Raw genomic sequence first — 57671 nt, 5'->3', positions numbered from 1 at the left:
TGAAGGCGTAGTTGCTCTGCAACCTTAAAGCCGCCCTCTGTATTGGTATAAGGTAAAACTACCACAAACTCTTCACCACCAAAACGGGCGATAAAATCGGCGGGCCTGTGCAGGGCCTGCTCCAACTGTTTTGCCACCTCAATCAAACATTGATCGCCTGTTACATGGCCGTAGCGGTCATTAAAGGCTTTAAAGTGGTCAATATCCAACACCAGTAGACATAAAGGCTCGTTATATCTTTTGGCATGGTCGATATTTACAGCCAGCTGCGATTCCAGATAACGACGGTTAAAAAGACCAGTTAAGGTATCCCGGACACTTTGCTGATAGAGTTGTTCATTTGCTCTTTGTGTACTGATATAAAGCCTGTTGACTTCCCATAGCAAAGCGCCAAGCAACACCATTGAGGATACACAACTGCTGATCCTTGCCGCATACCATCCCAGGCTAAAACGAGCGCCGGCAAATAAGGTTAAGGTGACATCAATTAAGCTAGCCAGTAGCGCAACACTTAACCAGATATAAAGCACATTATTAAGGCGGGCGCGCATCAACATGACACACAAAGCTAATGCATTCATTCCCCAGACCAGCAACGCATAAGGACTGTGGAGCAACTGCTGATAACTATTACTTGCGATCAGTGCAGGTAATAAATGACTGCCCCAGGTGGCAAATAAGGCCAGACTCAGGCTCAGACATAATGGAGCCAGGACAAAAGCAAACAACCAGAATTTCAGGTCGGTATAATTCACCTGCTCCGTTTTGATAAAACGCTCTGCAAAGCAGGCGAGCAACATCAGAGCGGGAAATAACCCGTGCCAAAACACCCAAATCCAGACCGCACTTTGTGGGCCTGCATTCAACAAGCCTGTTGGTGTAAAAACACCAGGAAACACCAACAGCTGAACTATCACCAAAGGAATTAACGACAAATAGGCGGCTGCGACAAATCCGGGGAATACGTTTCTGCGTGTGGCAAACTGCGACAATAATAAATAAGCCGTAATACCTTCGAGTAATATGACTGCTGTGCCATAAGCAGGTAAAAAAGGCGCTATAGCCGGCAAGGTAAAGCTAAGAAAAGGAAATACAGTGGCTGCTACCAGCACCAAAAGTGTCGAAACTAGATAAGCAGCACGTCGATGGGCTTGTTGCGATATAACGGGAGCAATGTCTGACACAACAAGCTACAACCTTAAAAGAGATGTGTTGGCATGGACTATAAAAAAATAAACTGCTGTTTACCAGAACATTTTCTTTTTAATTCAGCTCGATAATCTGCACACCCAACTGATAACAATCCTCCTGCTCCTGCGCGCAGCGCATCACCTTCGCATGAGCAGATAAAGGCGGAATACTTGGGTTGGAGCTCTCCATTTTGATGTAAAGCATAATGCCCATTTCAAGAGGTTCATCGATCTCAAGCGACATACCTGTTGCACTTAAATCACGGCAAATAGCGTTGATCACACGGCCCGATTGAGGATCATTGATCATCAATTCCACCTGAGCATTCACCATCATACGGTAGTAGTTACGTTTATCACTGTGGCCTAACATAAGCTGTATTACTGCCTTTATTGGGGTAGGCTTCTTTTATAGATCCGCAATAAGCCGCTGTAAAGCCTTATTTGTGTGAATGACTACAGAGTAAATCATCAACCAGCATCTGAATATGGCGGGCGCTGATAGGTTTGCTGACAAAAGCGTCAGCTCCTGCATCCAGCGCTATAACTTCATCGCGTGGCGTGTCCAGACCTGACATCATCAGAATAGGAATATGGCCTGTTTCAGGAGTGTTTTTTAACAGGCGGCAGGTGTCCAAACCATCCAAACCTGGCATACAGATATCCATCATCACCAGATCAGGTTGCTGTTGCAGCACCAGTTGCAAGGCCTCTACACCGCTTTTGGCATAAGACAATTGATAAAAAGGTGATAAAGCCAGCTCCAGCAGACGGTACATAAAATCTTCGTCGTCTACTATCATGACTTTTTTTTGCTTCAATTCCATTGTCTGCATCCTTGAGATCTCCATGCAAACGCATCTGTGCGTTTAACCTAAGTGTATGGCGTGTTTAACAATTTGCCAAAAAAACAGACAAAAAATTTACTTTAATTCACTTACCGCCAGTAAAATGCGTTTTACCGAGACCGGATAAGGCGTTCCCAAAGTTTGAGCGTATAAGGACACCTTAAGTTCCTCCAGCATCCAGCGGATAGCCAGTACAGGCTCCGGAACAGCGCGGCCCGCATATTTACCCAACAAGCTCTGATACGCCTCTTCTGCTTTTTGGTATTCGTGTGACATCAAACGATCACGGTTTGGATCCACAGGCAGTTTTTCCTGACGTTTTTGCAGTGCCTGTAAATAACGCAAAATCGCATCCAAACGCACTGCACCATGTGTGCTGACAAAGCCCTTAAACAGCAAAGAATCGAGATGTTGCTTGATTTCCCCCTGCCCCTGCACATGCTTTAACTCAACTTTACCTTTGAGCTTTTTCTGAATTTCATGACCCAGGGTTAAAATCTGTTCTACTTTCAGTGCAATACGTAAAACAGTTTCCCCTAGTTCAGCGCGGATCTTCTCTTTGACAGCGGTAAAATCCGCTTCGGTTTCAGGCCAGGGCTGTTCACTGATCAGCTGATCAACACCAGCAGCAATACAGTCGTCTATCAGCTCCAGCACTTTGCCAAACGGATTAAAGTACAACCCAAGCTTGGCCTTGTTTGGCAAGGATTCCTGCAGGTATTTAACAGGTGATGGCACATTCAAAAGCACCAATCGGCGCAGGCCCAGTTTGCTCTGCTCTGCCGCTTGTTCGGCGTTATCCAATAATTTAATAGCTACCGAATCTTTATTATCCACCAAAGCCGGATAAGCCTTGATTTGATAACCGGCCTGCATTTTGATGTACTCACGTGGTAACTGGCCAAAAGACCACTGCGTCAATTGCTCCTGCTCTATACCCTGCTCCGCCACCTGGCTTAAACTTTGTTGTACTTTGCCTTGCAGCTCTTGTTTTAACAGCGCCAAAGAGCGGCCCTGTTTTAAGGTGTTGCCTTTGTCGTCTACCACCTTAAAGTTAAATTTCAGATGGGTATCAATGCCGGATAAATCCCAGGCATCGTCTGGAATAGTCACACCGGACATCCGCTTTAATCTGTTGCTGACCACATCCAGCAAAGGCCCATCTTCGGGTTTAATGCTTTGCATTAGGGCATCAGCGTAATTGGGCGCTGGCACAAAGTTGCGTCTGTATTGTTTGGGCAAGCATTTTATCAGCGCCACTAATAAATCATGACGCAAGCCTGGAATGAGCCAGTCAAAGCCCTGCTCTTCCAGCTGATTCAGTAAAGACAAAGGCACCACTAAACTGACCCCATCATCCGGCGCGCCCGGTGAAAAATGATAATCCAGCGGCAAAGTTAAATTGCCCTGACGCCAGAACTCTGGGAATTTATCCGCCGTGACTTCAGAGGCATCGCGCTTATACAGCTGTTCCAGATCCAAATTTAACAACTTTGCGTCTTTGGCTTTAGCCTCTTTCCACCACTTGGCAAAATCGACTCTGTTGTTGGCCCAAACCGGGATTTTTTCAGCGTAAAAATCAGCCAGCGTTTCTTCATCGACCAGAATATCGCGCCGTCTGGCTTTTTCTTCCAGCTCAGTGACCTGCTCTATCAGCTTTTGGTTATGAGCTAAAAAGCTTTCATTCAGGCCTAAGTCTTGTTCGACCAGGGCACTACGGATAAAGATTTTATGGCAGGTGGCTGGGTCTATTTTGCTGTACAGCACTGGGCGTTTACCCACAATGATCAGGCCATACAAAGACACCTGCTCATAGGCCACCACAGCACCTTTTTTCTTCTCCCAATGTGGCTCGCTGTAACTGCGGCTAACCAGGTGCATAGCAGCAGGTTCTATCCATTCAGGCTCAATCTTGGCCACAGCACGGGCGTAGAGCTTGGAGGTTTCTACCAGTTCAGCGGCCATTACCCATTTAGGTTTACGTTTAAATAAGCTGCTGCCTGGGAAGACAAAAAAGCGGCTTTGGCGTGGGCCCATATAATCGGCGTCGCTGTCGCGGCTACCAATTTGGCCTAATAAACCTGTGAGTAAAGCGCTATGGATTTGCTCATAAGACGCCACCTGCGAATTCAGGCTCCACTGCTGCTCAGTGCAAATCTGACTCAACTGACCATATAAATCCTGCCATTCGCGCACGCGAAGGTAGTTCAAAAGCTCCTGTTTGCATAAGCGGCGGAACTGGTTATTGGTCAGCTCGTCCTGCTTCTCTTGCAAGTACGCCCAAAGCTTTAACCAGGCGCTAAAATCTGAATCCGGATCAGCAAAACGACCATGTAACTCATCGGCTTTTTGCTGTTTATCCAAAGGTCGCTCACGAGGGTCCTGAATCGACAAGGCCGAGACAATCACCAACACTTCCTGTAAACAGCTGTATTTTGTCGCAGCAAACACCATACGAGCTAAACGTGGGTCGACTGGTAAACGGCTGATTTGACGGCCTAAGTCTGTCATCTGCAAACTATGACTGTTGGACTGAGGTTTAACTGCGCCCAGCTCTTCCAGCAGCTTAATACCGTCGTTAATAAAACGACTGTCTGGCCGCTCTAAAAACGGGAAGGCCTGAATATCGCCTAAACCTAAGGCCAGCATTTGCAAAATAACCGAGGCTAAGTTGGTGCGCAGAATTTCCGGGTCGGTAAATTCGGGTCTGCTGTTAAAATCCTCTTCGCTGTACAAGCGGATACAGATACCAGCTACAACACGGCCACAACGGCCTTTACGCTGATTGGCGCTAGCCTGACTGATAGCTTCAATCGGCAGCTGTTGTACTTTTGAGCGGTAGCTGTAACGCGATATTCGCACTGTACCGGGGTCAATCACATACCGAATACCAGGCACTGTTAAGGAGGTTTCTGCCACGTTGGTAGAGAGTACGATACGACGCCCTACGCCGGTTTGGAAAATTCGGTTTTGCTCGGCCGCACTTAAACGAGCATACAAAGGTAAAATTTCAGTATGAGGCAGTTTAAGTTTTTCCAGCGCATCTGCTGTGTCGCGAATTTCTCGCTCACCGTTTAAGAAAATCAGAATATCGCCAGGTGGTTCGCGATACAGCTCTTCGACAGCATCAAAAATTGACTGCAGCTGATCGGCGTCTTTATCGTCGTTTTCTGCCAGTGGCATGTAGCGGGTTTCCACCGGAAAGGTGCGGCCTGAGACTTCGATAATAGGCGCATCAAAAAAGTGTTTAGAAAAACGCTCCGGGTCGATGGTGGCCGAGGTAATAATGACTTTTAAATCAGGGCGGCGCGGCAACAGCTGCTTTAAGTAACCCAATAAAAAGTCGATATTTAAACTGCGCTCGTGTGCTTCATCGATGATCAACGTGTCGTATTGATTTAAAAATCTGTCCTGCTGAATTTCAGCCAGCAACACACCGTCCGTCATCAGTTTAACTAAAGTGGTGGGTGCTGTGTGATCGCCAAAACGGATTTTATAACCCACCTGCTGACCTACAGGGCATTTCAGCTCTTCAGCTAAACGTGCAGAAACACTGCGCGCAGCTAAACGCCGTGGCTGGGTATGGCCAATCATACCGGCGACACCACGACCTAACTCTAAACAGATTTTTGGAATTTGGGTGGTTTTACCCGAGCCGGTTTCACCGGCAATAATCACCACCTGATGTTTGGCAATGGCGGCTTTAATATCGTCTTTTTTACCGACCACAGGCAGCTCAGCCGGGTAGTCAATAGCGGGAACTGCGGCCTGGCGCTGAGCCCGTAGCTGCATAGAGGCGGTGATTTTTGCCGACAATTGCTGCATTAACTGCTGCTGTTTGCTCTCATCCTGCTGCTTTTTAATGTTCTGTAATGACTGGCGAAACCTGTGCTGATCTTTGGATAAAGAATTAGGTATGGCTTTGGTCAGCGCGGCAACAGAAATTTCAGCGTCCGTATTAAGGTGATTGCTAGCAACAGCAGGTTTAGCAGTAGAGTCGGTCAACACAAGGCCCTCAATAAATAGGGGCGACATGCTACCAAGTTCAGGGGCTTTAGATCCAGTAAAAGCACCGCTTAAAACAGTGCATTTACTGGAAATACGTCAACTAACGGCTTTGTAATGAGAGTGTAATTCCAAGTCTATGGCGCGAAGTACATCAGTTCTGCTAATCACGCCAAGCAGATGACCATCGTCATCCACCACCGGATACACCTTAGGCTTGGCCTGCAGCATGGTTTGGGCTAAATCCACTATGCCGTGGTATGACTTTACCGTTAGCACCTCAGTGCGCATCACATCTTTCACTGAAGCAGATTGCTGCAAGTGGTAAGTGCCGGATAGCATTCTGGACAGACAATCCTGCTCAGACACAAAACCAATCACCTTCTTCTCTTTATTGATCACAGGCCCGCCGAGTTGCTCAGCGAGGATCAGTTTATTCACTGCTTCCTCGACTGACATTTCTTCGGTAAAAGTCACGGGGTGACGATTCATATGATCGGATATTTTTAATAAGTCCATAAGCCCCTCAAAAGTGTCGTATTTTCACAACACCTTAAGCGTAGACCAGAGCGGCCTATTTGGCCGGACTCTCTTTAAAAATTTCAGTCACAGCAGCTTCACCTTCGGATCTTTTTGCTCTGTACATACCTTCGGTATTAAAGCTCCAGCTGACTTTGCCTTTGTGATCAATCAGGATCACGCCACCAGTGCCACCGACTTTGGCCAATTCGTGCTGAATCACCTGATCGGCCGCTTTATCAGCACTGATGCCCTGATATTTCACCCTGGCGCAGATATCTGAAGCAACCCGGTAACGGATAAAAAACTCACCATGACCTGTCGCAGACACAGCGCAGCTGGCATTATCTGCAAAGTTACCAGCGCCAATAATAGGCGCATCACCAATACGACCATAACGCTTGGCGGTCATACCGCCCGTTGAGGTGGCTGCAGTTAATAAACCACTGCTATCTATCGCCACAGCGCCGACAGTACCCATATTCCACTCTGGTTGCCATGGTGCTTCTAAACGATAATTTTTTGCCTGATGTGGCACTTTTTGCATACTTTGTTTGGCTTTTTTTAAGGCGTCATAGCGAAAACTGGTATCGAAATAACTGTTCTCCACCAACTGCAGCCCCTGCTCTTTGGCAAATTGCTCAGCACCAGCACCTGATAGCATCACATGCTCAGATTTCTCCATCACAGCGCGGGCCAGCAACACCGGGTTTTTCACATGCTTTAAACCTGAAGCTGCACCAGCCATCAGGTTATCTCCGCGCATAATAGAGGCATCCAGTTCATGGCCCTCATCATAGGTATAAACGGCGCCTTTCCCTGCGTTAAACAACGGAGAGTCTTCCATAATCAGCACTGCGGCTGTCACTGCATCCACACTGCTGCCGCCTTTTTCCAACACCGCATAGCCGGTATCCACCGCATGTTTTAATGTGGCGTGGTAAGCCTGCTCCTGCGCTTCGGTCATTTGGCTTTTATTGATGGTTCCGGCACCACCGTGTATAACGATAGCCAGAGGTTGTTTGGCAAAAGCCAAAGCGGAAAAGCAGCTTAACGCGATAAAAGACATGGTGCGGCGCATAATAAATACCCTGATTATTGTAATAGTTACATCAGGTTGTACCGCGAACTCTATTCAGGACGCAAGTTGTGCTGCGTTAATTCGTTAAGAAGGAGGGATTAATCTTCGGCCCCTACCGAAGCGCCAGCACTGCAGTTGCCCGCTCGCTTAAAACCAGCATTCAGCGCCTGCTGTTCCGATTCAAACCATTGCTGGTTACGCTCTGACACCTGGTTAAAACCACTGCAATGACTTAAGTGGTACAACTTACTGCGTTTATTGCCTAATACTTGCCCTGAGACCAGAGCGGCAGTGAGTGCTGTTTCTTTTGCTTTGGTTAAACCAAAGCCCGATGCCTTGTAATTAAGCTGCCAGACCTTCTTTCCTGTGACAAAGTCATTGGCATGCCCCATTTGCTGTGCAATACGTTGCTGTAATTTACGCTCAGTCTCATCAACAGGATCTTGCTGATGCCAGGCCATAAATAGCTGCTGCTGAGCCTTGGCCAGAGGGATCTGATATTTATCCGCCATATAAAAATGAATACGGGCTATATCCCCCCGAATTTCAGCTCGAGGCTCCACCAGACGACTTTTAAAATCGACTTTTACTTCACAAGAGCCATACTGCGGCGCCTGCGCTGGCAAGATGGCAAAACGGTAATGCGCTCTGTCGCCATTCACTTCGCCTATAGCGGGTTTGAGGTTAAATAAATCGGCTTCCATCTGTTTAAACAAGGCGTCTGTTTTACCGCATTGCTCGCGCCCTCCCTGCTTCCAACAGGCCAGTGGTGAGCCAAATTGTTGAGCTGGCATCACATGCTCCCATTCAATCCTGTTAGCGCGAGGACCATTTTTACGGATCTGATAGCCACAAGCTTTTAAGTCAGGAATACCTTTGCCTGACTGCCAGCGAATAGCGCAACCACAATAAAATTCTTGCTTTTCAGGGGCGTAAATACGGCTGGCGATAGTTTTTGCAGAGTCAAAATTAGCAGGTGCGGCGTTGGCAACTACAGATAAAGCAAAGAATACAGCACAAAACATAAATTTAAACAAAGCGATACAACCTTAAACTGCCTGCGAAACAGCTTTATTATGCCATAAGCCTGAGCTCTGCGAATCAGGCATTTACTCAAGGGTAAAAGCGTTAACCTTGCTGGAACAACACCGGATAAATGCAACCTGGAATCTATACAAAATAATGAGTTAAACAGAACTTTTCTGGATTATCAGCCTTTCGCTGCATCCTTATGCCAAATCATTCATTACCAATGGTTAACAATAAAAAACATTTTTATCAAAGTTAATTTGACTATTTAGTGTGCAGAATGTAGTTTCATCGCTATAAATCAGCAGTTAAACGCAGAAAAAGAGTTAATCCGCTATGGACCAGTCATTTTTTCGTTGCAAAAAAGTCTTGGTCATTGATGACTGTGCGCCTGTCCGGGCCACCGTAAAAGGAATGTTACAACAAATGGGGTTTGAGGCTATTCACGTAGCCAAAGACGCGGGCGAAGCTATGCAAAAATGCATCGATATGCCCTTCGATTTTATCTTATGTGACTTCAATCTCGGTGACTGTAAAGATGGTTATCAGTTATTTGAAGCGTTGAAAAAGCAGCAACTGTTGGCTCCGCTTTGCTGCTTTATTGTCATAAGCGCCGAAGCACAAAGCCAAATCGTACACGGTGTCATTGAGCTGCAGCCTGACGATTACCTGCTCAAACCTTTTACCGCACCTGCACTGGAAGAACGTATCTGCAGAGCCATCCGGCACCGCATAGAACTTCGCAAAGTTTTTTTCCGCCTGTTTGAACAGGACTATGCAGAAGCATGCCGGGAATGTGATCTGGTGATCCGTACTAAACAGGACTATGCGCTGCAAGCTATGCGTCTTAAAGGCGAACTCTTGCTGAAATTGGGGCAATACGACAAGGCCCAAACCTTTTACCAAAAAGTACTACAACAAAAATCCTATAGTTGGGCGCGGTTAGGCCATGCCTTAAGTTGCTTTTATCTGGAACTTTGGGAAGATACCGAACTTGAGCTGGTAGATCTGACGCAATTTGGCGATACCAAAGTGGAAGCTCTGGATTGGTTATCTCGTTTATATGTGCGCCACGGTCGGTATCAACTGGCCTTTGACACCCTCAGTAAGGCTGCCACCTTGTCGCCCAAAAATATCAGTCGGCAAAAAACACTGAGTAATCTATGTGTCATATTAGGCCACACCGATCTGGCAGCCCGTATTGCCGGAAAAATAGTTCAGGGAGCCCGTCATTCCATTGACGATACCGCAGATAACTATCTGAACCACGCCCGAGCTTTAGTTGATCAGGCTAAAAGCGCTAACGTGCTGGAAAAAGCTGTGATAGTCCAAAACGCCGCTAAACTGCTGGATGCTCTGCATAAACGTTTTAATGTCGAGGCGCTGAAACGTGAAACTGTGATTTTACGCAGCCGGATGCACAGCTGCCGTGGTGCGATTAAAGAAGGTCGTGAACTGATACAGCAAATCCAGGAGCTCTCTCTGGATGATTTAAGCATCGACAGTTGTATGGACGCTGCCAAAGCCTATTTTGAACTGGGCGATTTGTACTCCAGTCAGCTTTGTATCGACAAGTTACGAACCATGTTATATGACGATGACTTCCTGACTGAAACTCAACGTATTATGCTGCAGCTGGAACAAGACCAACACGAAAGCTTAAAACAGCAAATCAAACAAATGAATACACAAGCCACAGACGCTTATCTGATGGGGCAATATGGCCGTGCTGTGTCGCTTTTTTGCGAAACCTTCGACTATATGCCCACCAATCCGGTGATAGCACTCAACTTGCTGCAAGCCATGAGTAAAAGTGCAGGTTTAACAGGCGAAACCATCAACTATGCCCGCAACGCTGCTCGTGTACTACGGCAAAACAAGCTGGAAAAAAGCGAACAAGAACGCTTTGAAAAGTATGTTGTGACTTTAAAGAAAACCCAGCCGGGATTAGCTCAGGTTCAGCTTTAACCCAAAACAATATAATCAGACTGATGCACTGTTTCTTTGTGCTGGCCTTGAGTCAAACGCACATAACGTCCACCGACTTGATCAATAGCGATGCAGTCATCGACATCCAGTACCGCATCAGTATGGGGTTTATCCCAGCTTTTCGGCAAATAGGTTTTGCCCTTTTGCTTAGCTTGTACTTTATCTTTTGCTGTTACCAGTAGGTAATGATGATCTTCACCAAAAGCGCCAGGGGTATAACCACCTAAGTTGATGAAAAATAATCGCAGCTCATCTGCTGCAGGCGCCTGCTCGGAAAACCGCAGCTGATAACCCTCAACACCGTCGACTTGCATCCAGGAATCAATATGCATACCAGCCAGAGTGCCAAACCACTGCTGACGTAACTCTTGGTAGCAATCTTCAATACTGTTGCCGGTAACAAAGACCACATCGTGCACTTCAATTTTCGCTTTTGGGTGTTTCCCCCCCAGCATCACAACAAATAGCATGACAATGTCCTGTTAATCCCGGCCGTTGTAAATCCGGCCACCAGAGTTTTTGTAATAATCCAGCACAGCTTTGGCGTCCGCACGCTTGAACTGACGCACCACTTCCATACCGGCTTTTTCTAAATACTGATAAGACTGCTCAAACACCGGGCCTTCGTCAAAACCGATAGCACGTGCATCTTCAGCGGCACCAGCACAGACCATACGGTTGACGCCACTCCAAAGCACAGCGCCCATACACATGGCACAAGGCTCACAGGAGGTAAATAGCTCACGGCCAATGTCTGTTGCCAAAGTAAAAGTACCCAAGGCTTTTTCGGCCATCATAATAGCCACAGTTTCACCATGTAAGGTGGAATTGGTTAAAGGCACCACACGGTTGACCCCTATCCCTAACAGCTGGCCTGACGAGCGATCAAAAATAGCAGTACCAAAAGGGCCGCCCGTACCACGTTCAACGTTTTGTTTTGACAATTCAATAGCTAAGGCCATTTTCTCATCGTCCGTTACGTAGGTTTTCTGCCAGTCGACAAAAGATGCCACCCAGTCAGGTAATTCCACAGTGACAGCACTGCCCGGCTGATGAATAAAACCAATACGCTCTTTCATGATTTGTCCTGTCGCTTATAGCAAAAAATTGGGCCGACTTTTTACCTTTATATCAGTTGAGCTACAAGTAAAAAATCGCAGAATGCTAAATTTATGTGACAAAGACTGCTGTCCTTATCAATTCTGAAGAAACAGGCAAGGACACTCAAGTTTTGTTCTACCACCAAAGAGAGCCCAGCTGCCAAGCTAAATTCATGGCGAACTCTCGCTTAGCACAGCAATACACAGGAGCAACATGATGTCTGATCTCAATCTACATTCAACAGCAACAACAAAAGAAAAAGTCTGGTTTATCACAGGTGCAAACCGGGGCATAGGCGCTGAAATTGCCAAAGCGGCGCTCTCTGCCGGAGATTCTGTCGTAGTCACAGGCCGCAATCTGCAGCAACTCAGAGAAAAGTTTGGTGATTCAGACAAAGCTTTGGCTTTAGCTCTGGATGTCACAGACATCGCTCAGGCTCTGGAAGCAGTAGAAGCGACTCTCAACCATTTTGGCCGTATTGATGTACTGGTCAATAACGCAGGTTACGGCCAATTAGGTGTATTCGAGGAAATTCCACAAGCCGACGTAGAGCGTCAGTTTGCCACTAATGTATTTGGTCTGATGAATGTCACCCGCGCTGTATTACCCCTGATGCGGGCGCAGCGCAGTGGCCGTATCTTCAACCTGTCCTCTATTGGCGGCGCTTTAGGTTTTGATGCGGCTTCTGTCTATTGCGCCACTAAGTTTGCGGTAGAGGGGTTTACTGAATCTCTATCGCTTGAAGTCAAAGGCTTTGGCATAGAGGTGACTATTGTTGAACCAGGTTTCTTTCGCACTGACTTTCTCGATAGCAGCTCAGTGCAGTATGGCACTGAGAAACTAGCCGACTATCAGGACTACTCCACTGCACTAGAGCAAGCTTACAGCAAAGTCAGCCATCAACAGGCTGGCGACCCAGCCAAGTTAGGTCAAGTGCTGGTACAACTGGCAAAGGCTGATGTTCTGCCGCTGCGATATGCAGCAGGGTCTGACGCTATAGATTATTTAACCACGGCCTATCAACGCCGCTTGCAGGGGTTGAACGACTATAAAGCCTTGTCTCTGTCGACAGATATCTGAGTTCATCTGCTACGGGCCCTTGGTTAGGGGCCCGTCACTCTGAGCTTCATCACAGAGAAAATCAGACAAGTCCGATCCAAAACCAATCTGCCACGCTTTAGATTAACGCGCCTTACTGGTGGGAAATATTTTTTATACCCCGCCAAATAAACTCACCCTAAGGAGCGACCTGAAATGCACTACAGACTATTCACTCTGCTCAAAACACTCACAATACTTATTGGCCTGACGGCGTCAGCAAGTTACGCGGCAGCCCCAAATATCAATGTGGGTACTTTGCATGACTACATCAGCGGGAAGCAAAGCACACAACTCAAACGAATTTACAATGCAGGCGATGCCACAGCTTTTGTGCGGGTGACAGTACATGAAATTGTTTATGACGAAAAAGGTGTACCAAAAGAAGTGGAAGCCGGTGAAATTTTAGGCGATAGCCAAAACGCAGATACCTTAATTGTCAGCCCTGCCCGGCTGATTATTCCGGCATCCGGCATTCAGTCAGCCCGTTTATTGTTTGTAGGCCCACGTGATAAAGAGCGTTACTTTAGAGTGCGTTATATTCCTGTCTTGCCGGATATCAACGATAACTTTAACTTAAGCGCCGAAGAAAGCGCTGACTACAACAGCTCGTTGCAGGCGGGTTTTAACCTGCTGGCAGGGTACGGCACTATCGTCTTTGTGCACCCGGCACAAGAGCTGTATGACACCCAAATCACGCCCTCCAACGACAAAGTCGTGATCCACAATAACGGCAACACCACCATTAAGCTGGATAAACTGACTCAGTGTGACGCCGGTAATACCCACTGCGACAAACCTATACTGGAGCATATTCTGCCGGGTAAAACCAAAACTCTACATAAAGACGCGGGCCGTCATTACCGCTTTGAGTTGCAGCAAGGTGAGCAAAAAAAGATGCAGGAGTTCTGAGATGCGTTACGTCTTTATGTTGATGCTGATGGCCTACTCTTTGCTCGTTGCCGCAGAGCGTTTTGAACATACTGTAACTGTATCCCTACAGCTACCCGACCCGGACTTTCAAGTCAGCACTCCGGATTCCGATCCGTGGTTGAATCAAACCCAACAGATGGAATGGGATAGCTACAAACAGCTATTACTACCGATCCATAAACAGCTCATTATTCAAAGTCGCTTAGGCGCTGTCTCCGCTCGCTTGTTAGCTCCGGCCCTGTTGAGTTACGGCTCGGAGCAAATACCACTGAAAGTACAGCTGGACCGCACAGTGTTAAGCACCACTGCACAAACCATATTAAATGCCCAACAAGCCAGTGCGGGCCAGCAACTGGATATGATCATTGTGGCGATGCCCGATCCCAGCGGCCGTTACAGAGCTGGTACTTATCAAGGGGTGGTGAACCTGTTATTTGAAACCTCAACCCCCTAACATCGGCATTCTGCACTTTTAGCAGATGCTTTTATTGCAGAAAAAATAAAACTCAGATTAGTCCGATAGTCTGCAAGCCCTGACACTACTAGCATACGCAGCACTCACTTCACCAGGGGGAACTGTGATTGCCAGCCTTTTCACCTAACCGAATTGCCATCTGTGTGACTTGCATCCTGCTGGCAACCAACGCCTATGGTCAGTCCGGGCATTCCTCCATTCCTGTGTTACAGCAAGCCGAACAATTGCCGGCTGATTTTGCCGTTCATCTGTTTAATGTGCCGCTCGTCGTCCGGGTAGAGCTGAACAGTAAATACCTAGGGGATGCGCTTTTGGTATTAACACAGGACGATCAGGTGCAACTCTTAAGCTTTACTGACGCCTACAACAGCCCTTATGACGATACAGAGCGTAACTTCTGGCTTAATCAGCTTAGCGATAAAGCATCTTTAGGCCCTTGCAGTCAGTGTAAAAAAGAGTGGCTGGCGTTGGAGTACAGTTTATCCGACTCGCGCTTGTCTATTCTGACCGCGGATGTCGAACAGCAAAACACAGAGCAAAAATATCAGCCCTTGCCTGAAGAAGGCAGCAGCGGAATTATTATTCAAAACCAGCTGAATCTGATCAATGCAGAAAGCTCAGCCGCTTCGAGCTATTACAATCTGGAAGCTGTGGCCAGCACGGGCAACTGGACTCATCATACTGGCGCTCAAGTATCCAAAAGTGGTGTTGCTGGGAATAACACTTACTACGGCTTAAGTCAGCTGTACAGCCAGCGCGAACTGCAAGGTCGCGCTTTGCGTGCGGGTTATTTTGCTAATGATCCACAAGGCTTAAGTTTACGCCCGGGTCGTGGTTCCGGTGGCGAAAATATGCTGGGACTGATGCTTAGCTCTTCCGACACCCTAGTGATAGAGCAGCAGTACCCTAGCACCACACCTGTTTATGTCACAGCCGAGCGTCCGGCTGTAGTGGAAATTTACCGCAACGGTTTTTTAATCAATAGCCAGCAGGTACAGGCTGGTTTGCAGGCCATAGACACTAAAGTCCTACCCAGCGGTATTTATCAAGTGCAACTGCGCGTAGTACAGGATGGGCAACTGCTATCCGAATCTCAGGCGATGATTTATAAACCATCAAGCTGGCGCGATAGTTCTGAGCCGCTGCGTTACAGCATTTTTGCAGGTCGTCAGACCCAGCTCTTTAGCAGCACAGAATCAGAGTATGAAGGTGATTTAACAACGGGCGCCACACTGAATTACCTACTGAATCCGTCCACTATCGTTGGCTTTGGTACTCAGTATATTGACCAGCACCTTCAATTGGGTACTTCAGTCGATTACAGCCTGTCGGATCGCAGCAAACTGCTGGCTAATTATTATCACAGTGAAGGTTCAGCGTATGGCCTGGATACGCAGTTTATCTATGGTTTTGACAGCGGCAATCTGGTGCTAAGCCAGCAGTACAACAAAAACTCTCAAAGCGTCACAGCGGTTTCACAACAAACTACCGCCTTAAGCTGGCAGCAAAGAATCAATGCCACACAAAGCACGTCACTTCGACTGTCACATCAGGCGCACAGAGGTACTGGGGCTGATTTCAGCTGGCAATATCGCCAAAAAATTATGGATACCGACAGTACATGGCGCTTAAGTGCCTTCAACAGACCTGCGGTTTCCGATCAGACTCAAAGACGTAATACCGGCATAGAACTTAGTCTGAATATCAACTTTGGCCAGCAGTCTTCGCAATATTCTTCTCAATACTATGGCGCTATTGGCAACAGAACCTCGCGGGATGGCAGTAAAGAAAACACCGCAGAATTAGGCTGGCGAAAGCAAATTGAAAATAGCGACATTAAAAATATCGGTCTGAGTTCAAACTTTGACAGCTATGGGGTGGGTATCAACAGCTATGCCACAGTGCAAAACCAATACCTGACCAGCGATCTCTATATGTCCAGATCCTCTTTTGACGGCAAATTCAGCTCAGGCTTAAACCTCAACAGCACTGTGGTCGCCAATGCTCAAGGTGTGGCAGCAAGTAGCGCCAATGCTTATGAAGGTGCCAGCCTCATTGTTGATTTGGAGTCGGATCAGGAAGATGTTGAACTGATGGCGCATGATTCAGCGGGTCAGACAGTGCTACTAAAGCCAGGCCGTAATGTGGTGCCTGTGGGTGCTTACACACCAGGTACAGTCAGCTTCGACTTTGCCAACCAGCATTCTGCTTATGTCAGCTTGTCGCAGTCTGTGGCGTCTTATCATCTGAACAAAGGGGGCGTGGATTATCTGAGACTCTCTGCTTATAAAACCCTGACAGTGATAGGTCGGCTGCTCGATTCAGAAGGTAAACCTTTAGGCGGACATCATGTACAGAATCACTCCAGCCGCACTGTTACGGAAAATAGCGGATTTTTTACGCTGGCGATGCGTGAGTCTGCCCCTACTTTGGATGTGCTGCAACAAGGCGAACAACTTTGCCATTTTGATTTGGCATCAGACACAGGACAACAACGGCAGGACTTATGGTTTGTTGGCGATTTATCATGCCAAACCAATCAAAGCCAGTTAGCAGAGCAGCCTGCTCCGTCATCACCCCAGCCAGAACCACTAATTGCGTCACCTGAATGAGGCCCGCTATGCATTTAATTGCTTTTATTTTCCATGTTTTGCTACTTGTAGCATGTTGTGTTTTGCCAGTTCAAGCTTATGAAACCACTATTCATGCTGAATACAAACCCGGTGCTAACGGCCAGCAGCGCATCGACTTTACCGACATTACTGAATGCCGTGGTTATTGGTGTAGTTTTTGGGGAAAAGACAAAATTCTTCAGTTGGATACCTTTATTAATCGCAGCTATAGGCGCAGCGCCAACCCCAGAGAGCAAGTCTATTTTCGTTTTCCGGGTAGCAGAATTGTTACAGTGCAGCAAGAAAATGGCAGTTCAGCGAACTTAACTTTTACCCTGACTGATATTGGCGGCATTTACCGTCGCAACGCCGCGAATCAGCCCCATTTGTTTCAACTCAGTGAAGATTTAAGCCTCCCGGATAACGGCTCGTCTTGCTACAGAAGCGGGTTTAATGCTGTCAACGGGCTCACAGACACTGCCTTTTTATGGACAATCAACGGCACGGCCCAACAAAACAGCGGCCAATGCACCAGAGCACTAAGAAGCCAATATTCAGGCACTTATGGCATCACACAGCGGCATTTAATTTTTAAATACCGCTTAAATACACCAGACCCATTAAAAATGAATAACGGCATTTACAGAGGTAAACTGGTGTTTAGCGTAGGGCCTAATGGTGATTTTGATTTTGGTGAAGGCAGCTACGATGATAACGAAGTGGTGATTAATTTTGAATTGAGCGTAGGTCATCAGTCTTTGTTCCGTTTCCCGGCCGGCAGTGAACAGGCCGTACTTTCACCCGCCTCAGGCTGGGCACAGTATTTAAGCACTGGGCAAGTGCCGGAACGGGTTTTTCGGGATATTCCTTTTCGGTTATGGAATTCAGTGCCTATTGCTGTTTATTTGCAATGTCAGTATCAAAGCGGCTCAGACTGTGCCCTGAAAAACACCAGGCAAAACCATCAGGTGCCGGTGAGATCCAGTTTGAGTTTGCCAACACAACTGGCGCAACAAAACGGCGCTGTGGTCAATAAAGTCCAGTTGCGACAAGGCCAGGCCAATCAGCTGCTGTTTAAAGCCAATTCTACAGTGCTTAATGGCGCAGGACAGCTGCACTTTGAAGTCCAACGTAACGCTTTAACAGAAATGCTTGGTAGCTACAGGGGAGATTTATACAGAGGTGATGTCACGCTAGTGATTGAACCTCAACTTCCTGATTAGCTCCGCCCTCCAGAACGCTTAGATCTGTGCACCAGGCTCCTTCAAGGGGCCTTTTTTAACTTTGTTTTGTTATCAGATTAGTCCGATAGAACAGCCAGTCCCCCCCACTTAAGATAATGGCCATGGTGAGTTGCTCATCATTGCGCAGTACCGCGAGGGCTGCATTACTTTTGATCACAGGAGCTTATGCCGATGAAAAATGTAACCACACTCTTAGCCTCAGCCATGCTGTTCAGCCTTTCTGCATCTAGCTTTGCTGCTCAGACAGAGCAAAAACAAATCACTATAGTGGCTGATGTGCCGTCCACTGAGTTTTTTGTCAATGCACTGCCAGGGGACGACGTCTTTACTGCACCGCAGCGTATGGAATGGAACACTTTTAATAACGTACTGACGCCTATTCAGAAGCAACTGCATATGGGCAGTACCACTGGCGCTATTCAGGCTGCGGTGACCAGTTCTACGCTGACAGGGAGTTCGTTGTCTAATACCATCAACTTAGCTGTAGCCGTCAATGGTGTGACTTTAACTACCACTGCCGCTGATGTAATAGGCGCAAGTCAGGCCGCTGCAGGTCAGGTGGTGAATATGACCATAGCACCTGTAGCTACAACCAGTTACACGCCGGATAACTATTCAGGTGTGGTCAGCTTATCTTTTGAAACTCCTCTACCCTCTGCAGAACCAGCTCCAGCTGAATAATTCCTCGTCACCCCCAACCGGTGCCTTTGGCAGGTAGATAGTTTACCTGCCTTTTTTATTCCCGTCGTACTTGAAGCTGCAGCGTTGTTGACTGCGCTACTCGCCCCAGTCACATAGGACTACTATGCTCCTGGGGTCTCGCTCGCTTGTCGCCTAGCTGCAACTCCAATTACTTAGGGAATACCGTTAGCGCCTTCGGGCCACGTCGCTGCGCTCCAATGTTAAAAAACAGTCCCTATGTTTTGTTCCCATCGTACTTGAAGCAGCAGCGCTGTTTATTGCATGTTGTTCTGATAAAAAACGGGCAGGGATAAACCCCGCCCCTAAAGTTCACAAGATCATCCCTGGCTCAGTTTATCTGTTTTAGCTCGCCGCCTGTTGCTCAGAGCTATTGCAAAGCACTGCTGTACAGTCGTTCGCTGTTAAAGGCTTATGGTACAGATAGCCTTGTACCAGATTTATGCCGCAGCGTTTAATCACCATAGCGTCAGCCAATTTTTCTACGCCTTCTGCTATCAAGGTTAAACCCAGTTTATGCGCCAGTTGAATGGTGTTTTCCAGCACCAGCCGCTGCTGTGGGCGTTCTGATACGCCGTCGGTTAAACTGCGATCCAGCTTTAACCGGGTCGCTGGTATACGGGATAACTGCTGGGCATTAGCAAAGCCTGTGCCGTAGTCGTCAATCGCAATACCGAAACCTGCCAGGCGTAAATTAGCTAAAGCTTCGATGGCGGCAGATAGTTGTGTGAAGTCTTGTGTTTCTGTGACTTCAAAGCAGATCAGTTCTGGTTTGATGCCTGCCTGCTGCACTTTATGCTGCAGCTGCTGCATAAAAGCTACATCTGACAAGGACAAAGGCGATAGATTAAAAGACAGCTGCACAACAACTCCTAAGTCGTGCCACTGTTGCAGTTGCTGCAAAGCCTGCTCCAGTAACAGCAAAGTCAGCTCGTTAATCAGCCCCCACTGCTCGGCGGCTGCAATAAAAACATCGGGCCTTACCATGCCAAGTTCTGGTTGACTCCAGCGAGCTAAGGCTTCTACAGCGATGATTTGGCCTGAATTCATATCTGCTATCGGCTGATAACAAAGCGAAAATAGCTGTTCACTGATAGCTTTTCGGAGCAGCTTTTGATCAAAAGCCGGAGCTTTTCTCTCAAAATCAGCGGGCCAAACCTCAGCTTTACGCCTGCTTAAACATAGACTCAACAGCTCTTTATTCAGTGGCTTTGCCAAAGAGCCAAGCACCTGCAAACCATCGGCTTCAGCCATTGTAGCCACGGCATTCAACAACAAGGGGTCTTTGGCGCTGGTGATAATCACGGCCTGGCATAACTGCTGTTTTGCGATGGAGCGTAATAACTCCACACCATTCATTTGCGGCATTTCCAGATCGATCAGCATCACATCAGCGCGCTGCTGCTTCAACAATTCAAGAGCCAGCTCACCATCGGACGCATAACTGATGTGCTGGATCTTCAACTGTTTTAATAGCTGTCCGGCAAACAATTGTTGCGCCGGACAATCTTCGACTATTAACATTTTGGGGTTTTGCATTTAGTGTTCCTCGTCTGAGGCCAACTCCTTCTGGCTGTTGTCGCACCATAACTGTGCTTCGCGGTTAAATACTTTTAACGCGGCCAGCACTCGTAAACTGGCACTGGTGATTTCTTGCTCTGTGGCCCGTTCCAGGGTTTCACAGCTGTCGATTAACTGCTCAGCTTGCACCAGCACGGCAGCACCTTTAATTTTATGTGCAAGTCGTTTTAGCGCATCCCAATCCGATTGTTGCAACAGCAGCTTCAGCTGCTCTATGTCCGCACTATTGCTTTGGCATAAAGTAGAGAGCATCTGGCGGGCAAAGGCCGGATCTGGCCCAGCCAACGCACACAAAGCATCGACGTTAAAAGCCGCTTTACCTTTGGCGTATTTCTGAATACTTTGTTGTAATTCATTGATACTGATAGGTTTAAATAAGCAGTCATTCATACCAGCTGCTATACAACGGGCAATTTCGTCGGACTGAGCTCTGGCAGTTAACCCCAGCACGACTAAATTCTGTAAGGCTTGGTCAGCTCGTATGGCCAAAGCGAGCTGATAGCCATCCATCAGTGGCATAGTGCAGTCAGTCAGCACCAAATCCAGCTGCTGCTGTTTTAACAACTGTAGCGCTTCACGGCCATCGGCAGCTTGCCAGACCTGATGGCCTAAATAACTTAGCTGGCGCTGCAGCAACATACGGTTGACCTGATGATCGTCCACCACCAGCAGCTTTAAGGATTGGTGTTGCTGGTTTTCACCGACCTTTTCTTCAGATAGTTTTTTGTCCGGTTCAATCAACACAACAGCCTTACAAGGTAATCGTAGTTTTATTTGAATTTCAGTGCCGCGGCCTATTTCGCTTACAATCGAAAGCCTACCCTGCATCAGCTGCACTATGGTCTGACAAATACTTAAACCTAACCCTGAACCTCGCTCGCCTGAAACTCGCTCTGAGTTCGCCAATTGTGTAAAAGGTTTCAACACTTTTTCGCTTTGTTCAGCAGTCAAGCCCTGCCCAGTATCTTTGATAAGAAGCTGTACCAATAGATGCTCTTCCTGCTGTTCCAGCACCATCAAATTCAAATCCACCCCGCCTGCTGGCGTAAATTTAATGGCATTACTGAGCAGGTTCGACAACAACTGTTTAAATAACAAGGGATCCAGCGCTACCTGATACTGCTCAAAAGCAAGGTCCATTTTATAATTCAGATACAAGCCTTTGCTTTTCGCCATACCGACAAACACCTGATACAGCCTTTTGGTTTCATCCTGCAACTGCAGCCATTGGGGATTGAGTTCCAACTGTCCTGCCTCTATTTTGGCGATATCCAAAATATCGCCAATCAGCTCTTTCAACCCCTGTGCTGAATCGTAAGCAATATCTATGGCTTTAAAATCCCACAGCCTCTCATCGGCTTGCCGTTTTGCCAGCTCTAAAGTGCCAATAATGGCTTGCAACGGAGTGCGTATTTCATGGCTCATAGTGGAGAGGAAAAAGCTTTTGGCTTTGCTTGCCTCAAGGGCTTGCTCTTTGGCAAGTTCTACTTGCTCAAGCAATAACTGGCGTTCGCGCACCTGACGGCGTAAATAAAAATTCCAGAATAAGAACACCAGCACAATCAGCACAAAAGCTGCAGCAGCCTGTATAAACTGCTGGCGATAACTCTGCCAAAAGTTAGGAGCAGCCGTATTGACCGACCACTCCGACAGCTGCGCTAATTGATCCGGTGGAATACTTAACAGAGTTTTGTCCAGAATGCTGTAAAGCTCTGGTTGTTGTTTTGATACCGCCAAAGTAAAACGCGCACCTGAAGGCATAAAGCTTGAGCTGATTCGCAGTTGGTTTTTATAGGTCTGCTCCGCATAAAATCGTGCTATCACCAGATTTTCGACCATAGCATCGGCCTGACCTGTTAATACGGCCTCCACACTTTGCTGCAAATTCTCAACATACTTCAGCTTCAAATTCGGATAAGTGGCTTTCAAATAAGGCTCTATCGCATGGTCGTTTTGAATTGCTAAAGTTTTGCCAGCCATTTGCTCCAACCTTAATGGTGAAGAAGCAGCATGACTTCGGGTGAGCAATGCATAGGACGTCACCAGATAAGGCCGGCTAAAGTGTAAAAACTCTTTACGCTCTTCATTAGGCGATAAAATACCCGACAGATCGGCCTTGCCGTCTTTAAGTAGTTGCAGCATTTCAGTTAAGGACCGCGCTGGTACCCATTCAAACTCTAAACCAGTTTTAGCACTTATAGCTTCGGTTAAAGACTTTAAAATACCAACACCTTGGGTTAAATCTTTTGAGTCCATAAAAAATGGGGTATCGCCGGCAATATGTACAAGACGAACTGGCTTATCTCGTTCAATGTAAAGCTGTTCAGCCTCTGATAACTCAATACGATCGGCCACCATATACAATGCGCGACCTGCGCTCCAACGCTGCAAAATTTGTTGCTGCTCAGTATGAGGCACAGCAGAAATGACTTTATTCAATAGAGTCAACAGTTCAGGCTGCTGTTTTGATACATAAAAATTGAAATACCCAGAAGCTAAAGGCGTAAAATTGCTGATATTCAGCTCTGAAAAATGCCCGGAGTGAATCAAATAATGAGCGCTAATCACATTACCCAAATACAGATCAGCATGACCTAAAGCTACGGCTTCTATCGCTTGAGTTAAATTGTCGTAGGGCATTAAAAGCGCATCAGGAAAACTTTGCTGTAGCCGTTCAATAGTCAAATAATGCTTAGAAAAAGCTAGTTTAGGTTTGTTATTTGCCTTTACTCTGACAACAGCTTGCTGATGAGCGGTACTGACCAGTACAGGAATATCGTCGGCATAAGGTTCAGTCGCGACTAAGTCGGCCACATCCAGGTCATTCATTCGGGCATAGCTGTAGAAGTCGATGACTCCCGCGCGCGCCGCCGCTATAAGATCAGCTTTAGTCGCGAAACTGCGGATCTCCACAGGTAAGGACAAAGCTGCACTGATCAGCCCTAAATAATCAGCGGTGATGCCTTCAAAATCTTTGCCATTGGTTTTAATGACAAAAGGCGGATGCTCATCGTTCAGGGTACCGAACACCAGCTGTTTTTTACTCATCAGCCAGTCTCGCTCAGCATCGCTTTGTTCAAGCTGTATTAACGCTGTACTGCGGGGAAATAGCTTTAACTGCTGAGCCTGCAACGGCTTAGAGCACAACAAAAGTGAGCACAGTACAAAAACAACTCTCAGCCATAATCTCATAACAGATTATGCCTTTTGGCAAAATCAAACAGCTCCATCGACGAACCTAAATTTAGTTTGGCCAGGATATTGGTCTTGTGAGTACTGACAGTTTTGTGGCTAATGGCCATGGTTTGCGCGATATCTTTATTGGCCTGGCCTTTACACAGAAGCTCGACGATTTGCAGCTCTCTGTTACTTAAACTAGCCAATAAAGCCGCTTCTGAACTTGCCAACTGCTCACCGTAGCTCTCAGGTTGCGGGAATACTTTTTTGCCTTTGAGCACCAAACGCGCCGCTTCTGCTAATTCCTCCAGCGGCTGTGCTTTAGAGATAATGCCATAAGCGCCGGCTTCAATGCAGCGCACTGCATACACTGATGGCTCCTGAGCGGTAAGCACTAAAATGCGGGTATCAGGGTAACGCTGACACACCCGGCGTATCACTTCCAAACCACTCATCTGCGGAATATCCAAATCCAGGATCATCAGCTGACAAGGAGTGTGTTTCAGTAACCCAATAGCGTCTATGCCGTTATCGGCTTCAGCCAGCACCACAAAGTTATGTCGCTCCAGTACAGCTTTTACCGCCAAACGTAAAAATGGATGATCGTCCACTACAGCGACAGAAATGGGTAACATGCTTTACTCCAGCCAATAGATTCAGGGTAACAACTTAATTTTCACAGCATAGACAATAACGGACCAAATAGCTTAAGCGGATCAGCAAGTTAAGCCTATCGGATTAATCTGATTTTGTTCTCACTCTATAGTAACCCAATCGACGCTTTTAGCGACCAGTGCTACACTGCCCGCTCTTTACTGGCATTTATGGACTTATGGTGTTGAACCCACAGCCTACATTCTATTTTTATGATTACGAGACTTGGGGCGCGGATCCGAAAAAAGATCGCCCGGCCCAGTTTGGTGGTATTCGCACAGATTTTGATTTAAACCCTATTGGCGAACCCGATATGTGGTATTGCCAGTTGGCGAACGATTATTTACCTCACCCGGTGGCGGCGCTAATCACTGGCTTAACGCCACAGCTCTGTAACCAAAAAGGTTTGCCTGAAACCGAATTCTGCCGCCGTATTCTCGAGCGTTTCAGCCAGCCCAATACCTGTGTGCTTGGGTATAACAGCTTACGTTTTGATGATGAAGTCACGCGTTACAGCCTGTACCGCAACTTCTACGAACCTTATGGCCGTGAATGGCAGCACGGCAATAGCAGATGGGATTTAATCGACATAGTGCGCGCCTGTTATGCGCTGCGCCCTGAAGGTATTGTCTGGCCAGAAAAAGCCGATGGCAGCCCAAGCTTTAAATTAGAAGATTTAACCAAAGCCAATGGTTTATCACACCAACGCGCACATGATGCTTTGTCTGATGTCTATGCCACTATCGCTATCGCCAAGTTGGTAAAAGAAAAGCAGCCAAAGTTATTTCAGTACCTGCTGGATTTACGCAAAAAAACTGAAGTTAGTAAGCTATTTGATTTAGTCAATTTAACGCCGCTGGTGCATGTGTCAGGCCGCTTCCCTGCGATTCAGGGTTGTGTCAGCTGGATAGTGCCTTTAGCGCCACATCCCACCAATAAAAACGCCGTGATTTGCTACAACCTGCAAGCCGACCCAACACCTTTGCTGGAGCTGGATTTGGCTTCATTGCAGCAACTTCTGTATACCAAAACCGCTGATTTAGACGAGGATCAGGAAAGGCTTGGCTTAAAGCTTATTCATATCAACAAATGCCCTGTGTTATCTCCTGCTAAAACCTTATCAGAGCAACGTGCCGCCGATTTGGGCATAGACAGAGCCGCTTGCCTGAAGCATCTGGACTGGTTACGACAAAACCGCTCTGCTATCCAGCCTAAGGTGATGGAGCTGTATCAATTGCCGACTGAATACAGTGTAGAAACCAATCCGGATTATCAGCTCTATAACGGTTTTGTTTCCAACGAAGATAAACAGCGGATGGAACAGCTGCACCAAATGAGCGCCGATCAACTGGCGTCCAACCCAGTGCTTTTTAGCGAAGACAGACTCAATCAGTTGCTGTTTTTATACCGTGCCCGCAATTACCCACAAAGCTTAACCCATCAGGAGCAACAACGCTGGCAACGCTATCGCAGCGATAAGCTGACGCACGGCCTGGATAAACCTAATTTAACTTTTGAAGAATTTGGTTTGGCGCTGGAAAATCTGGCGCATGAAGCAGGCGATGACGTAAAAAAAATGAATATTCTCAAGGCGTTGTTTCAATACGCTCAAAGCCTGTAACCGCTAAAATGTAGGGGCTGGGCTTGTCCCAGCCCGTCTCATGATGCCGCTGAACCCATTGACGGTCCGAGACAAGACACGGCCCTACAAACCGCCCTTCTATCCCTTTAAATCTGCATAGCCCGATATAGTGCAACTAATAAAGCCGCACTATCGAACACAACAGTTACAGTTTATTTGTTCAGCTGCCAGTCAGCTATCTATGTTTCACAGCCTACTTCTGCTAGCCTGCGCACAGTAATCAGTGTTGTTTTTGGGTGCGGAGTCTGTGATGAAGTTGTGGTCAAAAATCAAAGTGATGTTATGCAGTTTGTTATTAACCGGCTGTTTTGCCCCGGCTTTATTAATGACCTCGCAGGCACAGCTTTTAGGGGAGCTATTTCGTCCCTTGGTTGGTTTTAACCCGCTTGAAGTCAAGCTGTTTGAAAACCCCTTGATCCGCGACCCTATGGTGGCGTTAATGGGTGAGGACAATTACCGCACCGCTGTTACCCTGTTAAATACTGCGACGGCCATTCAACAACAAGGCCCACTGTATTTTGTCGTATCAGAGCACTCCCCTTTGCCGCATTTAGCCGAAAAAGCCGGTTTTGTCTGGAACTCAGAACATAACCAAATGGCTATTTTGCTAGTGTCCGGTGGCAAAACTGAAATATTTAACCAGGTGGTAGAAGGAGCTGCAGGCAAAATCGCCCCCAGTTGGCCAAAAGAGCTAGTCGAGTACACCAGCCCTGAAAAGTTAAAACAAAAAGCAGTAGCGGCCGCAGCAGGCCAACTTGGCCAGACCTTAGGCTTATCCGAACAGCAACAAGGTTTGATGGAAACGGGTTTATCCGGTGGCTCAGTGCAAAACGCGCTGGAGGAAAACTTAAAACAACAAGCCATGGATCCGGTCGAAGAAATTAAACAAAAGGTAGAATCAGGCAAAGCCGATTTATTAAACCAGCCAAAACAACGTTTTACCGAAATGACCCAGGAAGCCATGTTGACCGAAGACGACATGGTGAAACAATTCACCGGCAAATCGGCAGAAGAATTAAAAGCGGCTAAAAAGTACGTCGACGACGCTAAAGCACGGGCTGACGCCAATCAGAAAAAGCCAGCCTCGACTATCAAAGACAAAGCCACTTTAGAAAAAGAAGCCAAACAGTGGCTAAAGACAAAGCCAATAAAAAAGTGGACGAAACCCGCGCCCCGGCTGATGAGTTACTGAATGAGTTGACCGAAGAGGTAAAACAAAAGACGACTTTGCCTGCGCCAGAGAAGAAAAAGGATGGTGGGGAGTAGGTTTGAATAAAAAAAACCAGCTAAAAGGCTAAAGTACACACCTGATTAGGCCCTACCGAGATTATGTTGCAATGCCGCATGCGGCGATTGCAACCTACCCCTTTCACAATTTATTTATCCGCTTAACGTTTTTTCGCACAAAAGCCTGTTGTGCCGAATTGCCTTGGTATCGACCACAAATTCATGTTTTTATAAAAGCATTGGCGGACAAACCAAAGCCTGGTGGTACAAGCTGCCAGCAAACACTTATCAGGAGTTTTTATGCGCAAGGGGCAAGTTGCTGTTATTTATATCGTGTTTTTTATCGCTGCACTTTTTAGCCAGCAGGTGTTGGCGCTCAATGAAGTGAAATTACATCAAGATATTGAGTGGGTGAAGGTCAAAGGTTTTTCACTGACAACTGACATTTACAGCCCGCAAAAGGCAGTTAAGCCTTTGCCAGTGCTGGTGATTTTTCATGGTGGCGGCTGGCTGGTGAATAATAAATCCATTATGAAGGATATGGCGCTCTATATGGCAAGCCACGCCGATCTGGTGGTGGTCAATATGAACTACCGGCTACTTGGCGATAATAACAACAGCACCACAATCAACGAAATAGTGGAAGATGCGCTGGGGGCTGTGCTTTGGGTGAAAGATCATATTCAAAACTACGGCGGCGACCCGGCTAAAATTGCTGTAACAGGCGATAGTGCTGGTGGTCATTTAGCTTCTATGGTGATGCTGGCTGGCCGTGCTTTGGACTCCAAAGGTTTTACGCCACAAAGCCAGAAATTCACTCCAAGCTACTTGCCAAAAGGTAAAACGGCCGAACAAGTTGCAGCTGCCGATGGAGCTAAAGTGCAGGCAGTGATCTTAAGTTATACCGCCTTTGATTTATTACAAAGCGCAAAAGGTGGCTTTGAGACCGCACAAAACCCGTTCTGGACATGGGGTAACGCCAGCCCGCGTGGCTTGTTTGGTGATGGTATTAGTGTTGATAGCCATGAACAGTATTACAAAGCGGTATCGCCTCTTTATCTGTTGCCAGAAGCTGGTTACAAACTACCGCCTCAGTTTGTACTGGTCGGCAGCGAAGATGATCTCACCACGCCTGAAGTCGCGAGTGGTTATGTCAGTATGCTTAAAGCGACAGGACAGCAGGTGGAGTTTAAAATATACCAAGGCAAAGGCCATGCCTTTCTCGATAGCGACTGTAACGACTACACCAAAGGCTGCTTTAAAGACTTAGCCACCCCGACATTGAATGACATGATTAAGTTTCTAAGCACTGTGTTTGGGCAGCCCTAACAGATGCAGCTTGAGTTCAGTGACGGCCCGGCTATTTCAAATAGTAAAGAGCCAACAGTGACTGCTATGCTTCACCCTCGTGGATCTTCAGCTTTAGCTGAGGATCCAAGAGGCAGTGAATCCAATCAACTTTTCAGTTACCTGCTTACAGCGTCGCCACACTTCAGCGCAAACAATAAGGTTTGCAGCTCAAAAACTAAAAACAACGCTTGCTTTCTAATGGCTTTACTTGGTTTTATAGAGCAGCAATGAAACCGATTACACTAAACTAAAATCTAATAGGGTGCCGTCAGAGCATTCAGCAAATAACAGGGGTAGCAACTTGATTTTATCGATAAAAAATAAAACCTTAGCAGCATTAGCTCTGCTGTCGGTGCTAAGCCAACCAGCTTTTGCAACTGACAATCAACTGACCGCAGAGGAACAAGCAGACGGCTGGCAGTTGTTGTTTAACGGCAAAGATATGTCGCAGTGGCGCAGTTTTAAACAGCAACTGTCAACGAGAAATGGCAAATTGAAGATGGCGCTATCACCCTGACTGCAGGCGGTGGCGGCGACTTAATCAGTAAAGAAAGTTACAAAAACTTTGAGTTGACGCTCGACTGGAAAATTGCCGAAGTCGGCAACAGCGGCATTCTTATTCTGGCTGATGAAAAAGGTAAATACATCTACTCCCACGCGCCGGAAATTCAAATTCTGGATAACGAGCGCCACCCGGACAACAAGCTCGACACTCACCTCTCAGGTTCGTTATACGACATGATCGCCTCGCCCGTCGCTTCCCACAAAAAAGCCGGTGAATGGAACAGCACTAAAATTAGGTTGGAGAATTCGGCTTTAACCATTTGGCAAAATGACGTGCAAACGGCAAAAGTAACCATTGGCAGCACTGAATGGAACAGCTTAATCGCGAAAAGTAAGTTTGCCAGTTGGGAAGGTTTTGCCGCGGCTAAAGAAGGCCATATAGGTTTACAGGATCATGGCGATAAGGTCTGGTTCAAAAATATCAAAATTAAAGAGCTGAACTAATGAACAATTTTGACTTTGAAGTGCTGGTGGTTGGGTCCGGCGCTGGTGGTTCCATGGCGGCCTATGAGCTGACCAAAGCTGGGCATAAAGTGTTGATGCTCGAAGCTGGACGGGATTACAACCCAAAAACAGAAACCCCTATGTTTAAACGCAACGGTGAAGCGCCTTTGATGGGTGCTGGTAACTCAGATAAAGACTTCGGTTTTTATGATGCTACGGTCGATGGTGGCTGGCAAGTGCCTAACGAGCCTTATACCGCAGCCGATGGCTCCGAGTTTTTATGGTGGCGCGCTCGTATGTTGGGCGGTCGCACCAATCACTGGGGTCGTTATTCATTGCGTTTCAGTGAACATGATTTTAAAGGCAAAAGCCGTGACGGTTTAGGTGCGGACTGGCCATTTGACTATGATGATATCGCGCCCTGGTATGATAAAACCGAAGCCTTAGTGGGCGTTTGTGGCACCAATACAGGTCTGGACGATATGCCGCCTTCATCCGAAGGTATTTTGCAGCCGCCACCAAAACCCCGTATCACTGAGCTGTTGATCGCAGCAGCGGCGAAAAAATTGGGTATCCCGGTGGCACCTATGCACCGCGCTGTACTCACCCGTCCTTTGGATAACAGAGCCGCCTGTTTTTACGCCACCCCTTGTGGTCATGGCTGCTCTATTGGCGCAGCCTTTCAGACTACTACGTCGCTTATTCCTATGGCTAAAGCCACTAGCAATTTGCAGGTGATCACCGACGCTATGGTGAAATCTGTGGATACCGACGAAAATGGCAAAGTGACAGGTGTTAGTTATGTCGATAAAAAGACCTCAACAGTGCACCAGCTCAAAGCCAAAGTAGTGATCCTGGCCGCCAGTGCCTGTGAGTCAGCCCGCTTGTTGTTAAATTCCAAGTCAACACGTTTTCCAAATGGTCTAGCCAACTCCAGCGGTCAGGTCGGTAAAAACCTGATGGACTCCACAGGCGCCAACATTGGCGCTATGGTGCCAGCCTTACAAGGTCGGCCTATTTATAACGAAGATGGTCATACCGCCAACCATTTGTTTATTCCATGGTGGGGCCACAAAGCACAAGAACGTAAAGAGCTGGATTTCCCTCGCGGTTATCACTTTGAAATTGGTGCGCGTTTTAATGAACCAGGTGCTGGCCTGTCAGGTAACTTCCAGGGTTATGGTGCGGATTTAAAGCGTCAGGTGAAACAGAATTACGGTGCTTACGTCGGTTTTGCACTGCGTGGCGAAATGGTACCTAACGAGCATTGTTATATGGATATAGACCCTGAAGTGAAAGATAAATGGGGTATTCCTGTGGCGCGTTTCCATTGGAAATGGTCGGAGCATGAATTAAAGCAAGTAGAGCATGGCCTGAAAACCGCCAAAGCTATTTTTGCTGAAATGGGCGCTGAAGTCGGCGAATTGCCAACTCCAGAGCAAGCCATTTTAAAAGGCGGCGAAATTATTCATGAAGTGGGCACCACCCGTATGGGCGCATCGCCAAAAGACTCAGTCACTAACCAATGGGGTCAAAGCTGGGACTGCCCTAACATCTTTGTGATGGATGGCGGCGTCTTTGCCTCTAACCCTCATAAAAACTGTACTCTGACCATTATGACGCTGGCGATGCGTAACTCATCCTGGCTTTCAGCGCAGTTAAAACAAGGAGCGATCTGATGGCCAAGGATCAAAACACCACAGCAGATCAGCACCAGATGCAGTACAAATCTGGCATGACCAGACGCGATTCGTTAAAACTGATGATGGCATTAGCGGCCAGCACTCTGTTACCTGCAGTGTTAGCAGGCTGCGACAGTGCGCCGGTCAGTACAACTGATGCGGGAACAGGTGCAGCAAAAGTAACGGCCGAACATTGGCCAGAGCTAAAGTTATCCCCTATCACAGCAACAGGTTATGGCAAAGATCCAAACTTAATTTTGCTGCCAGAATCACCATGGCCTTTGACCTTAACTCAGGCTCAGCTGACTTTAGTGGCCGTGCTTTCGGATATTCTGGTGCCCCGTGAAGGCAGTGTGCCTAGCGCTTCTGAAGTACATGTACCAGCCGTTGTCGATGAATGGGTCAGTGCGCCTTACGAGCGTCAGCAACAAGACAGAATTACTATTTTGTCGGCCCTGGCCTGGATAGACGATGAAGCGCAAATGCGTTTTAACAAAACCTTTGTCGCGCTCACTAAAGTGCAGCAAAAAGCCATTATGGACGATATAGCCTTTGATACTGCCGACACTCCGGTTCAGTTTAAACGCATAGCCACAGCCTTTGGCCGCTTCCGCAGTTTGGTACTGGCGGCGTTTTTCTGTACACCGGAAGGCATCAAAGACATAGGTTATGTCGGTAATGTGCCTATAGGTGGCGATTATCCTGGCCCGACAAAAGAAGCTTATGCCCATTTAGACAAGGTATTAGCGGATTTAGGTTTAACTGAATACGCCTATCCTATTCAGGCATGACGAAGCAGCTTGTTGCGGTATCAAACGGGCGGGGATAAACCCCGCCCCTTGTTTTAACCTTGCTCAGTTAGTCTGTTTCAGCTGGTAAAGCGCCAATAGACTGCAGAACTTCGCGCACTATAGCTTCTCTTTTGTATAAATCTGCCATTCGTTCTGGCGTATCTATATTTAGCGCAAAAAACACAGGACCTGTAGGCCATTCGACATACCCAACCCACCAGCCAAAGCGTCCTTCCCAGCCGGTTTTAGCTCTTAAGATCCACTCCTTGCCTGCCTCATTGATCATCATATCTTTGACCAGCAGTTGATGTTCTTTGGCAAAAGGCAATTGATTCAGATAGAGTTTTTTTAAAAACGCTATTTGTTCCTCTGCAGAAATAGCCAGCTTGCCATCCACCCAATAAGTACCTTTGTCTGTTGATGGGTTGGCATTGCCATAGCCAATTTTTTGCAGGTACTCGCCTGCCCGCTTTTCACCAATCTGTTTGGCAAAGATTTCATAGACCCAAAGCGCTGAGGTGCGCATCGCAGAGCGTAAATTCTGATCCTGATTATGGCCTGCAAAACTGCGCTCTACACCATCCCAGCGAAACAGCTGAAATTCATCCTTTAGCACACCTGCATCCAACGCCATCAGGCTGTGTGGGATTTTAAAGGTAGAAGCCGGAGACATGCGCTGTTTGGCACGTTCCGGGTTAAACACCAGTAATTTAGCCGGTGTTACCCGCTCATCCGCAATCACCAGCGTACCTTTGGCATTAAATTTGGTGAAAGTCGCTTGCCAGTTTGCTTGTTCGATAGGCACTGCGGCCAGACAAAGTTGAGCACAAGTTATGAAGAAAACAGCAGAAATAATTTTTAGAACAGACACTTTAATTCCTCTAGGTTGATCAATTCACATCCGCAGTTGCTCAAAACTGACTCCGATGGCCTGGGCTGGAGCTCAATTCGTTAGCTCGCAGTTTTTCCAGTAATAATCCAAGCTCTGTCGCGACCAGCTCTGGTTCATCAAACTGAACAAAATGCCCACTTTTATCCGTTAACACTGCACGCCCCTGAGGAAAGGCTAAAGCCCATTTCTGCCAAAGCTCCCCCCACATAGCCCTGCCTCTGTCGGTGAAAAACAGGTTAGCGGGTTTTGCTATTTTTTTAACTGAAGCAATAACTGTAACGGGCATATCTTTGATTTGGGGATAGTCAGGTAAAGGTCTTTTGCTCCAAAAATCCAGATAGTTGTTTGACATCCCCTGCGCCATATCGTCTAGCTTTATTTGGGCAATTTCTTTATTGCCTTGCTCAAGATTGATAGCGCGTAAGATATCTACATCGTGTTCCGAGGACGGATCAAGCAACAACAGAGCTTTTACTTTTGACGGATATGCAGACGCAAAATCGCGGGCTATGCTGCCACCATAGGAATGGGCCATGTAGATGACCGGAGCTTGAATAGCCAATTGATTAAGCAGTTCAGCTGCAAAATTGGCGTAATCCATGGAGGTAAAATGACGTTTGATTTGGCTTGATTTACCATCACCGACTCTGGAGTAACGAATCACTTTCGCAAGCTTACTAAGCGACAAAAAAACCGGTTGCCAGTCTGCCATGCCGCCACCAGCGCCAGCTTCCAACAAGACCACTTCGGGCCCGGCGCCTGCAATCTCGTATTCAAGCTTAAACTCACCAACTTGTACAAAATGTGTATCAGCTGAATATACAGTCGTGGAGAACATCAACAACATCACAATAACAAACTTCACACGAGCACCTCATTCAAAATAACGCTGTGCATGCAACGGAGAATCAGGTTTGCAACCCAACGTTAGCTAATGCAGTAATGCAGATATCTACTGTTTATGTAAGGTAAAAACCGCAAAATCGTCAGTTGCAGACAGCTTTACAGACAGAATTTTGTAGTACCCAAGCGATACCCCATCTTTTTCAAAGGCATAACTTAAGGTATTCGACTTTTGAGGGAAAACCGTTTCTGTTGAGCTTCACGGCAATTCAATATCAATCAGTTCTTCGTAAATACGCAGGTTGCGAGGTTTAACGCTTTTCGCGTCAATAAATAAAGTGTCCATAGTTTCCTACGTTATGCCATTTTTCTGCAGGCTCAAAACTAAGGGTAAAATCATTTAGTTTCAACAAGTTTATCTAAAAACCACCTTGATAAAACGTAAAAAGGCAGCTGTTTACAAGCAGCTGCCTTTGTTTCACTCAGTACCAAAATACTGCTTTTACTTTAAGTCAAAACGGTCAGCGTTCATCACTTTATTCCAGGCAGCGACAAAGTCGCGGACAAACTTTTGCTTGTTATCATGCTGGGCATAAACTTCAGCCAAAGCACGCAACTGAGAGTTGGAGCCAAACACCAGATCAACCCGGCTGGCGGTCCACTTCAACGCACCCGTTTTACGGTCTTTACCTTCAAACACTTCGGCTTCTGCAGAGACCGGAGTCCAGACTGTGTTCATATCCAACAGATTGACAAAAAAGTCGGTGCTCAATGTGTCAGCCTGTTTAGTGAAAACCCCATGCGCCGATTTGTCTGCATTGATATTTAACACCCGCAGACCACCGAGCAGAGCTGTCATTTGTGGCGCAGTTAAAGTGAGTAACTGAGCTTTATCCAACAACAGCTCTTCAGCTTTGACTGAGTAGCGGCCTTTAACATAGTTACGGAAACCATCAGCGACCGGTTCCAGCACAGCAAAAGACTCCACATCAGTTTGCTCTTGTGTCGCATCAGCACGACCCGGCTTAAAAGGCACTTCTATAGCAACACCGGCATTTTTTGCGGCCTGTTCAATAGCTGCAGCACCTGCCAGTACAATTAAATCAGCCAGAGACACCTTACGGCTTGCTGACTGCTGATTGAAACTGGCTTGAGTTTGTTCAAGCACAGAGAGTACTTTGCTTAATTGCGCAGGCTGATTGACGGTCCAATCTTTTTGTGGTGCCAGACGAATACGGGCGCCGTTGGCACCACCGCGTTTATCTGAGCCACGGAAGGTAGAAGCTGAAGCCCAGGCGACTGAAACCAGCTCTGAAATAGATAAGCCGGACGAGAGAATATTACTTTTCAGTGCAGCGATATCCTGAGTATTGATCAGTTCATGTTTGACCGCTGGTACCGGATCTTGCCAAATTAACTCTTCCGACGGTACCTCAGGTCCTAAATAACGTGCCACAGGCCCCATATCACGGTGCGTTAATTTGAACCAGGCCCGGGCAAACACATCGGCAAATTCCTGCGGATTCTGATGAAAACGTCGTGAAATAGGCTCGTAAATCGGGTCCATTTTCAACGCTAAATCCGCGGTAGTCATCATGGGGGCGTGACGAACTGAAGGATCGTGAGCGTCAGGCACTGCTGTGGCTGCTGATTCGTCTGTTGGGATCCACTGATGAGCGCCTGCCGGGCTTTTTACCAGTTTCCAGTCATAGGCAAATAAGGTATCAAAATAGCTGTTGTCCCATTGGGTTGGTGTTGGAGTCCAGGCGCCTTCAATACCGCTGGTTGTGGTATGTACACCTTTACCTGTCCCAAAGGCGTTTTTCCAACCCAGCCCCATCTCTTCCAGTGGTGCAGCTTCAGGTTCAGGGCCTACCAAGGCCGCATCGCCGGCCCCATGGCACTTACCAAAGGTATGGCCACCCGCCACTAACGCGACAGTTTCTTCATCATTCATCGCCATACGGGCAAAGGTTTCGCGAATATCGCGTCCGGAAGCGACTGGATCAGGATTACCATTCGGACCTTCAGGGTTGACGTAAATCAGGCCCATTTGCACTGCCGCGAGCGGATTTTCTAATTCACGATCGCCAGAGTAGCGTTTATCGCCCAGCCACTCGGTCTCAACACCCCAGTAAATATCCTCTTCCGGAGCCCAGATATCCTCACGGCCGCCTGCAAAACCGAAGGTTTTAAAGCCCATCGATTCCAGTGCGCAGTTACCGGCCAGTATCATTAAATCGGCCCAGGACAATTGATTGCCGTATTTTTGCTTGATTGGCCATAATAAACGGCGGGCTTTATCCAGGTTGCCGTTATCCGGCCAGCTATTGAGCGGTGCAAAACGTTGTGAACCTGTGGATGCACCACCCCGGCCGTCGCTGGTGCGGTAAGTACCGGCACTGTGCCAGGCCATACGAATAAATAACGGGCCATAGTGACCATAATCTGCCGGCCACCAGTCTTGTGAATCGGTCATCAGGGCATACAGATCTTTTTTCACCTGGGCCAGGTCAAGTTTTTGAAAAGCTTCAGCGTAGTTAAAAGGCTGATCCATAGGATCAGACAAAGAAGAGTGTTGATGTAAAATATTTAAATTTAACTGATTCGGCCACCAGTCGCGATTCGAAGTGCCGCCGGCAGCCGACTTGGTCAAAGCGCCGTGCATCACAGGGCATTTGCCCTTGGTATTGTTATCCATCTGTAACTCCAATTGTTGCTGTTATGAGGGATTGCTCCCTTCGAATGGCGATAACTCTGCAATCGGAACCTGCACATCCTCGCATGTTATCGATCAATATCGTCTTTGTTCTGACACCTGAATTCAGAGCATGTGTCAGCTTATGTTGATGTGCTCTGTCATCACAGACTGTGGTACTCAACAGCAGTCTACCTGATCCAAACCTTAAGCTTTAATGAAAAAATTCAATGCCTTAAATCTGTATTTCAGATACTACAGAGTGAGAATTAAGCATAGAGTTCCCATAAAAGTAGCTTAAGAGCCAGCGATGACAAATAAATTACGACAGAACCGGAGGATAGATTGTTGAAAGGTACCAATGAGCAACAAAAATGATACAGAGCCAAAGTGGTCGATACAGCATAAAAAAAACGCGCTTAGCAGCAATCTAAGCGCGTTAAAGGGGTTACGTTTATCAACAACAAGAACTCAGTAATAAAAGTTCTTCTGCAACAGGCTCAGCATCGCCTGCCCCAGTTTCAAACTATTATTTCGTATAAACAGCGCCGCTCAAGTTTAACGCGCGACCTATCTGAGCTAAAAACCGATTGATCCGACGCACCAGCAGCAGAGAAGATACGCTACGCTCTGTCGTGCTCACGTTAGATTTTTCTACTGTGGTATTGATACTGTTCATGTTCAACCTCGTTAATTCTGAGAAAGTGTTCATCCGAAAACGTGGTTATTATGCTGTAAATTTAACCAACTCACTAACGAGATAATTTATAGCCTAGACATTAGTTTTTCTAATACAAAAACACCAACCTCGCCATAACTAATTCAGCTTGCTTTCATATTCACCATTCATAAAAAATACATACAACCAATAAAAATGCTGTAAAAGCAGTTAATTATGCATTTTTAATTATTCAGCCCCAACAAAAAAGGCATAAACCATTTATAGTTATGCCTTTTCAAAGAGATTTATTTAATTAGCTGTTCTAATAAAAAACCAAAGGGACAAGCGAGTGAGAAACTTAAGCGACTGCTGAAAACTTAAGCAGCCAGTTCATCTGCTGCTTGTGTCACTTCGGTTAGTACAACGGCCGTTTTAGCAGCATCTGTCGTATCCTGCTCTTTACCCTTGTCTTTGGCCTGATCTTTGTCTGCAACTGATGCTTTAGTGTGTTTGGTTTTCTGATTCAGCGTTTGGATCACCAGCTCTTTTTGCTGAGCTAAATACAGCGCCAGATCTTCACGTTGTTGCTCATCCGGGATTAACTCACTTTGCCCCAGCATTACAAAGAGTTCATCAGCAATATCCAGCATCCGGTCATAGGCGTCTGCTTCGGGCTTTGAACTAAAGGTCATTTTTTCTACTCCAGCGCGCTCTACAATGTATTTAATAATAACGGCCATAAATCCTCCTGCGTTTGATACTGAACATTTATACAGCAACCACTGTTTATTTGTCCAGTATTTTTTATAAAAATACGCATCGCCTCTTTCCTGCTTTTGCCGTAGCATAAAGTAATGATTTAAAGTAAAAATTTCAGGCTAGTGTCAGAAGGATTTTGTATGCAGCATCTGTGGGCCGAACGCCGTCTTGCCGAACAGAGTCAAAGACCAAACGATCACCGTTCCCCCTGGCAAAGAGACAGAGCCCGAATTCTGCACTCTGCCGCTTTTCGCCGCTTGCAGGCGAAAACCCAAATCATGGGCATAGGCCAGAATGACTTCTACCGCACTCGTCTGACTCACTCTTTAGAGGCGGCTCAAATAGGCACAGCGTTAGTGGCTCAGTTAAGTTATCAGCAAGAAGACCCTCTACTTCGGGCCTTACTGGCGCAAGACAGCCTGATGGAGGCCTTGTGTCTGGCGCATGATTTAGGTCACCCTCCTTTTGGAAGAAAATTTTAGGAAGTGACTGAAAACGTATTCAAAGGAAGAGCATCAACTCTTAACTCATTATATCACAAGGGATTAAAATTTCAACACCTAAAATTATCACATACGGTTTTTCGCATACAAATTTAGATCGGTAACAATTTCACATTGAATAATTGAAGAGCTTACAGAAATTGAGTTCTTAACGTGACAACTCATCCAAACTAGCAAGACAGTTTTGTTCAAATAATTCCATAAAGATCTGTACCTCTGGCATGTCTTTTTTAAAGACTTCAATCATCGCGGACAACCTTTTCTCGACTGTGATAAATTCTGGATTGTGAAATTTTAATTCGTCGCAAGCCTTAAAGTACGCAGTCAATACATCAGCGGCTTTTACCAGCTTTTTGTACTCTTTATCCACCTTTTGTTGAACAAGAAGCTCGTTAAAAAGCGGTTGTAATTTTTCAGGTAATGACTTTAAACACTCAATTTCAGCCAGTTCTTCAATTTTCTTGAACTCTGCGGTCAATGCTGGCGAACTATACTTTGTTACATGATTTATGTCTTGAAGCTTTGTTTCCGAAACTTCGTGATACAGAGCAATTGTGGCTGCCTTCTCCGGGTTAATGTTTCCGCCGCAATACACATTTTTTACAGTCGCTAACAAGTGCGCTATAACAGCAACTTGATGGCTATGTTCGGCTACATTTTCTTCTTTCACCAAGTGCATTGGCGACCAACGCTTTATAAGGTTCATACGAAGAATCCACGCCAAAAATGAACTGTTTTTCATAACTGATATCCCTTATTTAATAAATATTTTTAACTTTCCATACTATATTGTTAATTCATTGATATGTCTCTTGTCGTGCGAATGTCTTATTTCTGAACTGATCACACATACGTGCTCATCGTCAAAATAGAAAAATTAATATTCAACCGTGGTGCAATCAATCAACTTTTATATTCCAAATTTTCTTTTTGATGGCTATTATTTCTTCAGCACTCACTTAGATGTGTTGGTTACAACGATAAATGAGCATTTTGCGAATACCACCATCTGGATTGTCTGCTGGATAACTATAAATTTCAGTACTTACGTCAACAGCTCTGTTGCTGCATATTGAACACTTTTCGCTGAATTTTATTGTCACCAGTTTACTCTAGCTATGTTCAAGATTTCTGGGGCAGAGGCTGCCTTTAATTCACTTTTGCAAATCGCAACAATGGCGATGGGATGAATCTGCCATTTCGTAAGCGAAATGTGTGCTAATGTATAGTCTTTCCGCACCAGAAAATCACTCTTCACTAACGATGTGGCATTGAATATCACCTAAAACTGAAACGCAGTGTAAATTATTTTATCGTCACCTGACCGTTCATTAGCATTGGTAAAAGCCAGTCATGGAGGATTTTTAGCTTTTGGTTTTCATTAGCATTAACGGAGATTTTTTTATAAATAAAGCCTGCTTTTTCCTCGAATTTTTCAAGCAACATCTTGGTCGGTAATACTATTGGACACCTATTTATATGGGCTCCTGTGAGATTATTTATATTCGTGCCAAGACACTGATTTTTTATGTAGGCTCGAAACCAATTGGATTGTAGAAAAGTATTAACAAAGGACATACAGCTTTCATTAGGGACTACTTTTGAGCAAAATGCACCAAAGGCCATAGGTTCCTCGAAGTAGTAAATTCCATTTTTTCCAACATGCTCTTTGCTTCCGCTTGACATTACAATGATTGTTTCATGCGCCCTAATTACTTGAGAGTTACTTACGAGTGATGCTGGTACATAAACTAAATCTTCAATGTCAACTATATTCCCTGTGACATTTGTTGCGCGTAGGATACCTATTGCCTTTTCGTTTGCATTCTCCATTGTATCTTCTTTGCCATATGTGACTCCTCGCTCTAATTTAATTAAATTTCCGAGAATCGATTCACTCCAGCCCTCCGGAATCTCCCGCTTTAGGATTGGGTTATAAACCATTTTTCCACCAGAGGTTTTGTAGGGTTTTCCGTTAGCGTCGGGGAAGTCAAACTGCACAAACCAATAGTCGTAAAGGGTTTTGACCATGGCTTCTAACTCTGTATTAATACGGTTATTGAGTTCTATTTTGTCTTCAACAGCTGAAAGTACATCTGCAACTTTCACCTGTTCAGGCTTCTCTGGACCATGAAAGGGTATGCTGGATAAAATACCGGTGTTCAAGTTTGGCATTGTTGCGCCAACAGCTTGACTGACTATCCAACTTTTTATTTTCGACGTACTGAGGTAATAAGTTAAAAATCTCGCATCGAACTTATTTCCCGGTCGGAGTAATAAGCAACCAGTACCGCAGAAGTAACCCTCTTCGCTTTTTCTGATCAGTGCTTTTTGTGTAACATCGCCTCTTCGACTGTAAACTATGTCATTTTCTTTAACGATATATTTAGAAAGGCGTTTTGCATCAGCTTCTGTTATAAATGCGATGTTTGAAAGATCAACTCTGTTGTTTTTCATGTTTGCTGGCATGATGCAAGGAACGCCTTGCGGTACATAGTCAGAAGCATGAAGTTGGCTTCCAAATGGACCTGTATGTATTTTCCCTCCGCCAGAGCTTACCAAACTGCCAAGCTTTCCATTCAGTGCGTTAGTCATATTTCAAACCCGCCAACTGTTTCATAATTTCAGCGTCCAGTTCGCGAGAGTGGCTAAACAGGCATTCCAAATTTCTGTTAAAGCCCTGTATTTTCTCGGCGAACTGCTTTGGAGTAATGTCCACATACTCGACTTTGATATCGAAGTATTGGCCTGCACTTAGCGAATAGTTTTTGGCTTGAATCTCTTCATAGCTGACAGTAACGGAGAAATCCTCTAATACCTTTTTAGCATTGAAGGTATCAATAATACACTGTTCTTCACTCTCACTAAGTACGGTCTTTTGATTCTTACCGTCTTTAATTTTTTCACCCAAGCTAGATGCATCAATGAGTGTGACTTTACCTTTGTTGCTGCCATCAATAAACAAGATTGAAACATTGGTGCCGGTGGTGGCAAATATATTGGAGGGCATGGATATTACTCCAGCTAGCATTTTGTGTTTTACCAGATATTCTCGTATGCCTTTGTCGATACCTGATTGAGCCGTGATAAAGCCGGTTGGCACAACTACAGCTGCTTTTCCATCCGGTTTCAGTGAATAAATGATGTGCTGTAAGAACAACTGGTAGATTTCCATCTTGTCCTGAGCTTTGGCTTTAACTTTTGGGATACCAGCGAAAAAACGATCTTTGTTTTCTTTGCTGTCGAGAGTTTCGCGAAAATCGCTGAAGTCCAACTTGAAAGGTGGATTGGATACAATATAATCAAATTTCTTTAACTGGGCTCCATCTTTGTGATGAGGGTGGAGCAACGTATTACCCTCGATAACATTCGGAATAGAATGAACAAGATTATTAAGGATTAGATTTAGACGGAGCAGATTGGACGATTTCTTTGAAATGTCTTGGGTAAAGATGCTGCAACGGCTTTCGCCGATCGCATGAGCTACATTCATTAATAAAGTACCTGAACCTGCGGATGGGTCGTAACAGCTCACATTTTTGATTTTGCCTTGTTGTTCGGCGGGCACCAGAATAGCAGCCATAATACGAGCAACCGCGTGAGGCGTGTAATACTCGGCATATTTACCGCCAGAATTGCTGTTGTAGTCTTTGATTAGGTATTCAAAGATAGTGGCGTAGAAATCGAATTTCTGCGTAAAAATCCGCTCAAAACTGAAGTCTACCAACTTATTAATAATCGCTTTACAAAACGCGTCCCGCTTAGAAACTGTCACGTTTTCGCTAATGCGCGTGAATAGCTGAACTTTTTCGCCGGAATCTGTCATTACAGCAAACACATCATTGTTCGCTATCGCGATATCAATCAAAGTGTCATCAAATAAACGTGCGAAGTCAGGCTCGTTTTGTTTGTTAAACAAATGACTGATGAAGTGATGGGGTTTTAAGTGTGCGGTATCACCACTCATTTGTAGCTGAAGCATTTCCAGCTCGTCCTCCCCCATAGCTATCAGGGCGTTTTCCCATTTTTCTGCGCTGGCAACCTTTTTGTCGATTTTTTTTGCCTCAAAAGCAAACTTGTCGTTGAGAAACTTGTACAAGAATACTTGGGTGATTATTTCGAATTCACCTGTACTATTCCCTAAACCATTATTTGCACAAATGCTTTTTAGGCTATCGATCAGCGTTTTAGTTTTTAATTCAAACTCTTGTTCTACCATGTATTTACTGCTCTTTTCGCATTTAACGGGCTCTGCTGCCGGTATTATATTCTTTCAGGTACTCCGCGACGACCAGACGATTAATGAATCTGGATGCGTTGGCATTGAGTGGTATTTTTTGCTGTTTCATAAAACGGTTGATAACCAGTGGCATCATTTGGCGTTCAAAGTAGCCCTCATTATCCAATATTTGGCTGTTATTAAGCACTTGTTCGTCAGCGTCTTGCTTTACGCCGCTTAAGGCTTCAAAAATCTTGCGTTCGTTTTCCGAAACTTCGCCGTGCTCTTTTAAGCGTTTGTGTATCCGCATGTATTTGGCATCGCCCAAGTACTTTTGTCGCAGCTGATTGTTCTGGCGGTTTAGCTCTTTAACCCGGTCGTGAATTTTATTCAGCGCGTCGATATTCGCAACCATTTCAGCTTGGGTCACTTCGCTGAGATTCTTTTTCTTAAACAGTCTTTCAAGTTCTTCTTTCAGGCTAATGAATTTAGGGTCTTGTTGATCAAAGTTGCTTGCCAGCGCTTCGCGGGTTTGACGAAGGGTATTTTTTAACTGGTCAGCCAGAACAAGCTCTTCTTCGCCAACTTTGATGAAGCGAAACACAACATCTTCAAGCGCAACATTGAGCAAGTTGGTGTTATCTTCACCTTTCTCGATGCTTTCTTTTAGATTGAGCATGTCGAGGTGGTTACAGGTTTCCCGATAAAGTATGTTTAGTTTGGCAAAATCCAGATGCTCCAATAACTTATAGTCGCCTTGCAGGCGGATTATATTATACAAGCTCTTCGCGTTCTCTAGCGCTTTTTTCAAAGCTATAACAGTTTCTCGATCCTTGATTTGGTTGATTTGATCGGAAAATATCTCCGCATTTTCGATATCAAAACGGAACAGGATATCTTTGATATGCTCAATTTCGTCAGTAATTTCTTCCTGAGATTTGAACAGATATGAGTAGTGCTCCATTTCATCGCCAAGCTCTGACTGAAGCTCTTCAAAGTAGGCTTTGTTAGTAGCATCAAATTCTTTGCGTATGTCGGCAAAGTCCACTACGTAACCATAACGGAAATCTTTGTAGGTACGGTTTACACGTGTGAGCGCTTGTAGCAGATTGTGCTTGCGGATCACCCTACCTAAATAGAGTTTTTTCAACCGTTTAGCATCGAACCCTGTCAGCAGCATGTTGTAAACAAACAGGAAGTCGATCTTGCCTGCTTTGAAGTCTTCCACCCAGTCTTTACGTTCTTCTTTAGTGCCAATATCGTGCAAGATCAGGGCTGCATTTTTCACTTTGCCCTTTGATGATTTCTTTTGAGTGTCGTGAGGTCCGTCATTAGCTGATGAGTCTGAAGCCTCATAATCAGCTTCGTCTTCAGCTACCTGAGGTAGATCAAATTCCTGAGTGCTGGATTCTTCAGTGCCAGTTCCCTGCGGTTTGTGTTCGGCATATTTTTCACAGAACAGCTTGAACATTTGCTTGGCTTGTTTGGAGCTATCGCAAATGACCATGGCTCCTATGCTCTCATCGTTAAACGCTGCACGACTTTTTTCAAAGTCGGTGACTATGTATTTCAGCATGGGTTTCACAAACCTATGGTCGGAATACAAATCCTCCCTTTCGATGGAACCTTGCTTTAACTCTATTTCTGCCAGCGCCTTTTCAATCTGAAGTTTGTATTCGGTAGATATCGCTTCCCGGATTAGGCGAAGAGTGTAGCCATCGGCAATAGATGCGTTGTAGTAGTATTTATGGATGTAGTCGCCAAAGATCTGTTTAGAACTGATCGCTTTGAATTCCGGATTTTTTTTGGTTTTTTCTTCATCGACAATCAGCGGTGTGCCCGTAAGTGCGATCTTGATGGCGTGAGGATCTGACTGGTAAAGATTAGCTAAAAAACTCCCACGCGGGTTATAGCTGCGGTGTGCCTCGTCCAGAAAGAAAACACGCTGGACGTTGATATCGTAGTCTTTGGTAGACAGCACTTCTGGGTCATCCTCAAACTTCTGAATATTCACAACTGTTATTTCCGGCTTGCCGGAATGGTTGTGAATCACCTGAGTAGCCTTAATGTCTTTTGCAAAGGCTTCACGAGAGCTTATGGTGTGGACTGTCAGACCACGCGCAGTAAATTCCCTTTGTGATTGCTGCAACAGGTCGAGCCTGTCAACAATGAAGTAAAATTTGGGAATGACATGCCGTTTTTGAAAGTAGTCAGTTAAAAAGCGCACATTGTAGAAGGTCAGGGCTGTTTTTCCGCTACCTTGGGTATGCCAAATAATACCTTTCTTTACGCCCTCATTAAGTCTGCGCTCAATAGCTTTTGTAGCAAACATCTGCGGGTAGCGCATTATATGCTTCTGCAAGCCATCGGTTTCAGAAACGTAAGCCAGAGCATAACGGAGAATAAATGCCAGACGGTCGCGACTAACGAGGGAAGTACAGATCCGGTTTGTTGGTCGCTCGGGCTGCTTATTAGTCTGGAACTCTGAGTTGCTGCGGATAACTTCCAGATTGTTATCTTTTAATACCCTAAGCTCGTCTTCCGCCGATAAGGGCTTTAGTAGCGCGGTTAGATTCAGTACCTCTTCTTCACGGAAGTAGTTGAAAATGGGCTTATGATAAGAGCTGCTCGCGTAGAAAGCGCCTTGTACAGGTTCAGGATCGCCGTCGTCATATTCCATGTTGTTGGAAAAAATCATGAATTGAGTGATATTGGCGAATCGTCTGAATTTTGGATTCTGGAAACGCTTATTGATGCGTGCACGCTCGGCCAGAATACCTTCCCGATTGTTAGGTTTTTTCACCTCAATAAAAATTAGCGGCATCCCGTTGATTAGCAGCGTAATGTCTGGCCGGAATTCTTCATCGCCGTTCTGGCAGGTTAGTTCCGTGACTACATGAAAGCTGTTATTGCTAAAGTTTTCGAAATCGATGAGTTTGGTATTTGAGCGTTCGGATAAGCGTTCGAAAAAAGCACGGCCTAAATCCTCGTTATCCAACAGAAGTTTCACATCGCTCAAAAGACTGCTTACGTCATTCTCTGTGATACTTGGGTTTATTTTTTTTACCGCCGTGGCGAACAAATCAGGAAAAATATTGCTATCTATATCCCAAGTTTGATCTTTGAGAGAAAGGTACTGATAGCCTAAACGCATTAAATGCAGAATCGTTGGGATTTTAACTCGAGAATCTTCGTTAAACACTTAACCATCCTTGTTTGAAAATAACAGCGTGGGGCAGTATAACTTCAAAATTACCTGAAATCTCATTGCATTAAAAATCGGAGAGTTTTCGGGGGGGGTATTTGCACCCGTGGCTTATAACTCACGGTCTAAAACAACTGAAAACATACACAATCACCTGAATTAAAGTGCACGACTCATATCAATTCGAATCGCTTTCCCGACTTCCACGCTCATAACCAACCCCACGGCCCTTAGCGCCTTACAATTCTCTCTGCTAGCAACAAGCTATCGCAATTGGATTATATATTTCCGCTGGGATTTCGGCTTCCAGTCTACCTAAAACTAACCCTTCCGTATTGGACTCGCAAATCACCGAGAAATCGGTCGGGTTTGATATGCGGATAACAACGGGATTGTTATTTTCCTTATCCAGATAACCTCCTGATAAATACTAGAGAACCACCAAATTTCATTCCCATAACGGCAGAGTAAAGCAGGTCAATATTCGATATAAACGATGGTTCAGCTTTGCCTGCAAATAATGCAAAACCCCATGCAAATCGAAAAATGGCTTTTAATCACTCAGAACCGACACATGAGAATTACAATATCGCTCAAACTCTAATTCAGTGCATGATCTAATATATATTTCATATTTTTTTCCAGCAATTACCACTATATTGCGCGAAGCATTAAGGAATTTTTGCAGCACGTTAGATATCCGCCCGTAATACTCATGCGAGTCTCCAACATATTCTCCACTATCATTTACTTCAAACAATTCGGCTATAACAATAGCATCTCTAATCTTAATAATGCATTTCTGATTTATAATGTGATTTTCTGACACATAAAGCGTTTCTACTTTTTCTTCGGTGCCATTGGTTGAAAACCCAAGAAAGTAGAATGCCTCTCCATTGAAATCAGATTTTTTAATCTTTGAGCAGCCAAACTCATCATCAATAGCACTTAAAGCCTCAAAAACAATGTCTTGTAGAGCTTGCTTTGCTGGGCTATCTGGGTCCGCCGACCGATTGAACGACGTTCCTATTGGGGCTGGTGATGAACCGATGCTATTAAAAAATACATCAGCTTCATCTTGCCAGTTTATCCAAGGTTTCCAATATATAGGTGCAAAACGAAACTTCGAAAATTCATCTCGAAGTTGAACGTGTTCACGTAATGTATTGTCTATAAACATATCAGTAACAACAATTCTGACGGCCAGCAATTTAAAATGAACACCATTTATTTTAATTTTGTATTCAAATATACCTCTCGCAGGCTCTTTTAAATCCGAGCTAGGCTGCCACTCACTAGCAAAAATTTCCGGTAGAATTTGTAATTGGGTTTTCTGGGGGGATAAGCCAAATATGCTCCAAATCAAGTTCGTCAGTGGTATTGGGCTGGATGGTTTATGCACAAAATTTTGAAATCGCTCACATAGAAATTCAACATTGTTTTTAAGGTAATTTATTGAATTTTTGCTCGAATGAGGATTTAAATGGCAAAATGGATAAACAATAGATTTCAGGCTATTGCTTTCTAGTTTATTACAAAGATCATCATAATCATGACATTGATATATCGCCTGCGCGATAAAATTTTTGGCTTTTGTTAGCGAACAATCAAGTAGCTTTGACGCTCGCTTAGCTTGCAAAAATATATTTTTTGATAAATTCGATTCAGACATATGTGCGCCGCTCTCATCCAAGAAAGTACGGACATCAACTCCTGCAAAGGCTGAGGTCTCCAACGAACATAGTAAATAAGTTGTCTAGATGCATCGACTTCGGCCAATAAGCGCAGGTCCGGGCTGTCTAGTCAACCCATCCACAACATGATAGCAAACAAAAATAAAAAATAAAGCATTTAATTATTGATCGTTATCTAAAAAAAATGAAGGCTTGAGAGAGAAAACATCAGTAATCAATTGTTTAGTCGTTACTTTTATTATTTGTGAAATCGGGCTAGATGATAGCTCGATTAAAAGTTGAGGCAATACTTCAACAAACCTGTTTAATATATCTTCGTCTGCGTCTGGCTCCACTGCGGCTAAAAAAATCATACCACTATATTTGTTTGAATTAATCTTCCGCTTGATGTCAGCTAAAGACTTTTCGTTGTAAAAATGCTTCGCAAGCAACATTTGTACTTGATTCTGTGGCATGTCTAAATGCTTTGCCAGACGTAAAGATTGCCGCTTTAAATTTGAAAGAAGCTTCGTATTATTAAAAGTAACAGACATACTTACCCTGCGAAAACCGCAGAATGCCCATCGCGCATGTCTACAGATCACAAGTTAAGTTCTTATTTTTAGGTAGGTGATTCGACTTTGTTTTGACGGTAACAGGCAGCCTACCGCTACCAATACGAACATTATAAACTCAAGTAACAGGAATTCTATTCATTAGTATCAATATCCAACTATCTAGTCCAAAAATCCTGTGTTACTGGCGATACTTTTTGACGATTCAGATCAGCATGCTTATAAAACCAGCTGCCTTTATATCTAATATCAGCAAGCCCTGACACAGTGATGCGTTGTTGAATTGCATTTTCTGCTAGCTCTCAATATCGAAAATGCTAAATTTTCCTTTGCTGAAGAGGAGTAGCGTTTGATATTTTTGAACTATTACCTTGTCGAAACCATTTTTACACCAGTACCCACTAAGTGCTTCATGGGTTAGGCTGCAAGCTTCACCGAAATCAAGAATTGGGGTCGAATTATTATGGTACGCAAGTAATATGTTCTCATCATATTTTGTAAAGCCGGCTGCAAATTTCTTATGTTTACTTTCGACCGTATCGACTACAGAACGAGCAAAATCTATTTCAACACGATTCCCCATCCAAGCAGGACCTATAAGTTTCTGACGCTTTGCAATCACCCTAAGCTCATCCAAGGAACGTCCAGTCTGCCCCCATTTGAATAGTGCAGGATCAACAACTGATTGCTCCCCTTTCGCTTCTGGAAGCGAAATTGCTCGCGCATAATCTTGGTTAATAATTTCTGTTAATTCAATGCCTTGAGAAACAAGGCCATTCTGAACGAAAAAGTCGGGGCGCTCTCTTTTTTTCAACTCGAGTGGCAGACTTAGCAACCCTGCCTTATTAAACCCTAAGAGCATATGGTGTATTTGCCACTGCTCACATTGGTCTTTGGTTCTTCCTTTACCTCTTGGGGCTACATCGATAGCTAAATCAGCGATGTGCTGTATTAACTCTATTTCTGTTATTGCTCTAAAATTCACGACTCCCCCATATAAGAGTAAACGTCACCAACCTTTTTTGGGCGGGCTTTATGCACCATCAGAGCCACAGCTGATAGATATAGTTAAAACTTAGAGGGCAATGATTTTGTATCTTCCTAAATTACAACGAAAACACCAGACTACCTGTTGTACTTTTTAGTAACCACCATTACTGCAATCATTAGGTTGTTTAATTGTCCGCAATGAGCTGTGAGCGAACGTTGAGACCCAAAGAAATATACTCATTACCCTTAGTGCTACTTTGTTTGTTCATTTATACTTGCCGATAGCTGCATACTATACCTGTGTCTGTTCTAATGAACTGTTGAACCATTGGTCGATATGGTGCGAATGTTATGCACTCTAATGCAAGACAAGAAAGCTTAGTAGAAATAGTCTGCGCGTACTCTAGACAGTCGTATTTTCCATAATCATCTAATGCAGCTTTTGCTATCAAATCTAAATCACTAACATATTTATCAAAATCATCTCTTTTGCAGCGTATTTTATAAAGCCCAGCCGGGTCGCTTGGAATGGGAAACCTTACTGACTGAATCTCTTGGCAGTCAGGTAGTGCAATAATCTCTTGGATACAATAAAGCTGGTGATTCGAAATATTTATGGGTGCTGAATGCATCACCAGATCCCTATAGTCACCTAACTCCTTTAGCCAGCCACAGTCGTCCATACACTCTTTAAGACGTTGTTCAAAAGGACTCAACTGGTTACTTTTTTTCAGTGATTTGTGTAACCCTCCTGCTGTCGCTATCTCTTTACCCGCCTCTTTTAGCGCGCCTCCATTAGAAAAATGATAAATAAATTCCGATAAGTAATCGCGCAAGATACAAGCATCAAACAAAAATGAATGAAATCTATAATATACAACGTCTGTGAATCCATCCTGAAAGCGTTGACCATGTTTAGGTTTTGATCTTATATCTAAAGCATTCAGTTGATCACGATAAGACAAAGAGAGATCTCTTAGTCTTATGTTTAGTGATGTAAGCTGATACGAGATCCTTTTAGATAAGTCATAGCAAAATCCATTTTTATGTTTATACGATGCATTTCCAAGCTGATGCCATAACTGTGAAGCATCCCAGTTTGGCCAAATCTGTTCTTGAGCAGAGTAAGATCTCCATTGAGTTGGTGATGAACCAATTGCTTCACTTTCATGAGTAATAAATTCGACACCAACAACTTTAAGCCCTATTTGCTTTACCGCTGTATATATTTTTCCATATGTAGGTATTGTTATCTCACAACTTTTGCCAGATAAAGTGTTAGGCCAAATTCTAACAATGTCAGATTGGGGCTCACTAATCGCTAGTAAACCACCATGGAGGTGAACTTCACGTCCACAAACCGGCCAGTTCTCTATCAAGATTTTTCCTTAAAAACGTTATTAGTGAGCTGGTAATCTTCACATGAAAATAAATTACCTAAATTGACGCTGAAAGCTCTCTAAACTCATCAAGCGCGAAGCGGTCAGTCATCCCACTTATATAGTCAATTATTAATCTCGACCGGTAGTACAACTCCAGCTTACCGTCGTCCAGCGATTTCTGCGGTTTATCAAAAAGTGGTTTTACACTCTCAAAATAAGTCCGTTTATGTTTACTGGACAAACCGTGGAATAATCTCGTCTCAACAGGCGCGGTTTTCAAAAAGTCTTTTTTTGACAATTCTTCAAATTCCTCGAAGCTTAGTTGCAGCAACGGTGTAAATAAATTAAGAAGGCCGGATATTACTGCATAACCTTTCAGCTCAAGCCGCTCAACCTCTCGGTGTGAAAAAACCTTGGAGGTAGCAACCTTCTTCAACGTTTCTGTAGCCAAATTAAACTTATCACTTCCACCAAGTAAAGGTTCGTCAAAAGTTCCGTTATAAATAGAGTTGTGATTATCAACAAACCTGTCAGCTGCGTATTGAGCAAGATCATTCACTAAAATTGTTCTAAGGGTAAGCATGTACTTATGATTTTTATTGTGAGATTCAGAGTCATATTTTTTAAGTGCTTTATCCGCTATGTCAGGTAGATATCGATCCCCCTCTATACTCCCAGAACCTTTTAAAGACTCCCACGTGTCATTGATTGCCTGATGTAACTGATGGACAGTTAATATTTCTTTGTCCAATGCATCGTCCAAATCAGCAATGCAGTACGAAATATCATCAGCAGCTTCCATGATGTATGTGAGAGGAAAACGGCAACCCTTATCAATTTTTAGTGCGTGGTTCAGGCGCTCGATGAAATTCTGCTCAGAGTAGTAATATCCGGGTTTCTTCTTTCTATATGCAAATGCATCTCCTTGTGCAGGACTGCCTTCATAAGCCGCTCTTGTATATTTAATGAGGCATGCGATCTGTGTGAAAGTGAGATTTAGATTTTGTAAGTTATGAAGTAGTCGAATCGCCTGAGCATTTCCCTCAAACGTCATTAAGTCGCTAATCAGCAGTTCGTTTTCTACGCCAACACCATACTTTTCAATGAAAATACCCTTCAACTTACTCTGAGCCCAAATGTTGATGGCCTTTTCACCAAAATGACCGAAAGGAGGATTGCCAACATCATGCAGTAAACAAGCTATTTCGATAGCACTGATAAATCCGTCACGTTTATCATCCAAACCTATGGCTTCTATAACACCTTTTTGGTCAAATCGTTTTAATACCAACTTTGCTATATAACGGCCTGTTTGTTGTACTTCTAAGGAATGAGTCAATCGACTACGGACAGCAGCGTTAGTTTCGAGTGGGAACACTTGTGTCTTTTGCTGAAGTCTTCGAACAGCCGCAGAGTTAATCGCTCGACCACGGTCGCTCTCCATCTCCTCATCAAAATTTCTGCCAGTTATACTTGAAGTAGTCCACCTATCACATCGAAGTTTTACGTTGTAATCCATTCGTTTAATCCTTTTTTGTATCCAGATATTTGTACAAGGTTGTTCGGCTTACTTTAAAGTGTTCAGCAATTTCACCCATACTAATTTCGTTACTCAAAGCTAGCGCTCGGGCTTTTTTAACATCCTCGGGAGACAACTTTGGCTTTCTTCCGCCGACACGACCTCGCGCTCGTGCGGCATTAAGACCACTCTTGGTTCGCTCGATAATCAGTGAGCGTTCAAATTGAGCAACCGACGCAAATATGTGAAAGATGAGTTCACCCGCTGGAGAGCTTGTATCGATACTCTCAGTTAGTGACACAAACTGTATGCCCCTTGCCTTAAACAATTCAACTAGACCAATGAGATCTTTAATAGAGCGACCAAGTCGATCTAATCGCCACACTACTACTTTGTCCCCTTCACGCAGACTGTCTAACAATCGTTCAAGTTGAGGCCGAACCTTTGATGCTGCTGAAACTTTCTCTTCGAACACTCGCTCACAACCATAACGCTTCAAAGCGTCAATTTGAAGCGCCGGATTTTGATCATTTGTACTGACTCTCGCATAACCTAAAATCATTCTGAAAACGTACCTTTTATTTACATAGATAACTTAACAAGTTTATTTACAGCTTGTCGAGTGAAAAGTAGGCTATTCACAAAATAAAAATAGATGTAAGGAAAACGGACGTTTACTAAACAAGTGCACCATCGAGTAGATTCTCATTATATGCAAAGCGAATATGTAAGCATTAAACAAACTCGCTATCTCAGCGATGCGCAGAGCAAACGTTCCTCTAGCTTTGCTTCAAGACACAGCAATTTTGATTTTAATCTTCGGTTTAAAATCATCCAAATGACCCAAGCTATATAAGAGATATGCCTTTAACTCGACAACTTGCCTCAAGTAGGGCAAAGGTTTTTCCAGTGAAAAAATTTAAAAGAAATGCTGAAGTATTCGATACATTAGAGTTATTTAGCAATTTGGCATCTCAGTATGGATATGACTTACGAGATCCTGCGACCACAGATGATTTCGCAAACAAAGTAGAAGCAAACAACGAGGACAGAAATGCTACCAAGCGCGACTTCGCAGACAAGAAAAACTTAATCCACGTCAGCTTAAGAAACTGCGAAAAAAACAACAACGGTCTGGGCTTGTTGGCAGCAAATTCGAGGGTATGTGTAAAACTCAGCTCAAGCCTGCGTCGCTATTTTCAAGTCAAAACCGCCAAAGGGTTGATATAACTGAGTTTACATTTGTTATGAATATTGACAGCTAACTGTCTGAAATCTACCAGAGCAAGCTCGAAAATAAGAGTTTGTTAGCTACGATTTTTCGCGGTGTAACTCAACTCAAGTCGATCAATCAGCGCTGCATCACCAAAACTGTAAATGTCAGGAATCTCTAAGTTTATGATTTTATTTAAGAAACGCTGAGCAGTGTATTGCTCAATTCGCCTGACATGCGCATCTTCCATAACGAACACTACATCAGCCCATTCAAGCAGTGCTTCGGTACATAAAGTAGTCCCATTACGACGGCACTCTTTTTCGCTCAAGCCAGCAGAGCGATATGCATTAGCAGGATCTTTTGCAGCAAAATGCACCTCAGCCGTCCGGCTGCGATTCAGATTTGCGGTACACAAAAACAGAATATTCATCGTGGAGCCTCCTAACAGGCTCAGCTTAGCACCACGCTGTAAAGTGCTCCAATTGATGAGTACCCTGTTAACTGAATTACTCTGCAATTGAAATCTCGTTAGCTAAAAACAACAGCATACTGCTTTTGCTGGCGTAAATTTGAAATGAGCCTGCAAACTCAATTTTCGTCCATCTGAGCAATTAATAAAGTTAAAACCTACCTAACCACCAGTATTTAATGAAAAATCTACACTGTGACTTGCTGACCAGCTTTTACATCTGCCATGATTGACTAGAATATGTCAAAAAAATTCTAATCCGTGAATGAAAACTCTGAGGAGCAAGGAATCGCGAATGATTCAGACGAAATACGGTACTTTCAACGGTGGTTCTTGGGAAGATTTATTTCAAAGAGTGTTCAAGCTCAAGTATGGCGATCAGAATTATCAGGAGATGCCAGCTTCTCCCGGAGATTATGGTATCGAGGGGTTTGTTCTCAATACAGGGACTGCATTCCAATGCTATTGTCCAGATAGACAGTACTCAGTTAATGAGCTCTACGAAAAACAAAGAGACAAGATAACAAAAGACTTGGGAAAATTAAAAACGTATCAGAGTGCAATTGCCGCAAGACTAGGCACAGAAAAACTGTCTGAATGGGTTTTTGTTACTCCAGACATTACTCACAATGATTTAGTCAAACACTCAAGAACCAAAGAAACCGAAGTTAGAAGTTGGAACCTTCCGATTTTAACTGATGATTTTAGAGTTGTACTCAAAGACGCAGATCACTTCGGAGAGGAGATCAGGAAAATTTATGCTTCAACCGGAACAAAGCTTACATTTTTAGAAGCAGAACCGATTCTTAGTGTTAGTGACAACGAAGATTTAACTGAGTATGAGTTAAATATCAGTAGGAAAAATAAAAAACGTTGCATAGTAGATGGTAACTTGCAGACATCACAACATCAAAAACTCAATGAGATCACAATCAGAAAGCTCTTTGAGGGCGAGAGCTTGTTCAAAAAAATTGAGAAAGAAGCTGCCGAAATTTACTTCCAGATTTTAAGGGTAATTAATCAGTACGAAGATGAAGTAGATGAGTTATCCGTCACGTGGCAGGGAAGTCCTGAAGCGTTAATTCAAAGAGTTCGTTCTGAATTAGCTACAAGACTCAAAGAGTCTATTTCCCTTCTTGGGGAAACTGATATTTATAAAATAGCTGACCACATGACGTCTAAATGGCTAGCACTTTGTCCGTTGAGCATTGAATAATGAGCAAACTATCATTTAACCGGGCAGCTATGCCTGTAACTCCTGAATATCGGCCTTTCTTCAAAATTCTTAGAATCTTATTGATCCTAAAGTTATCTTCGCGCGGAAAGCGATCTAGCTTAATAAAAATGCACTTACTAAACTGGGTATTGAAGGAAGAAGGTCGTAAAATAATATTAAATGAAACAATAAATGATGGGAAAATTGTATTTCAGGTATGGGGGGTAGATCCTGCTCTTAATTTTGCTCTCCAATACTGTGTTGCGGAAAAACTAGTTCTTCGGCAGTCCGGCGGATTTTTGTTATCTGAAAGTGGTGGGAAATTCTTAAGTAGTATTCCAGCCGTAGAGCTATACGAACCTGACTTTAACTTTTTGAAAGAATTAGGAACTAAAGTCACTGAGCAAATGGTTGATGCTATTGTTAAAGAGTGGGAATAATAATGCTTAGAATAAGGAAATTTAAAATTGAAGTCACTGCAACTGATCAAGATTTTCATTTTGAGTGTGATTTCAAAGATGGTCTTAATATTATAAGGGGCGATAATAGCTCAGGGAAAAGCACTTTGATTAATTCTATTGCTTACTCTTTGGGTATGGAAGAAATCATCGGAGGGGTCGGAAATAAGGTCCTACCTTATGCTCTCAAAGATTATGTTGAAGGTGTTGATCGTGAAAAACACAAAATAATTAATTCATTTGTATATATTGAATTGGAAAATAAAAAAAATAAGAAAATTACAATTAGGAGGGCGATAGTCGCCAAAGGGCAAGACCCAAAGCTTGCTGATATTATTGAAGGGCCCTATTTATCTGCAAATGGAAATTATCAAGTAGTCCATACATATCTACATGATAAAGGTTCCGCTCAAAACAAGCAGTATGGTTTTTTTCATATTTGGAAGATTTTCTTGAACTAGAACTACCTTACGTCCCTACTGCTAAAGGAAGCGAAGCAAAGCTCTACCTCCAGACTCTATTTTCATCGATGATAGTGGAACAGAAAAGAGGATGGACAGACTATATCGCCAACACCCCATACTATGCAATTAAAGATGTTAAAACCAAGATTGTTGAGTACATGTTGGGTTTAGATGTTTTCGAAAATGATAGAGAAAGAAATAAAATAAATTCTCAGCTTCTAACTCTACAACAAGATTGGGATGAGTTATTTGTTGCTGTCAATCTGCTGTGTAAAAACTCAATTCTAAAGATAGAGGGGCTAAGTAAAACTGCTCTTGACTCATTTAATAGGGATCTAGTTAACATCTACAAGATTGATGGTGAAGATCACGTAGCTGTATATTCCTACATAAGCCAACTTACTGAAAAGATAGAAAAGCTAGTTAAGAAGGAAACAATAATTAGTGATAGTGCGCCTTTGGAGTTAGTTAAAGATTACGAAAGCTCAAGAACTGAATTCGATGATTTAACAGGCATTGCTGACAATAATGTCAGGTCCGAATTTAAAGTTGCCAAAGCAAGGTTAGAGGAATACGAATATACATTGCGTGGCATTGATGAAGACCTTGCAAAGAATAAAGTAGCAAAGAAGTTGAGAACGTTTGGTGCAAAATCTGAAATTTCTCTTGCTAAAGACAAATGCCCATCTTGCCATCAAACGGTCGATGACTCTTTGTTACTTGCAGATACTCTGTCACAACCGATGGATGTAGATGAGAACATTAAATTTCTCGAAAATCAAAAAAAGATGGTAAAGCGATACATTGGGGGACTCCAAAAGTCTTTAGAACAAATGGATATCCAACGAGCTTCATTGGAAGAAAAAATAAAAGAGTCGAGAGTCAGAACCGTTAGTTTAAAAAAGGACCTTAGAAGTTTTGCGTTGGTCTCGGAAACTGATATTCGAGTCAAGGTCTCACTTGAAATTAAAAGAGATATATTGGTTCGGTCGTTAGAGAAATAGAACAAAAGTTAAAAGAGTTTGAAAGTTTGAAAAGTGAGCTGGTTTTATTAAGAAGATCACTAAATAATATTCCTGAAGAAAGATATTCCGTATCTGACGTCTCAAAAATCAGGGCTATGCAAGGTGTTTTTAGAAAGAATGCCGAGATTTTCGGATATCGTAGTGCTCAAATTGAAGATATTGAGTTGAATAAAGACACCCTCTTTCCATTTCTTTCAGGTATTGAGCTAAGAGAAGTTCAGACAGATATTAAGTCTGATTCTTCTGCAAGCGACTTTGTGAGACTAATATGGGCTTATTTACTGGCGATAAGGTATGTTTCTTCTGAGCATGAAGGCAACCATCCCGGTCTACTAATACTTGATGAACCAGCTCAACATTCAATGGCTTGTACCAGCTTCAATCAGCTCATAAAAAACTGTGCAAGTGTCGAAGGCTTCCAAACTATACTTGGCGCATCTTTTGATGAGAGTGATGAAGTTTTCAATGATGCAACAAGTGGTGCAAGCTTTCACCTTATTCGTCTCAAGGAAAAGTTATTGACAGCTAACTAACTTTTGCACCGTAAGAGATCGAGGCGTGCAGAGTTGACAGTCTGTGCTTAAGCTTAAAGCCTGTTAAGGCTGCATTGGCAACTTTGGTAATAAAGCCTCGCCTCAAATATCGGAGATTGCAGGTATAGGCTTACTGATTGGGTGAATTATTCACCCTTTTTGTGTTTGTGGGGTTTGAGATCTGGATGCTCTTTTTGATTTTCGGGTCTGACGCGCTGGCGTTTGTCAGGTGAGCCATCTTCATTTTTCCGTTTCGGTCCCGGTTTAATACTCATGCTGTATTCTCCCCAATTGACTAAGCATATCGCTCATTTATCAAACAAATTAGTCGTGACGTACCTTAATTGTCAACTAGAAACTCTGGTGTAACGCTAATAATTGTGACCTTTCCCCGGAATTAATACCAATCCCGTGATGAGATTTTCCAGCTTATGCT

The 57671-nt window shown here is 44.5% G+C and carries 49 protein-coding genes (1 of these 49 running past the window's edge); 21 read left to right on the top strand and 28 right to left on the bottom strand.

All coding sequences use genetic code 11. The annotated features are described in order from the left end of the window. The 7 genes from WH43_RS04535 to WH43_RS04505 form a co-directional block, all read right to left on the bottom strand. Positions 1–1184, bottom strand: partial view of a sensor domain-containing diguanylate cyclase gene (locus WH43_RS04535; RefSeq protein WP_053423464.1) — the 5' portion only. It extends 190 nt beyond the left edge of the window; 1184 of the gene's 1374 nt are visible here — the first part of the coding sequence; the start codon lies at positions 1182–1184; its stop codon lies beyond the left edge, outside the window. Between the two features lie 79 nt (positions 1185–1263). Then, positions 1264–1563 (bottom strand): PilZ domain-containing protein, encoded by a 300-nt coding sequence (locus WH43_RS04530; RefSeq protein WP_053423463.1) that lies wholly within the window; start codon positions 1561–1563, stop codon positions 1264–1266. A gap of 67 nt (positions 1564–1630) precedes the next feature. After that, a complete protein-coding gene (locus tag WH43_RS04525; protein WP_229670469.1) occupies positions 1631–2017 on the bottom strand; it encodes a response regulator in 387 nt (128 codons plus the stop codon). A gap of 96 nt (positions 2018–2113) precedes the next feature. Further along, a complete protein-coding gene (gene hrpA, locus WH43_RS04520) occupies positions 2114–6046 on the bottom strand; it encodes an ATP-dependent RNA helicase HrpA (protein ID WP_082335688.1) in 3933 nt (1310 codons plus the stop codon). Between the two features lie 96 nt (positions 6047–6142). Next, positions 6143–6562: a CBS domain-containing protein gene (locus WH43_RS04515; RefSeq protein WP_053423461.1), complete on the bottom strand. Its 420-nt coding sequence runs from the start codon at positions 6560–6562 to the stop codon at positions 6143–6145. A gap of 55 nt (positions 6563–6617) precedes the next feature. Continuing rightward, positions 6618–7643: an isoaspartyl peptidase/L-asparaginase family protein gene (locus WH43_RS04510; protein ID WP_053423460.1), complete on the bottom strand. Its 1026-nt coding sequence runs from the start codon at positions 7641–7643 to the stop codon at positions 6618–6620. 98 nt (positions 7644–7741) lie between these two features. Next, positions 7742–8680, bottom strand: coding sequence for an endonuclease (locus WH43_RS04505; RefSeq protein WP_082335681.1), 939 nt, complete (start codon positions 8678–8680; stop codon positions 7742–7744). A 328-nt stretch (positions 8681–9008) separates the two neighbouring features. Here WH43_RS04505 and WH43_RS04500 point away from each other — a divergent pair, with 328 nt between their 5' ends. Continuing rightward, positions 9009–10640: a response regulator gene (locus tag WH43_RS04500; protein WP_053423458.1), complete on the top strand. Its 1632-nt coding sequence runs from the start codon at positions 9009–9011 to the stop codon at positions 10638–10640. Here the strand turns inward: WH43_RS04500 and WH43_RS04495 are convergent. Together WH43_RS04495 and WH43_RS04490 are read right to left on the bottom strand one after the other, a co-directional pair. After that, positions 10637–11131: a DUF1543 domain-containing protein gene (locus tag WH43_RS04495; RefSeq protein WP_053423457.1), complete on the bottom strand. Its 495-nt coding sequence runs from the start codon at positions 11129–11131 to the stop codon at positions 10637–10639. The two genes, WH43_RS04500 and WH43_RS04495, sit on opposite strands and share 4 nt — an antisense overlap. A 12-nt stretch (positions 11132–11143) precedes the next feature. Beyond that, positions 11144–11740 (bottom strand): nucleoside deaminase, encoded by a 597-nt coding sequence (locus WH43_RS04490; protein WP_053423456.1) that lies wholly within the window; start codon positions 11738–11740, stop codon positions 11144–11146. Between the two features lie 238 nt (positions 11741–11978). Here WH43_RS04490 and WH43_RS04485 point away from each other — a divergent pair, with 238 nt between their 5' ends. From WH43_RS04485 to WH43_RS04460, 6 genes are all read left to right on the top strand, one after another. Next, positions 11979–12842 carry an SDR family NAD(P)-dependent oxidoreductase gene (locus WH43_RS04485; RefSeq protein WP_053423455.1) on the top strand — a complete coding sequence of 288 codons (864 nt, stop codon included), beginning with the start codon at positions 11979–11981 and terminating at the stop codon, positions 12840–12842. Positions 12843–13016: 174 nt separating this feature from the next. Continuing rightward, positions 13017–13772: a hypothetical protein gene (locus WH43_RS04480; RefSeq protein WP_053423454.1), complete on the top strand. Its 756-nt coding sequence runs from the start codon at positions 13017–13019 to the stop codon at positions 13770–13772. Position 13773: 1 nt separating this feature from the next. Beyond that, positions 13774–14247 carry a CS1 type fimbrial major subunit gene (locus WH43_RS04475; protein ID WP_053423453.1) on the top strand — a complete coding sequence of 158 codons (474 nt, stop codon included), beginning with the start codon at positions 13774–13776 and terminating at the stop codon, positions 14245–14247. Positions 14248–14375: 128 nt separating this feature from the next. Further along, positions 14376–16880, top strand: coding sequence for a TcfC E-set like domain-containing protein (locus tag WH43_RS04470; protein ID WP_053423452.1), 2505 nt, complete (start codon positions 14376–14378; stop codon positions 16878–16880). A gap of 62 nt (positions 16881–16942) precedes the next feature. Continuing rightward, entirely contained in the window at positions 16943–18103 is a 1161-nt protein-coding gene (locus WH43_RS04465) for a hypothetical protein (protein ID WP_152342782.1), read from the top strand. A gap of 192 nt (positions 18104–18295) precedes the next feature. Further along, positions 18296–18805, top strand: coding sequence for a CS1 type fimbrial major subunit (locus tag WH43_RS04460; RefSeq protein ID WP_053423450.1), 510 nt, complete (start codon positions 18296–18298; stop codon positions 18803–18805). 363 nt (positions 18806–19168) lie between these two features. On the opposite strand, the gene WH43_RS04455 is transcribed toward WH43_RS04460, so the two are convergent. Genes WH43_RS04455 through WH43_RS04445 form a run of 3 tightly spaced genes read right to left on the bottom strand, consistent with a single transcriptional unit; the run spans position 19169 to position 24216 of the window. Beyond that, entirely contained in the window at positions 19169–20362 is a 1194-nt protein-coding gene (locus WH43_RS04455; RefSeq protein WP_053423449.1) for an EAL domain-containing response regulator, read from the bottom strand. Continuing rightward, positions 20363–23596, bottom strand: a complete 3234-nt coding sequence (locus WH43_RS04450; protein WP_053423448.1) for a response regulator — start codon at positions 23594–23596, stop codon at positions 20363–20365. Next, positions 23593–24216 carry a response regulator transcription factor gene (locus tag WH43_RS04445; RefSeq protein ID WP_053423447.1) on the bottom strand — a complete coding sequence of 208 codons (624 nt, stop codon included), beginning with the start codon at positions 24214–24216 and terminating at the stop codon, positions 23593–23595. Before WH43_RS04445 ends, WH43_RS04450 begins: the two co-directional genes overlap by 4 nt. Before the next feature lie 200 nt (positions 24217–24416). Between WH43_RS04445 and sbcB the strand changes: the two genes are divergently transcribed. The 7 genes from sbcB to WH43_RS04410 all read left to right on the top strand — a co-directional run bounded on the left by sbcB (position 24417) and on the right by WH43_RS04410 (position 31935). Further along, complete coding sequence (gene sbcB / locus WH43_RS04440; protein ID WP_286049463.1) at positions 24417–25856, top strand: exodeoxyribonuclease I; 1440 nt, start codon at positions 24417–24419, stop codon at positions 25854–25856. A gap of 271 nt (positions 25857–26127) precedes the next feature. After that, the gene (locus WH43_RS04435) at positions 26128–27069 is read left to right on the top strand and encodes a hypothetical protein (protein ID WP_053423445.1); all 942 of its coding nucleotides are present in this window, start codon (positions 26128–26130) and stop codon (positions 27067–27069) included. Between the two features lie 335 nt (positions 27070–27404). Then, positions 27405–28433 carry an alpha/beta hydrolase gene (locus tag WH43_RS04430; protein ID WP_053423444.1) on the top strand — a complete coding sequence of 343 codons (1029 nt, stop codon included), beginning with the start codon at positions 27405–27407 and terminating at the stop codon, positions 28431–28433. Between the two features lie 322 nt (positions 28434–28755). After that, positions 28756–28971 carry a hypothetical protein gene (locus tag WH43_RS20305; protein ID WP_286049462.1) on the top strand — a complete coding sequence of 72 codons (216 nt, stop codon included), beginning with the start codon at positions 28756–28758 and terminating at the stop codon, positions 28969–28971. Beyond that, positions 28947–29462 (top strand): 3-keto-disaccharide hydrolase, encoded by a 516-nt coding sequence (locus WH43_RS04420; protein ID WP_353504762.1) that lies wholly within the window; start codon positions 28947–28949, stop codon positions 29460–29462. The genes WH43_RS20305 and WH43_RS04420 overlap by 25 nt, the downstream gene beginning before the upstream one ends. Then, positions 29462–31141, top strand: coding sequence for a GMC family oxidoreductase (locus tag WH43_RS04415; RefSeq protein WP_053423442.1), 1680 nt, complete (start codon positions 29462–29464; stop codon positions 31139–31141). The genes WH43_RS04420 and WH43_RS04415 overlap by 1 nt, the downstream gene beginning before the upstream one ends. Continuing rightward, complete coding sequence (locus WH43_RS04410) at positions 31141–31935, top strand: gluconate 2-dehydrogenase subunit 3 family protein (RefSeq protein ID WP_286049461.1); 795 nt, start codon at positions 31141–31143, stop codon at positions 31933–31935. Before WH43_RS04415 ends, WH43_RS04410 begins: the two co-directional genes overlap by 1 nt. A 67-nt stretch (positions 31936–32002) precedes the next feature. On the opposite strand, the gene blaOXA is transcribed toward WH43_RS04410, so the two are convergent. From blaOXA to WH43_RS04390, 4 genes are all read right to left on the bottom strand, one after another. After that, positions 32003–32749 (bottom strand): class D beta-lactamase, encoded by a 747-nt coding sequence (gene blaOXA / locus WH43_RS04405; protein WP_502694031.1) that lies wholly within the window; start codon positions 32747–32749, stop codon positions 32003–32005. A 97-nt stretch (positions 32750–32846) separates the two neighbouring features. After that, on the bottom strand, positions 32847–33692 hold the full coding sequence (locus WH43_RS04400) for an alpha/beta fold hydrolase (RefSeq protein ID WP_082335679.1): 846 nt from the start codon (positions 33690–33692) through the stop codon (positions 32847–32849). Positions 33693–34172: 480 nt separating this feature from the next. Next, complete coding sequence (gene katG / locus WH43_RS04395; protein WP_053423440.1) at positions 34173–36371, bottom strand: catalase/peroxidase HPI; 2199 nt, start codon at positions 36369–36371, stop codon at positions 34173–34175. 1035 nt (positions 36372–37406) lie between these two features. After that, the gene (locus WH43_RS04390; RefSeq protein ID WP_053423439.1) at positions 37407–37769 is read right to left on the bottom strand and encodes a YebG family protein; all 363 of its coding nucleotides are present in this window, start codon (positions 37767–37769) and stop codon (positions 37407–37409) included. Positions 37770–37928: 159 nt separating this feature from the next. On the opposite strand from WH43_RS04390, the gene WH43_RS04385 reads away from it, so the two are divergent. Next, on the top strand, positions 37929–38270 hold the full coding sequence (locus tag WH43_RS04385) for an HD domain-containing protein (protein ID WP_053423438.1): 342 nt from the start codon (positions 37929–37931) through the stop codon (positions 38268–38270). 169 nt (positions 38271–38439) lie between these two features. Here the strand turns inward: WH43_RS04385 and yfbR are convergent, their stop codons facing one another. The 10 genes from yfbR to WH43_RS04335 all read right to left on the bottom strand — a co-directional run bounded on the left by yfbR (position 38440) and on the right by WH43_RS04335 (position 52416). After that, a complete protein-coding gene (gene yfbR, locus WH43_RS04380) occupies positions 38440–39033 on the bottom strand; it encodes a 5'-deoxynucleotidase (protein ID WP_053423437.1) in 594 nt (197 codons plus the stop codon). A gap of 563 nt (positions 39034–39596) precedes the next feature. Further along, positions 39597–40886 carry a restriction endonuclease subunit S gene (locus WH43_RS04375; protein ID WP_053423436.1) on the bottom strand — a complete coding sequence of 430 codons (1290 nt, stop codon included), beginning with the start codon at positions 40884–40886 and terminating at the stop codon, positions 39597–39599. Next, positions 40879–42510, bottom strand: coding sequence for an HsdM family class I SAM-dependent methyltransferase (locus WH43_RS04370; RefSeq protein WP_053423435.1), 1632 nt, complete (start codon positions 42508–42510; stop codon positions 40879–40881). Before WH43_RS04370 ends, WH43_RS04375 begins: the two co-directional genes overlap by 8 nt. 22 nt (positions 42511–42532) lie before the next feature. Further along, positions 42533–45712, bottom strand: a complete 3180-nt coding sequence (locus WH43_RS04365) for a type I restriction endonuclease subunit R (protein ID WP_082335678.1) — start codon at positions 45710–45712, stop codon at positions 42533–42535. 556 nt (positions 45713–46268) lie between these two features. After that, positions 46269–47387 (bottom strand): hypothetical protein, encoded by a 1119-nt coding sequence (locus WH43_RS04360; protein ID WP_152342781.1) that lies wholly within the window; start codon positions 47385–47387, stop codon positions 46269–46271. A gap of 183 nt (positions 47388–47570) precedes the next feature. Beyond that, a complete protein-coding gene (locus tag WH43_RS04355; RefSeq protein WP_152342780.1) occupies positions 47571–47942 on the bottom strand; it encodes a hypothetical protein in 372 nt (123 codons plus the stop codon). A gap of 316 nt (positions 47943–48258) precedes the next feature. Next, on the bottom strand, positions 48259–48948 hold the full coding sequence (locus WH43_RS04350; protein WP_053423432.1) for a hypothetical protein: 690 nt from the start codon (positions 48946–48948) through the stop codon (positions 48259–48261). Positions 48949–49222: 274 nt separating this feature from the next. Beyond that, complete coding sequence (locus WH43_RS04345; RefSeq protein WP_053423431.1) at positions 49223–50332, bottom strand: hypothetical protein; 1110 nt, start codon at positions 50330–50332, stop codon at positions 49223–49225. A gap of 58 nt (positions 50333–50390) precedes the next feature. Further along, entirely contained in the window at positions 50391–51854 is a 1464-nt protein-coding gene (gene dgt / locus WH43_RS04340) for a dGTPase (protein ID WP_053423430.1), read from the bottom strand. A gap of 4 nt (positions 51855–51858) precedes the next feature. Beyond that, a complete protein-coding gene (locus WH43_RS04335) occupies positions 51859–52416 on the bottom strand; it encodes a recombinase family protein (protein ID WP_053423429.1) in 558 nt (185 codons plus the stop codon). A gap of 347 nt (positions 52417–52763) precedes the next feature. On the opposite strand from WH43_RS04335, the gene WH43_RS04330 reads away from it, so the two are divergent. Then, positions 52764–53084 (top strand): hypothetical protein, encoded by a 321-nt coding sequence (locus tag WH43_RS04330; RefSeq protein ID WP_152342778.1) that lies wholly within the window; start codon positions 52764–52766, stop codon positions 53082–53084. A gap of 77 nt (positions 53085–53161) precedes the next feature. On the opposite strand, the gene WH43_RS04325 is transcribed toward WH43_RS04330, so the two are convergent. After that, positions 53162–53500: a hypothetical protein gene (locus tag WH43_RS04325; protein WP_053423427.1), complete on the bottom strand. Its 339-nt coding sequence runs from the start codon at positions 53498–53500 to the stop codon at positions 53162–53164. A 334-nt stretch (positions 53501–53834) separates the two neighbouring features. Here WH43_RS04325 and WH43_RS04320 point away from each other — a divergent pair, with 334 nt between their 5' ends. From WH43_RS04320 to WH43_RS04300, 5 genes are read left to right on the top strand one after another with little or no spacing between them, the layout of a single operon-like run. After that, positions 53835–54755: a hypothetical protein gene (locus WH43_RS04320; protein ID WP_053423426.1), complete on the top strand. Its 921-nt coding sequence runs from the start codon at positions 53835–53837 to the stop codon at positions 54753–54755. Continuing rightward, positions 54755–55195: a hypothetical protein gene (locus WH43_RS04315; protein ID WP_053423425.1), complete on the top strand. Its 441-nt coding sequence runs from the start codon at positions 54755–54757 to the stop codon at positions 55193–55195. Before WH43_RS04320 ends, WH43_RS04315 begins: the two co-directional genes overlap by 1 nt. A gap of 2 nt (positions 55196–55197) precedes the next feature. Further along, entirely contained in the window at positions 55198–55674 is a 477-nt protein-coding gene (locus WH43_RS04310) for an AAA family ATPase (RefSeq protein WP_053423424.1), read from the top strand. Further along, a complete protein-coding gene (locus tag WH43_RS04305) occupies positions 55653–56681 on the top strand; it encodes a hypothetical protein (RefSeq protein ID WP_053423423.1) in 1029 nt (342 codons plus the stop codon). The genes WH43_RS04310 and WH43_RS04305 overlap by 22 nt, the downstream gene beginning before the upstream one ends. A 26-nt stretch (positions 56682–56707) precedes the next feature. Beyond that, positions 56708–57235 carry a hypothetical protein gene (locus tag WH43_RS04300; RefSeq protein WP_053423422.1) on the top strand — a complete coding sequence of 176 codons (528 nt, stop codon included), beginning with the start codon at positions 56708–56710 and terminating at the stop codon, positions 57233–57235. A gap of 146 nt (positions 57236–57381) precedes the next feature. Here the strand turns inward: WH43_RS04300 and WH43_RS20300 are convergent, their stop codons facing one another. Continuing rightward, the gene (locus tag WH43_RS20300; protein WP_286049459.1) at positions 57382–57510 is read right to left on the bottom strand and encodes a hypothetical protein; all 129 of its coding nucleotides are present in this window, start codon (positions 57508–57510) and stop codon (positions 57382–57384) included. Positions 57511–57671 lie beyond the last annotated feature (161 nt).

Source organism: Rheinheimera sp. KL1 (assembly GCF_001275035.1).
In the GTDB taxonomy this organism is placed as follows: Bacteria; Pseudomonadota; Gammaproteobacteria; order Enterobacterales; family Alteromonadaceae; genus Pararheinheimera; species Pararheinheimera tangshanensis.
The sequence above is the reverse complement of the archived record's forward strand: the minus strand, read 5'-3'. Positions and strand labels throughout refer to the sequence as shown.

Coding starts and splice junctions, on each gene's coding strand:
- WH43_RS04475 (WP_053423453.1), top strand. CDS start 13,774: ATGCGTTACGTCTTTATGTTGATGCTGATGGCCTACTCTTTGCTCGTT.
- yfbR (WP_053423437.1), bottom strand. CDS start 39,033: ATGAAAAACAGTTCATTTTTGGCGTGGATTCTTCGTATGAACCTTATA.
- WH43_RS04435 (WP_053423445.1), top strand. CDS start 26,128: ATGAAGTTGTGGTCAAAAATCAAAGTGATGTTATGCAGTTTGTTATTA.
- WH43_RS04515 (WP_053423461.1), bottom strand. CDS start 6,562: ATGGACTTATTAAAAATATCCGATCATATGAATCGTCACCCCGTGACT.
- WH43_RS04310 (WP_053423424.1), top strand. CDS start 55,198: ATGCTTAGAATAAGGAAATTTAAAATTGAAGTCACTGCAACTGATCAA.
- WH43_RS04495 (WP_053423457.1), bottom strand. CDS start 11,131: ATGCTATTTGTTGTGATGCTGGGGGGGAAACACCCAAAAGCGAAAATT.
- WH43_RS04485 (WP_053423455.1), top strand. CDS start 11,979: ATGTCTGATCTCAATCTACATTCAACAGCAACAACAAAAGAAAAAGTC.
- WH43_RS04510 (WP_053423460.1), bottom strand. CDS start 7,643: ATGCGCCGCACCATGTCTTTTATCGCGTTAAGCTGCTTTTCCGCTTTG.
- WH43_RS04430 (WP_053423444.1), top strand. CDS start 27,405: ATGCGCAAGGGGCAAGTTGCTGTTATTTATATCGTGTTTTTTATCGCT.
- WH43_RS04315 (WP_053423425.1), top strand. CDS start 54,755: ATGAGCAAACTATCATTTAACCGGGCAGCTATGCCTGTAACTCCTGAA.
- WH43_RS04355 (WP_152342780.1), bottom strand. CDS start 47,942: ATGTCTGTTACTTTTAATAATACGAAGCTTCTTTCAAATTTAAAGCGG.
- WH43_RS04325 (WP_053423427.1), bottom strand. CDS start 53,500: ATGAATATTCTGTTTTTGTGTACCGCAAATCTGAATCGCAGCCGGACG.
- WH43_RS04375 (WP_053423436.1), bottom strand. CDS start 40,886: ATGACTAACGCACTGAATGGAAAGCTTGGCAGTTTGGTAAGCTCTGGC.
- WH43_RS04530 (WP_053423463.1), bottom strand. CDS start 1,563: ATGTTAGGCCACAGTGATAAACGTAACTACTACCGTATGATGGTGAAT.
- WH43_RS04385 (WP_053423438.1), top strand. CDS start 37,929: ATGCAGCATCTGTGGGCCGAACGCCGTCTTGCCGAACAGAGTCAAAGA.
- WH43_RS04445 (WP_053423447.1), bottom strand. CDS start 24,216: ATGTTACCCATTTCTGTCGCTGTAGTGGACGATCATCCATTTTTACGT.
- WH43_RS04455 (WP_053423449.1), bottom strand. CDS start 20,362: ATGCAAAACCCCAAAATGTTAATAGTCGAAGATTGTCCGGCGCAACAA.
- WH43_RS04415 (WP_053423442.1), top strand. CDS start 29,462: ATGAACAATTTTGACTTTGAAGTGCTGGTGGTTGGGTCCGGCGCTGGT.
- WH43_RS04490 (WP_053423456.1), bottom strand. CDS start 11,740: ATGAAAGAGCGTATTGGTTTTATTCATCAGCCGGGCAGTGCTGTCACT.
- WH43_RS04480 (WP_053423454.1), top strand. CDS start 13,017: ATGCACTACAGACTATTCACTCTGCTCAAAACACTCACAATACTTATT.
- WH43_RS04370 (WP_053423435.1), bottom strand. CDS start 42,510: ATGGTAGAACAAGAGTTTGAATTAAAAACTAAAACGCTGATCGATAGC.
- WH43_RS04410 (WP_286049461.1), top strand. CDS start 31,141: ATGGCCAAGGATCAAAACACCACAGCAGATCAGCACCAGATGCAGTAC.
- WH43_RS04525 (WP_229670469.1), bottom strand. CDS start 2,017: ATGGAATTGAAGCAAAAAAAAGTCATGATAGTAGACGACGAAGATTTT.
- WH43_RS04335 (WP_053423429.1), bottom strand. CDS start 52,416: ATGATTTTAGGTTATGCGAGAGTCAGTACAAATGATCAAAATCCGGCG.
- WH43_RS04360 (WP_152342781.1), bottom strand. CDS start 47,387: ATGTCTGAATCGAATTTATCAAAAAATATATTTTTGCAAGCTAAGCGA.
- WH43_RS04320 (WP_053423426.1), top strand. CDS start 53,835: ATGATTCAGACGAAATACGGTACTTTCAACGGTGGTTCTTGGGAAGAT.
- dgt (WP_053423430.1), bottom strand. CDS start 51,854: ATGGATTACAACGTAAAACTTCGATGTGATAGGTGGACTACTTCAAGT.
- katG (WP_053423440.1), bottom strand. CDS start 36,371: ATGGATAACAATACCAAGGGCAAATGCCCTGTGATGCACGGCGCTTTG.
- WH43_RS20300 (WP_286049459.1), bottom strand. CDS start 57,510: ATGAGTATTAAACCGGGACCGAAACGGAAAAATGAAGATGGCTCACCT.
- WH43_RS04460 (WP_053423450.1), top strand. CDS start 18,296: ATGAAAAATGTAACCACACTCTTAGCCTCAGCCATGCTGTTCAGCCTT.
- WH43_RS04500 (WP_053423458.1), top strand. CDS start 9,009: ATGGACCAGTCATTTTTTCGTTGCAAAAAAGTCTTGGTCATTGATGAC.
- WH43_RS04390 (WP_053423439.1), bottom strand. CDS start 37,769: ATGGCCGTTATTATTAAATACATTGTAGAGCGCGCTGGAGTAGAAAAA.
- WH43_RS04450 (WP_053423448.1), bottom strand. CDS start 23,596: ATGAGATTATGGCTGAGAGTTGTTTTTGTACTGTGCTCACTTTTGTTG.